41 protein-coding genes, 2 tRNA genes and 1 riboswitch (1 of these 44 cut by a window edge) are annotated in these 57,671 nt (G+C 34.9%); of the genes, 27 read left to right on the forward strand and 16 right to left on the reverse strand.

Annotation, left to right across the window (positions count from 1 at the left end; translation table 11 throughout):
* Positions 1-333: 333 nt before the first annotated feature.
* The 4 genes from NH26_RS08670 to NH26_RS08685 all read right to left on the reverse strand — a co-directional run bounded on the left by NH26_RS08670 (position 334) and on the right by NH26_RS08685 (position 16,558).
* Positions 334-585 (reverse strand): SMI1/KNR4 family protein, encoded by a 252-nt coding sequence (locus NH26_RS08670; RefSeq protein ID WP_044228070.1) that lies wholly within the window; start codon positions 583-585, stop codon positions 334-336.
* Positions 586-924: 339 nt separating this feature from the next.
* Positions 925-2,556 carry a PfaD family polyunsaturated fatty acid/polyketide biosynthesis protein gene (locus NH26_RS08675; protein ID WP_044228066.1) on the reverse strand — a complete coding sequence of 544 codons (1,632 nt, stop codon included), beginning with the start codon at positions 2,554-2,556 and terminating at the stop codon, positions 925-927.
* Positions 2,557-2,678: 122 nt separating this feature from the next.
* Positions 2,679-9,599, reverse strand: a complete 6,921-nt coding sequence (locus NH26_RS08680) for a type I polyketide synthase (RefSeq protein ID WP_044228063.1) — start codon at positions 9,597-9,599, stop codon at positions 2,679-2,681.
* A gap of 212 nt (positions 9,600-9,811) precedes the next feature.
* Positions 9,812-16,558, reverse strand: coding sequence for a type I polyketide synthase (locus NH26_RS08685; protein WP_071397125.1), 6,747 nt, complete (start codon positions 16,556-16,558; stop codon positions 9,812-9,814).
* A gap of 633 nt (positions 16,559-17,191) precedes the next feature.
* On the opposite strand from NH26_RS08685, the gene NH26_RS08690 reads away from it, so the two are divergent.
* From NH26_RS08690 to NH26_RS08705, 5 genes are all read left to right on the forward strand, one after another.
* The gene (locus NH26_RS08690; RefSeq protein ID WP_044221747.1) at positions 17,192-18,301 is read left to right on the forward strand and encodes an FAD-binding domain-containing protein; all 1,110 of its coding nucleotides are present in this window, start codon (positions 17,192-17,194) and stop codon (positions 18,299-18,301) included.
* A gap of 10 nt (positions 18,302-18,311) precedes the next feature.
* Positions 18,312-18,980: a flavin reductase family protein gene (locus NH26_RS08695; RefSeq protein ID WP_044221744.1), complete on the forward strand. Its 669-nt coding sequence runs from the start codon at positions 18,312-18,314 to the stop codon at positions 18,978-18,980.
* 7 nt (positions 18,981-18,987) lie between these two features.
* Positions 18,988-19,104: a DUF2256 domain-containing protein gene (locus tag NH26_RS25035; protein WP_242427349.1), complete on the forward strand. Its 117-nt coding sequence runs from the start codon at positions 18,988-18,990 to the stop codon at positions 19,102-19,104.
* Positions 19,105-19,231: 127 nt separating this feature from the next.
* On the forward strand, positions 19,232-19,525 hold the full coding sequence (locus tag NH26_RS08700) for a hypothetical protein (RefSeq protein ID WP_044221741.1): 294 nt from the start codon (positions 19,232-19,234) through the stop codon (positions 19,523-19,525).
* 272 nt (positions 19,526-19,797) lie between these two features.
* Positions 19,798-20,847 (forward strand): hypothetical protein, encoded by a 1,050-nt coding sequence (locus NH26_RS08705; protein ID WP_044221738.1) that lies wholly within the window; start codon positions 19,798-19,800, stop codon positions 20,845-20,847.
* A 56-nt stretch (positions 20,848-20,903) separates the two neighbouring features.
* On the opposite strand, the gene NH26_RS08710 is transcribed toward NH26_RS08705, so the two are convergent.
* The gene (locus NH26_RS08710; RefSeq protein WP_044221733.1) at positions 20,904-21,362 is read right to left on the reverse strand and encodes an Lrp/AsnC family transcriptional regulator; all 459 of its coding nucleotides are present in this window, start codon (positions 21,360-21,362) and stop codon (positions 20,904-20,906) included.
* Between the two features lie 166 nt (positions 21,363-21,528).
* On the opposite strand from NH26_RS08710, the gene metE reads away from it, so the two are divergent.
* From metE to nrdD, 4 genes are all read left to right on the forward strand, one after another.
* Positions 21,529-23,847, forward strand: coding sequence for a 5-methyltetrahydropteroyltriglutamate--homocysteine S-methyltransferase (gene metE, locus NH26_RS08715; protein WP_044221730.1), 2,319 nt, complete (start codon positions 21,529-21,531; stop codon positions 23,845-23,847).
* Positions 23,848-24,278: 431 nt separating this feature from the next.
* Positions 24,279-25,316: a hypothetical protein gene (locus tag NH26_RS08720; protein ID WP_139262948.1), complete on the forward strand. Its 1,038-nt coding sequence runs from the start codon at positions 24,279-24,281 to the stop codon at positions 25,314-25,316.
* 46 nt (positions 25,317-25,362) lie between these two features.
* The gene (locus NH26_RS08725) at positions 25,363-25,854 is read left to right on the forward strand and encodes a hypothetical protein (protein WP_044221724.1); all 492 of its coding nucleotides are present in this window, start codon (positions 25,363-25,365) and stop codon (positions 25,852-25,854) included.
* A gap of 241 nt (positions 25,855-26,095) precedes the next feature.
* Positions 26,096-26,354, forward strand: a riboswitch (cobalamin riboswitch).
* Positions 26,355-26,462: 108 nt separating this feature from the next.
* Positions 26,463-28,304, forward strand: a complete 1,842-nt coding sequence (gene nrdD, locus NH26_RS08730; RefSeq protein WP_044221721.1) for an anaerobic ribonucleoside-triphosphate reductase — start codon at positions 26,463-26,465, stop codon at positions 28,302-28,304.
* Positions 28,305-28,426: 122 nt separating this feature from the next.
* On the opposite strand, the gene NH26_RS08735 is transcribed toward nrdD, so the two are convergent.
* From NH26_RS08735 to NH26_RS08745, 3 genes are all read right to left on the reverse strand, one after another.
* Positions 28,427-29,041 (reverse strand): GDSL-type esterase/lipase family protein, encoded by a 615-nt coding sequence (locus tag NH26_RS08735; protein WP_052431934.1) that lies wholly within the window; start codon positions 29,039-29,041, stop codon positions 28,427-28,429.
* Positions 29,042-29,045: 4 nt separating this feature from the next.
* Entirely contained in the window at positions 29,046-31,013 is a 1,968-nt protein-coding gene (locus tag NH26_RS08740; protein ID WP_044221719.1) for a 1-acyl-sn-glycerol-3-phosphate acyltransferase, read from the reverse strand.
* Between the two features lie 298 nt (positions 31,014-31,311).
* Entirely contained in the window at positions 31,312-34,845 is a 3,534-nt protein-coding gene (locus tag NH26_RS08745; protein WP_044221717.1) for a caspase family protein, read from the reverse strand.
* Between the two features lie 310 nt (positions 34,846-35,155).
* On the opposite strand from NH26_RS08745, the gene NH26_RS08750 reads away from it, so the two are divergent.
* The 12 genes from NH26_RS08750 (at position 35,156) to NH26_RS08805 (ending at position 45,397) form a co-directional block, all read left to right on the forward strand.
* Positions 35,156-35,566 carry a phage holin family protein gene (locus NH26_RS08750; RefSeq protein WP_044221714.1) on the forward strand — a complete coding sequence of 137 codons (411 nt, stop codon included), beginning with the start codon at positions 35,156-35,158 and terminating at the stop codon, positions 35,564-35,566.
* Positions 35,567-35,568: 2 nt separating this feature from the next.
* Positions 35,569-36,015, forward strand: coding sequence for a hypothetical protein (locus NH26_RS08755; protein WP_044221712.1), 447 nt, complete (start codon positions 35,569-35,571; stop codon positions 36,013-36,015).
* Positions 36,016-36,145: 130 nt separating this feature from the next.
* Complete coding sequence (locus NH26_RS08760) at positions 36,146-36,382, forward strand: acyl carrier protein (RefSeq protein WP_044221709.1); 237 nt, start codon at positions 36,146-36,148, stop codon at positions 36,380-36,382.
* 128 nt (positions 36,383-36,510) lie between these two features.
* Positions 36,511-37,764: a beta-ketoacyl-ACP synthase II gene (fabF, locus tag NH26_RS08765; RefSeq protein WP_044221706.1), complete on the forward strand. Its 1,254-nt coding sequence runs from the start codon at positions 36,511-36,513 to the stop codon at positions 37,762-37,764.
* 203 nt (positions 37,765-37,967) lie between these two features.
* Positions 37,968-38,711 (forward strand): ribonuclease III, encoded by a 744-nt coding sequence (rnc, locus tag NH26_RS08770; protein WP_044221703.1) that lies wholly within the window; start codon positions 37,968-37,970, stop codon positions 38,709-38,711.
* A gap of 148 nt (positions 38,712-38,859) precedes the next feature.
* Positions 38,860-39,480 (forward strand): C40 family peptidase, encoded by a 621-nt coding sequence (locus NH26_RS08775; RefSeq protein WP_158021908.1) that lies wholly within the window; start codon positions 38,860-38,862, stop codon positions 39,478-39,480.
* A 9-nt stretch (positions 39,481-39,489) separates the two neighbouring features.
* A complete protein-coding gene (locus NH26_RS08780; RefSeq protein ID WP_052431932.1) occupies positions 39,490-40,065 on the forward strand; it encodes a C40 family peptidase in 576 nt (191 codons plus the stop codon).
* Positions 40,066-40,253: 188 nt separating this feature from the next.
* Entirely contained in the window at positions 40,254-42,119 is a 1,866-nt protein-coding gene (locus NH26_RS08785; RefSeq protein WP_044221701.1) for a DNA topoisomerase IV subunit B, read from the forward strand.
* A 177-nt stretch (positions 42,120-42,296) separates the two neighbouring features.
* The gene (locus tag NH26_RS08790; RefSeq protein ID WP_044221696.1) at positions 42,297-43,130 is read left to right on the forward strand and encodes an alpha/beta hydrolase family protein; all 834 of its coding nucleotides are present in this window, start codon (positions 42,297-42,299) and stop codon (positions 43,128-43,130) included.
* A gap of 6 nt (positions 43,131-43,136) precedes the next feature.
* Positions 43,137-43,742 carry an IMPACT family protein gene (locus NH26_RS08795; protein ID WP_044221694.1) on the forward strand — a complete coding sequence of 202 codons (606 nt, stop codon included), beginning with the start codon at positions 43,137-43,139 and terminating at the stop codon, positions 43,740-43,742.
* Position 43,743: 1 nt separating this feature from the next.
* Positions 43,744-44,550 (forward strand): EI24 domain-containing protein, encoded by an 807-nt coding sequence (locus NH26_RS08800; RefSeq protein WP_044221692.1) that lies wholly within the window; start codon positions 43,744-43,746, stop codon positions 44,548-44,550.
* Positions 44,528-45,397, forward strand: coding sequence for a hypothetical protein (locus NH26_RS08805; protein WP_139262950.1), 870 nt, complete (start codon positions 44,528-44,530; stop codon positions 45,395-45,397). The genes NH26_RS08800 and NH26_RS08805 overlap by 23 nt, the downstream gene beginning before the upstream one ends.
* On the opposite strand, the gene NH26_RS08810 is transcribed toward NH26_RS08805, so the two are convergent.
* The 3 genes from NH26_RS08810 to lepA form a co-directional block, all read right to left on the reverse strand.
* On the reverse strand, positions 45,394-45,975 hold the full coding sequence (locus NH26_RS08810; RefSeq protein WP_044221687.1) for a phosphatase PAP2 family protein: 582 nt from the start codon (positions 45,973-45,975) through the stop codon (positions 45,394-45,396). The genes NH26_RS08805 and NH26_RS08810 overlap by 4 nt on opposite strands.
* A gap of 5 nt (positions 45,976-45,980) precedes the next feature.
* Positions 45,981-47,603, reverse strand: coding sequence for an ArnT family glycosyltransferase (locus tag NH26_RS08815; RefSeq protein WP_071397126.1), 1,623 nt, complete (start codon positions 47,601-47,603; stop codon positions 45,981-45,983).
* Between the two features lie 390 nt (positions 47,604-47,993).
* Positions 47,994-49,787 (reverse strand): translation elongation factor 4, encoded by a 1,794-nt coding sequence (lepA, locus tag NH26_RS08820; protein WP_044221683.1) that lies wholly within the window; start codon positions 49,785-49,787, stop codon positions 47,994-47,996.
* Between the two features lie 319 nt (positions 49,788-50,106).
* On the opposite strand from lepA, the gene NH26_RS08825 reads away from it, so the two are divergent.
* On the forward strand, positions 50,107-50,409 hold the full coding sequence (locus NH26_RS08825) for a DUF6787 family protein (RefSeq protein ID WP_044221681.1): 303 nt from the start codon (positions 50,107-50,109) through the stop codon (positions 50,407-50,409).
* A 115-nt stretch (positions 50,410-50,524) separates the two neighbouring features.
* Here NH26_RS08825 and NH26_RS25230 read toward each other — a convergent pair whose 3' ends face one another.
* The 3 genes from NH26_RS25230 to NH26_RS08835 all read right to left on the reverse strand — a co-directional run bounded on the left by NH26_RS25230 (position 50,525) and on the right by NH26_RS08835 (position 51,719).
* The gene (locus NH26_RS25230) at positions 50,525-50,758 is read right to left on the reverse strand and encodes a hypothetical protein (protein WP_139262952.1); all 234 of its coding nucleotides are present in this window, start codon (positions 50,756-50,758) and stop codon (positions 50,525-50,527) included.
* A complete protein-coding gene (locus tag NH26_RS08830) occupies positions 50,713-51,225 on the reverse strand; it encodes a DinB family protein (RefSeq protein WP_044221678.1) in 513 nt (170 codons plus the stop codon). The genes NH26_RS25230 and NH26_RS08830 overlap by 46 nt, the downstream gene beginning before the upstream one ends.
* A gap of 128 nt (positions 51,226-51,353) precedes the next feature.
* Entirely contained in the window at positions 51,354-51,719 is a 366-nt protein-coding gene (locus tag NH26_RS08835; protein ID WP_044221674.1) for a hypothetical protein, read from the reverse strand.
* 577 nt (positions 51,720-52,296) lie between these two features.
* Between NH26_RS08835 and NH26_RS08840 the strand changes: the two genes are divergently transcribed.
* The gene (locus NH26_RS08840) at positions 52,297-53,619 is read left to right on the forward strand and encodes a Y-family DNA polymerase (protein WP_052431931.1); all 1,323 of its coding nucleotides are present in this window, start codon (positions 52,297-52,299) and stop codon (positions 53,617-53,619) included.
* A 433-nt stretch (positions 53,620-54,052) separates the two neighbouring features.
* Here the strand turns inward: NH26_RS08840 and NH26_RS08845 are convergent, their stop codons facing one another.
* The gene (locus tag NH26_RS08845) at positions 54,053-54,538 is read right to left on the reverse strand and encodes a hypothetical protein (protein ID WP_139262954.1); all 486 of its coding nucleotides are present in this window, start codon (positions 54,536-54,538) and stop codon (positions 54,053-54,055) included.
* Positions 54,539-54,714: 176 nt separating this feature from the next.
* Here NH26_RS08845 and prmC point away from each other — a divergent pair, with 176 nt between their 5' ends.
* Positions 54,715-55,548, forward strand: a complete 834-nt coding sequence (gene prmC / locus NH26_RS08850) for a peptide chain release factor N(5)-glutamine methyltransferase (protein WP_044221668.1) — start codon at positions 54,715-54,717, stop codon at positions 55,546-55,548.
* Positions 55,549-55,601: 53 nt separating this feature from the next.
* Here prmC and NH26_RS08855 read toward each other — a convergent pair whose 3' ends face one another.
* On the reverse strand, positions 55,602-56,576 hold the full coding sequence (locus tag NH26_RS08855) for a vWA domain-containing protein (protein WP_044221665.1): 975 nt from the start codon (positions 56,574-56,576) through the stop codon (positions 55,602-55,604).
* A 246-nt stretch (positions 56,577-56,822) separates the two neighbouring features.
* Between NH26_RS08855 and NH26_RS08860 the strand changes: the two genes are divergently transcribed.
* From NH26_RS08860 to NH26_RS08870, 3 genes are all read left to right on the forward strand, one after another.
* Positions 56,823-56,907: transfer RNA gene (locus tag NH26_RS08860), tRNA-Ser, on the forward strand.
* 7 nt (positions 56,908-56,914) lie between these two features.
* Positions 56,915-56,989: transfer RNA gene (locus tag NH26_RS08865), tRNA-Pro, on the forward strand.
* 154 nt (positions 56,990-57,143) lie between these two features.
* Positions 57,144-57,671: the 5' portion of a diacylglycerol/lipid kinase family protein gene (locus tag NH26_RS08870; protein ID WP_052431930.1), read on the forward strand. 363 nt of this gene lie beyond the right edge of the window; 528 of the gene's 891 nt are visible here — the first part of the coding sequence; its start codon is at positions 57,144-57,146; its stop codon lies beyond the right edge, outside the window.

The raw sequence follows: 57,671 nt of genomic DNA on the forward strand, positions 1-57,671 counted from the left end.
TCTTGATCGTAGAAAGAATGTGATCTAGACATGATGAATCGTTTAATTAGTTTTTTAAAGTTAATGATAATTTGTGGGAGTAGAAAGGGGGTATAAGTCACAGACTTATACAATAATAAAGTTCTAAGTAACGCCTGACGGCTTGATACTTAGAACAGTGAAAGAATCAAATTTCATAAAACCAGGTATCCACGCACCATACATATAATAATAATATTTACCTTTCTCCTTCGATAAAAGAAGTAATGTTTCTTCATTGGATAAACCTCCAATAACAATACTTTTTTTTAACCATTTAAACTCACTTTCTGAGCCATATAACTCTAAAAGTAACTACTCTCTTTCAGGTAATGGTCTAATATCACTAGTTGACAAAAATGAGCCAAAATTATACCCTTCACAATAAGACTCTAAACCGTTCACGTTTTTTAAAAACATCACGTAGTCAGAAGGTAATTGTAAACCAATTTTCTTTTCCAATTCATGTATCTGGCTATCAACTATAGATAGCTCATTTTCAACATCCATTTCCTCCTTTAAGAACATTTTATGGAGTTCTTTAATCGATTTAATTAATTCAATCATAATAAGGTTTAATAAATTTCCACTGTTCTTTGCTTTAAATCAACAGGTGTCACTTAGAAATTTTTATATTGATATAAGTCTTTGACCTAAGGCAAAAAAAATCAATTCAATTGATACTTCTATTTTATAAATGTATACAAATATAAAAACTATCGGGAGTGATTAAATGATAAAAAGAATCCTATCAAAGCAGGAATTGTTCAAGATGCTAATATCATTGAACATCAATTAAACTGTAAAATAGAATTAAAAACTTTTTAGCTTAAAAAAAAGACCCCGTCACCAAAAGCAACAGGGTCTATTAATAAATAAGATATGAATGAGTCTGTTCGCGCTTGATTAATATCTTACGCTAGCAGCCTTGTATTTACCGTCGATTTGTACACCTTGCATTTCTAAGTATTGCAATCTGTACAAGTAAGCTGCACCGTTAAACAATGCATGAGCAACGTCTACAGCTTTACGGTTTTCCCATTGTTCAAGAGGAGTACCTTTTACCCACTCGTTGAATGCACCCATTGCAGGACCACACCAGATTTGGTAATCCAACTCTCTACCTTTCACACCACGGTTAGCCCATGACGAAGAAAGACCTAAGTACCAACGGAAGATCAATGCCATCTTACGCTTTGGATTGTTTTCTGATCTTGTGATTTGCTCTGGATCACGCTCTTGGAAAAACTCAATACACATTTTCCAGATGTTCTCTAAAGTATCTTGGAAAATTGTTTTCTCTAATGTTGTTCTGTCTTTAGCTGGAATGGAATCGATTCCGTCATAAGCATTGTACGTATCGTATAGCTTTTGTGCCCTTAGAGCGAACAACGTTCCTTTCTTCAATACCTGAAGCTTCACTCCCAATTCGAACATATCTGATGCTGGCGCCATCATAATATCTGTCATTCCCGCTTGTGCTAACACCTTACGAGAGTGGTCTGATGCACCCGACTCTAAACATGCTTGGTTAATTGAACCTGTTACTACGAATGCTGCACCCATAGCAAAAGCGGCCAATACCGATTGAGGAGTAGAAATACCACCAGCAGCACCTACACGTACTTGCTCAGGGTAGTTCAATTCGTCTTGAATTCTATTTCTCAACAACAATACAGAAGGTAATAATGATACCAACGGTCTGTTATCTGTATGCCCACCAGAATCTGCTTCTACAGTAATATCATCTGCCATAGGAACTGATAACGCCAATGTTGCTTGCTCAGCAGTAATCTGACCTTCTGCTACCAACTTGTCCAAAATAGTTTTTGGTGCTGGACGCATGAATTTCTCTGCTACTTCTAAACGAGATACTTTGGCAATGATCTTGTTTTCCATATGGATAGATCCATCTGCATTTTTCTTTAACCCTGCCGCTCTGAATTTCACAACGAATGGCGTTAAATCCATAAATGCTGATGCTTCGATCACTTTCACACCACGCTTTAAGAACAGCTCACAAGCTTCACGCTCTAAAGCTACCTCATTTGGCGAGTGGATTAAATTGAAGGCATATGGTCCGTTGGGTAAAGCTGCTTGGATCTTATCGATCGCCTGCTCAATTCTAGATGGAATTAATCCACCTGCACCAAACGAACATAACATCCCTGCTTTACCTAAAGCAATTACCAAGTCTTCCGAAGAAATACCGTTGGCCATTGCACCACCCATATAGTTATATTTCAAACCATAGGCTGCTCTAAATGATGGATCACCCAATGCTTCTGGAGCATAAGCAGGAATATTTCCGATAAGTTCAGCAGATTGTAAGTCAGACGATGAGGCTGTACCCATTCCGTCTGCTACTCCTACTGTACCTTCTTGGTTTCTGATCACAAACAACTGCTTGTCCAATTTCTCGAACTGTTGCTTGATCTCCTCTTTTGTATATTTTGCAAAGCTTGATGCACCAAACCACTTAGAAGTAGATTTAGTAGCTGTCTTTAAGCCGTTATTTTTTGTCAATGTAGTATTCATCTTTTTGAATGAATAATTAAGTGTGTTATCAATAGTTTCAAGTGTTAAGCGCTAGCGTCACTTGTGATAGAGGGGCATCATCAGCCCATAATTTAAATCATGGGTTGATGATGCTGTTGGAATTAACCGATTACTAAAGAAAGATCCGTTAATTCGTAGATTCTTAAATCACCTTTCCAAAGGTTAGCATCCACAAGAATCACGACTTTACCATTCTCCTTCGTTACTTCTTTGATATGGCAATCTAAGTTCATTGTTGGATCACCTTGAAGGATTTGACCTCTGTATTTCCAAACTGTTTTGTTTGGAGCATGGTGGTTAAATCCTACGTTAGCAAGACCATCACCTAAACCATTTTGTAACGCCCAAACTTGTACCGCTTGATGGATCGCTTCAACACCTAATGAACCTGGCATTACAGGATCTTGGTAGAAGTGACATGTGAAGAACCAATCGTAATTATTGATCGCACGAGTAGCGTGGATATATCCTTTACCGTACTTACCACCTTCTTTAATGATTGTTGCACTGTCTAACAAGTTCAACTGATCTTCTGCCAAGTGTAATCTTGGTGAAGCTGGGTTGGTAGACTTGTACAACTTCATTTTACCAAACAATGAATCTAAGTTGAATGTGATAGCATTCTTTTGATCATAGTCCGTAACGTCTTTCCATGCAGCTACTTTTTCGCCTGAGTCTAAACCTGCTTGGCTAGAAAGATCGGCTACTGTAAAGAAACCAAATGATGATGAACCAACATAGAAGACTGTTCCGTCTACTGAAAGTTCGAATGTATAACGTTGTAATACCGTACCTGCAAGGTTAGTATGAGACGTCATCACTACTTTGTTCGTGATTGTTTTTCCTTGAAGATCAACATCTACTAACATCTCACCATCACCATCTAGGTTACGGAAGAATAAATCTTTGTCTGGCACAGATAACGTAGATCCTAAGTAAGCACCTAAGAAACCACATGGCTGTAATGCAACTTCCATCAATACCGAATAAGGCATAACTGGAGAAGCATTTTGCTTAAAGTACCAAGCATCTACAGGTACATCGTACTCAGAGATAATCGTAGGATTATTTCTAAAGTCGTGTCTCTCATTACTGATCGATAATACTCTCGAGATAACTTGTAAGTCTGTGTTTGGCTGACGTGATAATGAACGTCCTTCGAATACTTTGTACTCGTCGCCGAAACATTTATATACTGGACCTAGTGCAAATTGAGTGATGTCACCCTCATCCAATAAAACCTCTTTGTTTACAGGTTTTACATACACACCATGGTTAGTGTTTGCAAGGTCTTTTTTGTATTGTGGATTATCTTTCTCTTGTAATCTTAAACCTAAGTTTTCGAAGTATACAGAAGATAAATCGTCATAGATAATTTCTAAGTCAGCTACTACGTATGGTTCTGGCACTAGACCAATTTCTTTAACATCCATACGGTAGATAAGCTTACCGTCTTTTGCGTTTACTTCTTTACGACATCTTACTTTTTGAGGGATGTCTAATACAGGTTGGAAACGAGCGTCTTTAGTTAGACGTTGCATACCCATGTATAACATCAAGAAACGCAATAATTGTCCGCCACCTTCAGCTTGAAGTGATCCTGCCAATACTTCATCATCTCTAAAGTGACATGGGAAGTACCAATCGTCTGCTTTCAAATCTTTCTCTGCTTCGATAAAACCAATTCCTGAAGAACCACCTTTAAGGTTTAATTCAGTAATTCTATCCAACATCAAAATATCTTTTGGAGGAAGACGTAACGATTTGTTTCTATTTAATGTATTGTAATCCGCTCCAAATACACCTTCTAAATCACCGTTAGTTAAAGCTAAAAGCTCTTCTTGGTTGAAAGAAGTTTTGTTACAGTGTAATAATGGCTCGAAGAATTGTTGCTTACGGTTGTTTCTTTCTTCAATTTCTGAAGGTTTGAAAACTACTCCTTGTCCTTCTGCTAAATCTGCTTCGTTAAAGAATCCGGCACAACCGCCTCTCATCTTCAATACCATACGGTCTTCTACGTAGCAATCGTAACGGAAGAAGAACAATAAGTTATTACCGTTTCTAACATAGCTATCAATGCTAATGTCGTAACGTAATGTTTGTCCTTCGAAAGGAAGATCGTCTAAGAAAGTTAAAGTACAATCCAATAGACGGTATTTGTATTCTCCTTTGTTTTGGAAGTCAATACCTAAGTATGAAATCAATAATAAGTCACACTGACCTGATTCTACAGCTACAGCCCAAGGAATTTGTCCATCTGTAGCAAACCATGAGTTGTAAGGAATATCATATTCCGTAGTCAAGCTAGAAGGCTTGTACTCATTTGTTTTTGCATTTAATTGAGTTACACGGCTTACCAATAAGTAAGGAGCCATTGGTAACATTACTCTACATGGGTAAGTATCAATAATAGCGTATTCTGGTCCGAATACATCTGCAATTTTACCAGTAGCAAAAGTTTCAAGATCTTTCTCATTCCAGATCGCATCTTTCTTACTTGCCTTGTATTCTGCCGAATCAAAATCGTGAAGTGCTAAACCATTTTCAGCAATCTTCTGTTTCACCTTTTCTTCAATAACATCTAAGGTATTCATATCTTCTTGAGTGGTTTGTTCATTATTTGGAACAGCAAACATATCGTAATCATCCCCTTCCAATACAGGAATCTGATCGTTGACTTTGTTTACTGATTGATGGAAGGCTGCCTTGTTTTCTGCTGTGAAAGCAAACTCTTGGAAACGGTTTCCACCAGTATTTAAAGTTTTATATATTTTCTTCTTTTTGATGCCTCTTTCCGACGTCTTACTTACGACTGCATTCAAGTCTACATCAATTCCTTGACCTAGCATTTGAGCAATCATTCCTAAGAAACTCTTCAGAGAATCCGATCCTTTACGATCGGTGGCAATTGTTGTATGTTGTTCTCCTTTTAAGATCTCACCAATCCATCTAGAAAGCGTAGCATTAGCTCCTACTTCCACAAATATCTGATGACCATCTTTGTGAAGGCTTCTTACCAACTTCGGTAAATTCACCTCCTGACAACATACTTCTTTTGCATTGTTGGCAATCACATCTTCATTGATCTCCATTGGCTGATACGTCACCCCAGAATACACTGTAGGTTGCACCTCTTTTTGCAATGGTAAATGGTGCATACGTACAAACTCCTCCGTTACACGGCGAATAAATGGATGGTGCACACAGTTGTTGATCGTTAATGTTACCGATGATAATTGATGCTTTTGCATGATTTGCTCTAACACCTCATTATCCCCAGATAAGATGATTTCAGAGTCGGTATTAATGAAAGTCAAGTACACTCTTTCGTACTTCCCTTCTACCTCTGCTCTAAACCAATCTTCTAAAGTGGCATGTCCTAGTTTTTGTGCGTTGAGCGTAATTAAACGACTACGCCATTTTTCTTTAGCTACTTCTGGAGTCATCCCCCATTCTTCACCAAGAATTGTCATAGCACCACCAACAACTTCAGAGAACACATTAGATTCTAAGAATTTCTCATCTACTAAATGTCCATCCCAAAGACCTTGACCGTACCATAAACTAGACGTTTCGCCCATGCTATACCCTGCCAAAGCATCCGGCTTCACTTTCAAAATATCTTGAAGTAAAACAGAATAAGCCGTTGCAAAAGCTACACCAATAGCCATCACTGGTAAAGCATTAGTTCCAAGGTTTTCTTCTTGAAGTTTGATTTCCTCAGCGCTCGGTTTCTTCAGCGTTCTAGGATATAAGTATTCGGTAAAGAATGCTCTGTTTGGATAATTCACAGAGTCTTTAATGTGATCGTAAAGACTTGGGAACATCTGTAATAAAGATGCTCCAAATCCTTGATAAGCTGCACCAGAACCTGGGTAAACCATCGCTACTTTTGTCTTGTCTCCTAACGGAGCAGGATTATAGTAACTTCCCGATGGCATTTGTAATGCCCTGTTCTCTTTAAAAGCGATCTTCATATGCTTTTGGAAAAACTCTACATCACGTAAAAGTTCTTCTACACTTTTTGCAACGAAAATCGGTTTTATAGGTGCTTTTGGATTAAAAGTCTCACAAAGTTGATCCGAAGTTTCTAGGAAACCATTTGTTTCCACATCCGTAATCATGGCCAATAATTGATGATTGATCGCACCAGGCGTTTCAATCGACAATGGGAACAAACGCTCTCCACCTTTAGCCAAGTAAGGACTTCTTTCATCTAACTTTGGATGACTACCTTCTGATAAAAGTACGTGAGCTGAAGATCCGTCGGTAGCTAAACCAGAGATCGCAGCCCTTAAAGTATTTTTGCCTTCTTCTACTACCCAAGGTGATGATACCTGAGGTACATAGAAAGGAGTATTTTTAAAATCTTGCTCAAATTTAGGTCCTGTCCATTGAGGTGTAGCAGGAATAAATCTGTGATAAAGTGCTAAAGCAGATCTAATAATTGAGGCAATACCAGAAGCAGAGTAGGTATGCCCTACAGTGGCTTTGGCAGAACCTAATGCACATGTTAACTTATCATCTGATGATTTGTATACGGAAGTAAGACCTGCAATTTCTGCTCTATCTTCCGTAGGAATACCTGATGCTGAAACTTCCAATAATCCGATATCAGAAGCATCCAAATTATTTCCTTGAAGTAATTGTTCTGCTCCTTTAGCTACAGATTGTGCATCAATTTCTCCATTGAGAGACGCTAAATCTGATTGTACAATCGAAATATCATCTATCTGTGCATATACTCTATCGTTTTTAGCATCCGCAGAACGCTTAATCACAATTGCACCGGCTCCTTCACCTACATTCCAACCGTTCGATTCAGTGTTCCATCCCATAGAGAGATCCCCTGTATTCACTTGGTTTAAAACGTGACGGCTTAAGACACCTTCCATGCTACCCGCTAAATCAATCGCACCTAAAACAACAGCGTCAACTTCGCCTAAGGCAAGCATATTTCTTGCTACATCTAGGGCTTTGTAAACTGCATTTTCGTTAGATGAAATTGTAAAAGATGGTCCGGTAAAATCCCATAAAGCAGACAATCTACTAGAGATAATATTACCGATAAAACCTGTATGTTCAGATGGAGAATGATCTTCGAAAGCTTGGAATACAGAGTTCTTTAAAACATCAGAAAGAGAATCCTTCTTTTTCACTTCCATGTCTAAACCAGACATTTCTAATGCTTTTTCAACCTGCCAAATTAGATCCCAACGTCCCATACGGTGGTGGATCTCTAATTCAGATTCCATCGCAGTTAACACCGCAATGTTCGCTCCTTTACCTTGTGCATCTTGTAAACCGGCATCAAATAATGCTCTATCGGCTACTGTCAACATCAATGTTTGTTGAAGGGTTAATCTTTCTGCTTCTTTTGGTTGAATTTTGAAACGGAGAATATCCAAATCAAATTCTTCCAACCAAGCACCTTTCAACTTGTTGATATCATCAAGACCTAACCCTTTCTTTAAAGTATCCAATTCTTCCATACCTTTCCAACGGTTGGCTGGCAGGCTTTTAAAGAATTGATCGCCTTTGTATAAAGAAAGATAGAACTCTTCCAAGTTGGTACATCCTCCAAAATGAAGGTCCATACCAACTATAGATAGAGATTGTTTGGGTGAGGTGATTTTTTCTTGAGTAACTTCTAATTGTTCATCATAAGCCGATAAAATCATGTGGGCGTTTGTACCTCCAAATCCGAAAGCATTAATACCTGCATGTGGTTGATCGCCTTTTAATGGCCACTCTTTATTTTCTAACATCAATTGGTCTCTAGAAACTTTTTGATCGTTAGAATGTACTGCTCCATCAATTTTGATAGTCGCAGGAATAAATTTCTTTTGCATGGCCAAGATTACTTTCAGCATACCTGTCATACCGGCTGCTGTTAGTAAGTGACCCATGTTAGATTTTACAGAACCTAAGAAAGGAGGTTTTACGTCTCCCTCTGCAAAGAAATCGCTAATAGAGTTAATTTCTGTGGTATCTCCCAAAGGAGTACCCGTAGCGTGACACTCTAAATAATCAATTTCTTCTGGAGTAAGGTTCGTTCCTTCATAGGCTCTTTCGAAAGCCAACTTTTGTCCTTTAGGATTAGGGCTTAGTAAGAACTTTCCTTTACCATCGTTAGATAAACCAACACCATCGATTACGGCTAATATTTTATCTCCGTCTCTTTTGGCATCACTTAATCTTTTTAGCACGACCATACCTGCACCTTCAGAAGAAGTCAAACCACCTGATGTATTATCAAGAGGAGCTGACTTTTCGTTCATACGAGCATACGCATGGAAATAAGAGAAGCCCATATGGATAAACAATGGATCGGCACCACTTACAGCACCGGCCAACATCATATCTGCTTTTCCTAATTGTAATTCATCAATTGCCAATTTAATAGCATAAAGTGATGAAGCACATGCAGCATCCAAAGAGTAATGTGTTGAATTTAATCCTACCGCTTGAGCGATCAAGGAAGAAGGAGAATTCGTTAATAAAGTTTCGTGAATGTTTGCATCGTAATCGGTGTTAGCAAAAGGAACTTTGATTTGCTCACCTGTCAATTCTGTAAAGATCTGACCTGCCATATCTGCATAAATAGGTGCAAATATTTGACGAGAACGACGTGTCGGGAATGACAAGTTACCCACAATAACACCACAGTTTTTATCTTTAGTGTTTTGCCAGTAACCACTGTCTTGTAATGCTTGTTGAGCGACATACAACGACCACTTAAATTGATCGTCTTGTTTTGCTAGTAAGTCTTTTTGGATATTATAGCCTGATGGATCAAAATCGAAATTTCGAACATATCCACCACGAATCGCATAGCATTTATCCAATTTACCTTTTTCTGTATGATATAAACGCTCGGGATCTTGTCCAAACGTTACCTCATCAGATAAGGTTACTAAGTCTTTGTTATCAAGTAGGTTATTCCAGAATCCATCCAATGTAGATGAACCGGGGAATAAACCTCCCATACCAATGACTGCTATTTTGTCTTTTTTACTCATTCTATATCTTATTTTATCTCTTTTAAAAAGAGAAGTAAAATTGAAATGTAACCTCTTTCTAATTCTCCCTTCAAGGCCAACCAAGAAGAGTTTTACTTTCAATTTTGTTGTCTAAGATTCTCACTTAAACGAATGACAAAGTCTAAAACTTCATCACTTAGATGGCCCAGGTCTAACGAAAGACCTGAACCATTATTGATGTGTGTGTGGTCTTAAGACCAAGTTAATTCACGACTGATAGTCATCGCCGCTCCGTAACTTTTCATATAAACTTTTCCAGTTTCAGCATCATAGGCTGTGATATCTGAAACCATCGAGAAGTCATCTGCTTTTTTCACTTCGATCTTCACATAGAATGGTTTTCCAAATGGAAGTGCATCGAAGATCTCAACGTAATCAGTACTTAGTGGTAAACTTGCAGCACCGTGGAAGCGACGTACCCAAACGACTGCTCCTTGATACATGATATCCATTAAGTAAGGATTCACTTTTTTCACTGGAACCTGACCTTGTCTTTCCTCTGTTACACCTTCGTGCTCACATAAGAATAACATGCTTTTTTCGTCCATTTCAAGAATTGACTTGATACCGTTGAAATCAGCTCCGTGGAAAAGTGTACCGTCTGTGTAAACTGAAGTAGCATCTGCTACTGCCGGTGTAATCGAACCATTTGGTAATGCCAACACTGGTGCTTCAACTGTTTCAGAAGTTAAAGTAATTTGTGTTTGGTAATGGTTAAGCGGAAGTTTACCTCCATTATCGCTAGAGACGTTCACTGTCAACGTTACAGTATTTTCTGATTTTGACGTCTCTGTCACTTTAATCGTGTAGTCTTCCGCTTGAGTACCATCAAATACAATTCCTTTGAAAAGTTTTGCGTTATCTACTCTTTGGATATTGAAACCAGGATATAAATCCGTAGCCGTTTGTACCATCCAAGTAGAAGCATTTACGATCGGTAATACTGCATTACCTTGAATCATGTGATGTTGTAAGAAAGGATTCTTACCTTCAGTCATGTTTCTTTTGATCGTATACGTTTTCAAATCACCTGTTATATCTGCTTTTGCAAGAGGTAAAGTTCCTCCTAAAATCACTTGAGGTTGATCTTTGAAAGCATCACTTAATTGATCCACCATGGCCACTGGACCTTCATCAGAAGGAACAAGAGACACACCGTGTGCTTCGAATAATTTCTTTAATTCTCCGCTTACCATACCTGCATCCCAAGCTCCCCAGTTAATTGAAGCAAGGTGTACATCTGGATGGTTTTTCTTGAATAAGTGAGCTACTCTATTCAATACCTCATTAGCAATTGCATAATCTGTCTGACCAACGTTACCGTAGAAACCGGCTACAGAAGAGAACAATACAACGTGTTTGATATCATGGATACTACCTGCTGCTACTGCGGCTAATAGTCCTGAAATCTTCACATCATAAACGTTATCGAAGTCTGTTGCTGTTTTGTTTTCTATCAGTTTGTCTGCTAAACGACCTGCACCATGAATGATTCCTGTAATTGCTCCTGTGTTAGCCACGATTGGTGCTACAGCTGCTTTTAATTTTTCAGCATCCGTTACATCTGCTGCAGTATAGTGAGCTTCTGCTCCAACACTTTGAATATACGCTAAGTTCTCTTGGATTTCTCTTTGAGAAAGTACCGCACCTACCATTCTGTTTACTGTCTTAGGAAGTGGTTTTTCACCGCTATCCTTCAAGAACATCATAGCATTTCTTTTTAATGCTGGCTCATCTGCCACACCTTGTGCCCACGTTGGCTCTTCTGTAGTCAATGCCGAACGACCTACTAAGATAAACTTAGATTTGTACGTTTTAGCCATTGCTCTAACACAATCTGCCGTTACACCTTTGGCTCCGCCAGTTACTAAGAATACGCTTTTAGAAGTAATACTTGATGTACGAACTGTACCTGCTGTATGTGCTTCTTCTACTGCTGCCAGAGTGAAACGTTTTCCTTCATCGTTGTAAGAAGTTTCTGTAGTATTGATATCAGCGTCATTTAATTCAGCAACAATTTTCTTAGCTGCTTCTTCCGCTTTTAACTGTGGAGAAATATCCACACCTCTACAGAATACGTTCGTCCATTCTAAGTTTAATGATTTAGTTAATCCGAAGTATCCACCACCGATTACTGAAACATTACCAGGATTTTTAGTACCAAACGCACCTTCTAAACGAGTAACTGTCATGAATGATGCTCTAGTTGATTTAGAAGCATATTCATTTAACCCAGGCTTAAGATGTTTTGCCAATAAGTAAGCTGCTTTCAACAATTCTTTTTCTTTGTCGAAGTGCATTCCCCATTGACCTAACGGGAATCTAAAGTGAGGGTGTACATTAATAAATTGATCTACTCCACCGATTTGTGCTAATGCTGCTTTGATCGCATCATCAGAAATTTCAGCTAGAGCAATCTCCTTTACCTCGTTTGGTAAAGTCACTGCTGATTGACGAACCAATGAAGCTGGCATTGTCAATACAGCTACTTTTCTTCCTTCAGCCAATAATTCTTGTGCTAAAGAAACTGTTAATCCCGAGCCATCATTTGTAATGACTGTCCATGCGTCTGCATTTTTCTCGATCACCAATTGATCTGGCTCGGGAATATATTTCAACTTCACAGAGTAGCGAGCTACACGATCATAGTTTCCAGAGACGAAAGACGTATGACCTTCTGCTACAGTTGCTGTTTCTACTTCGTTAGTAGACTTTTTTTTTTCCGCGATTGACGAATTAGTATTCGCCGTTACACTGGGGGTGGACGCTCCTGCCTTTGAAGAGATATACTCAGCAATCTGAGCTAACGTTCTCAACTCGGCTAATTCTTGTGGATCTACTCCTTGAACTGATGGATTTGCTTCTGTCATTGCACCGAAGATTTCAACACGCTTGATAGAATCAATTCCTAAATCAGCTTCCATGTCCATACCCATTTCCAACATCTCTGCTGGGTAACCTGTCTTCTCGGCAATTACTTCTAAAAGTGATGCTTCGATTTCTGCATTTGTTACTCCACCTTGTGCTGGTGCTACTGGAGCTGCTGCTTGTACAGGTGCTGCTGCAGGAGCCGCTGCTGGTGCTGAAGTTGCACCTGCTTTTCCTGAAATATATTCAGCAATTTGAGCTAATGTTCTTAACTCTGCTAATTCTTGTGGATCTACTCCTTGAACTGATGGATTTACTTCTGTCATCGCACCGAAGATCTCTACACGTTTGATAGAGTCGATACCTAAATCAGCTTCCATATCCATTCCCATTTCTAACATCTCAGATGGGTAACCTGTCTTCTCAGCGATTACTTCTAATAAAGATGCTTCGATTTCAGCATTAGAAACACCACCTTGTGCTGGTGCTACTGGAGCTGCTGCTTGTACAGGTGCTGCTGCCGGAGCTGGTGTTGCTACTGGAGCCGCTGCTGGTGCTGAAGTTGCACCTGCTTTTCCTGAAATATATTCAGCAATTTGAGCCAATGTTCTTAACTCTGCTAATTCTTGTGGATCTACTCCTTGTACTGAAGGATTTGCTTCTGTCATTGCACCGAAGATCTCTACACGTTTGATAGAGTCGATACCTAGATCAGCTTCCATATCCATTCCCATTTCTAACATCTCAGATGGGTAACCTGTCTTCTCAGCGATTACTTCTAATAAAGATGCTTCGATTGCTGCATTAGAAACACCACCTTGTGCTGGAGCTGCTGGAGCCGCTGCTTGTACAGGTGCTGCCACTGGAGCTGGTGTTGCTACTGGATTAACTACCTCTTGAGAAGGAGCTGCGATTTGTTGAGCAGCTACTGCTTGACCTGCACCTAATTGGTTATCTGCTTGCATATTGAACAATGACGATAACATTTGCTCAATTCTATTTTGCTGTTCAGTCAAACGCTGAATATCTGCTTGGATTTGATCCAATACTGCCTTCTCTGCCATGGAAGCTGAATTTTGTTTCTGACGAATTTTTTCTTCAATAATTTGAGACATGTCTGTTGTCTCAGCAATCACCGTCTCGATTTCTTCAACGATTGGTGCTTTTTGAGAAAGTACTTTTCCACCTTTCTCTAAAATATCTTGGTATCTTTTCTTGAAACCGTCTGTCAAATAGTTTGTACCTGAAATTTGTACATTCATTTTTGACTTCGCTCCAGCTGCTACAACTGGTCTTGCATACGGATCAAAGTTTTGGATTTGAATACCCATTACAGCTAATTGGATAGCTGCTTCTCTCAACTGAACATCAGAGTTTTTCTTTGCGTTAGGGTTTAAAGAAATCACTTGGTGATCTTGACCCGCTAAGATTTCAGAAGTTAAGTTTGAAAGAATATTCTTAGGTCCAAATTCAACAAACACTCTTGCACCTTCTTGGTACATCTTCTCGATTTGTTCCTTGAATTTAACTGGACTTAAAATATGTCTCTTTAAAGTTTCTTTGATAAACTGAGGCTGTGCAGGGTAAGCTGTACCTAATGTATTAGAGTAAAGCTTTCCTTGAGGTGCCGTAATGTTTGTTTGATCAAGTACTGCTGCAAATGGTTTAGAAGCATGTCCAACAAATGGTGTGTGGAATGCTGCAGAAACAGGAAGGATAGTCGCTAATAAGCCCGCTGCCTTTAGTTCTGATTTTAACGCTTCCAACTCGTTCTTAGCACCACCTAAAATAGTTTGTGTACCAGAGTTGATATTTGCTACCTGAACATTTTGGTATTTACCTATATAAGGTTGAACTGCTACAACATCACCTTTAACAGCCATCATAGTACCAGCGTCAATACCTGATTGCGCTGACATTGCTTGACCTCTTTCTTTCGAAAGTTTGATAAATGTTGCTAGATCAATTGCACCTGAAGCGTACAATGCTGAAAGTTCACCATAAGAGTGACCTGCAAAATAGCTTGCTTTGAAACCTGCGTTTTGTAAAATGTGATACATACCCACACTTAATGCACCAATTGCTGGCTGCGCATTTTCTGTTTGTGTAAGTACCGCTTGTTGTTTTTTACGCTCCTCATCACTGAATACAGGAATTGGATAAACAGTTTCAGTTAAAGGTTTTTGATTGCTTGCTTCAAATGCACCATTCACTTTCGCGAATACCTCACGAACTTGTGGGAATGACCAAGCGATCTCGTTACCCATGTTAGTATATTGAGAACCTTGTCCTGCAAATAATGCAGCTACATTGTCCTTACCATTGTAAGCAGTGCTTCTATACCAAACATTTAAAATTGGGTTTTTCCACTCTGCTGTATTGGCATCTTTCGATAACGCTGCAACAAAAGCTTCTAATTTTTTTGTCGCTTCTTCAATTGATGAAGCTACAAAACCAACTCTTGGTTGATTAACAGGTACGTTTTCTGCAAATGCTGTTGTTGATACTTCTTTGTAGTATGCTTTAGCTTCTGCTCCTTTAAGACCTGTAATATGTTTCTGAGCCAACGCTACCAAGGCAGATGATGATACTTCAGAAAGTAACCATTGTCTGTGGATATTGTGAACTCTATTTTTCTCGATTGTTTGTCCTTTGTACTCCTCCATTGAGAAGTGAAGGTTAACACCACCAAAACCAAATGCTGATACACCTGCTCTTAAAGGAGTTTGTGCATCTTTTTGGAACCAAGGACGTGTTTCTGAATTGATATAGAATGCTTTCTTATCAATATCTAATTTCGGGTTAGGGTTAGTTACATTGATAGTACCCGGAAGGATTTTATGATGTAACGCTAGTGCTGCTTTAATCATACCTGCTGCACCTGCTGCTGCTTTTGTATGACCAATTTGAGATTTCACTGAACCTAACGCAATATGATTTGTATTTGAACCGTCGTTTCCGAATACCATACCCATTGACTCACCTTCCGATGCGTCACCTGCATTTGTACCAGTACCGTGTGCTTCAATTAAACCAACTGTTGACGGATCATATCCTGCTTCTTCATATGCTCTACGCATTGCTAAAGCTTGACCTGAAGGACGTGGAGCATAAACTGATTTGTAACGACCATCTGAAGAACCACCTACACCGTTAACTACAGCATAAATTTTATCTCCATCACGTTCCGCATCTTCTAAACGTTTCATGACCATCATACCAACACCTTCACCAATCAACATACCGTCTGACTCACCGTCAAATGGACGAATGCTACCTTTACGTGAGAACGCTGGAGTTTTAGAGAATGACATGTACATGAATGGTGAGTTATCTGTATCTACACCACCTGTAATCATCATATCTGCTCTACCTTCTACCAATTCAGCTACTGCCATTTTAATAGCAGATAAAGAAGCTGCACAAGCTGCATCTACTACTGAGTTGATACCACCGAAATCAAAACGATTGGCAATACGACCAGAAATTACGTTACCCAATAAACCTGGGAATGAATTTTCTGTCCAAGGCACAAACGCTGCTTTCATTTTTTCGATAGCTACTGCGATTTGCTCTTCTGGCATTCCCATTGACTCTAAGGCTCTTCTCCAAACTGGATATTGTAAACGAGCTGTCAAAGGAATGATAAGCTTTTGACCACCGCCAACGCCAAGAATCACACCTGTTCTTTCTCTCAATTCTGATTTTAAAGAATCAGAACCTGGAGCATAGCCAGAATCGATCAAAGCATCTTTTGCAACTGCAAGACCTAATAACTGAGAAGCATCTGTTACTTCAAGAATATTGGGTGGTAAACCGAACTCCATTGGATTGAAATCAATCTTAGGAACAAAGCCACCTACTTTACAATAAGTTTTATCTTCCGCTAATGGATTTGGATCATAGTAATCATCGATTTTCCATCTATCGTCTGGAACTTCTTTGATACAGTCTACCCCTTGGATGATATTCTCCCAATACTTCTCAAGGTTCTCAGAATCTGCAAATACAGAGGCCATACCTACAATGGCAATCGGCGTCTCTTTCAGCAGTTGGTTCGTGTCTGTCATATCTCTTTATTCTTAGAATTGTACAATTTTAAAATTGCACAACCCATTTAATTTGTTCGTTCTTAAAAAATTTTGTCTACGGTTGGTTTGAAACAAGTTCAATTCAAACTCGCAAAACATTTAATTTTCGCAAGTATAACAACCTATTTGCTTTGTTTGTGACAGACTTTTTGAAAAAAAATTCCATTAAATTTCATTTAAAAATGAATAACTTTTCACTCATCTATAAAAAAAGTACAATAACTCAATAAGTGGTATTTATTACAGAAGTAAGTATTCATTCATTCGGTTTTTTGATAAAAATGGGTAAAAATTAAAAAATGTGAAAATTTATTTAATTGTCACAAACAACCTTATCGATAATAAAAACACCTGTTTTGAAAGAATCCATTCTAAAGGATAATTAATTTTGAAATACTATTTACTTGATATTGATTTTTGGGGTGTATCATATAGTTCTATTGGTAGAGAAAGGTTGAGTTAAATTTTAAAATTGATATAGTAACATTTAAATCAATGTTTAAATGATACTATTTTATCTATATAAACTCCATTAAAAAAAACTTTATTCGCCATTCTTCAAACAATATCAAGGGATCTGCATTTAATATCTGAAACTAAAAATTATCCTTTATGCAATTCCCTACCAAATATTCTGAAATACTCAGTTATTTAAATAACTACTCACCTGAACGGTATGCAGCCTCACGTAATTACATTGACGGTAGAGTATCCTATCTATCACCATATATATCAAGAGGGGTTATTTCTACTAAAATGGTTTATCAATTACTTATAAGTAAAGGATATGAGTTTAGTAAAATTGAGAAGTTCATACAAGAATTGGCTTGGAGAGATTATTGGCAACAAATATGGATACATAAAGAAGATCAAATTGATCAAGATTTGAAGAAAACACAACCTAATGTTTCTCATTATCAACTTCCTGTTGCTATCCTAGATAAATCGACGGGTATTGATGTTATTAATCAAAGTATTGAAAATCTAGAACAAACTGGTTACATGCATAATCATATGAGAATGTATATCAGTATGTTGATTTGTAACATTGGTCAATCTCATTGGAAATCGCCTGCACAATGGATGTATTATCACTTACTTGATGGGGATTGGGCATCGAATGCATTGTCTTGGCAATGGGTATGTGGAGCTAATTCCAACAAAAAGTATTTTGCCAATCAAGAAAACATCAATAAATACACACATACAATGCAAAAGGATACTTATTTAGATGTATCCTATGAGGATTTTGAACACCAAAGTATACCTCAAGAATTATCACTCACCACAGAGTATCAATTCACTACTGATTTACCAGTTGTTGATCCATTAGTTATTAATCAATCGCTTCCTACATTCATTTATAATTCTTATCAGTTGGACCCTTCTTGGCACAGTGATAAAGAAGGAAATCGAATTTTACTTCTAGAACCTTCTCATTTTAAAAAATATCCCGTTTCAAAAAATGTCCTTGATTTCATTCTTGATTTATCAAAAAATATTGAAGGAATACAATGTTTTGTTGGTGAATTCGATGAGCTAAAAACTATCCTTGGAAATAATGATGTTTACTATAAAGAACATCCTGCATTTTCTCATTATGAAGGTATCAAAGAAGCTAGAGACTGGATTTCGTCTATAACTGGAGATTACCACTCGTTTTTCAAATTCTGGAAATTAGTAAAGAAAGACCTTAAGAAAAACCTAGAAATTACACTATAAATTAAAACATATGCACTTAACAAAAGATCATATTATTGAGATGAACAGAATTAAACGTCTGAATTTGATCAATAGTATCACAGGCATTAAACCTGCTAATCTCATCGGGACTTCGTCTGTAAAGTATGGTGAGAACCTTGCAATTTTTAGCTCAGTAGTGCATTTAGGAAGTGATCCTGCACTACTGGGTTTTATTAGTCGACCTTCCCAAGATGTTCCGAGACATACTTTACGAAATATATTCGAAAACAAAGTATACACCATTAACCATGTCAATACAAATCAAATTATGAGGGCGCACTATACTTCAGCTAAACTGGATGAAGGTGAGTCTGAGTTTGAAAAATGTCATTTTACCCCAGAATATATTCATGGTTTCGATGCTCCATTTGTAAAAGAAGCAAAAGTGAAAATTGGACTCGAATTAAGAGAAGAGATCCCAATTAAAAGTAACAATACTGTGATGATAGTTGGGGAAATACAACATATTGTTATCCCAGAAAATGCAATAAGTGAAATGGGCTACATTAGATTAGATAAAATTGATACTGCAGGTATATCAGGTCTGAATTCCTATTATTCCTTCAATTACCTTGATAGTTTCCCTTATGCAAGAAAGAAAGACATAGAAAATTTAAATCTAAATTTAGTTGATGAAAAAACAGCATCTACCCCATAAAACATGTATGGTTTGCGGAAGAGATTTTTCTTGGAGAAAAAAATGGAAAACAGTTTGGGATGAGGTAAAATATTGTTCCGAGAAATGTAGAAGAAATAAAAGCAGAATTATCTCATCAAAATGATAAATGATATTGTACATATGCATCTATTTATTGAACGTTTCTAAAGAGTTTGAGAAAGTTCTTTATCTACGACGTTTTATACTATATATTTGCATTCACTCATCATATAAAAAATCATTTCATATATATGTCAACAAGAACTTGTCCTAGATGTAAAGGTAGAATACCTGATGCTGAATTTGTTTCTCACTTAGTTCGATGTGGAGGAAGTGGATCTGTAGTCACTTCAGAAGTAGAAGCATCAGTAGCTAGAGAGAAAAAAAACAAAGAGAACAAGAAAAAAGCTACTGCTGGTAGAAGAAAAGCAGCTCCTAAAAAAATAGTAACAGCTGATATGGAAAAGCTGATGGAAAAATTTAAAATGTCGACAGAAGACGCAGAGGTTTTTTTACAGCAAAATCCTAATTACTTTAACAAGTAATACAATTATTCCTATCAACTAACTTATAAGTTGATCTTCTCACTAAGCCTGAATTATAATATAAATATTATAATTCAGGCTTTTTTTTGATACTTCACAAAACATAATTAGTTGAATTTTAAAAAATAAATTTTATCTTACCAACTGATGATCAAACATTTGAAACTAACATTACCCTTTTCTCTTTTCAATTTTTGGCAGACTAATCATCAAAACATATATCTATTTCTCCCCTTTATGGGCAAAAAACAACTATTTAACTTTTTAATGAAATGAAATTAACAACACAAAGTATCATTGTACTCTCTTTACTATTATTTTGTTCTATCGTTGGTTATTCTCAGGATATACAAAAAGAAAATGTAAAAATTAATTACATCCATTTACCTGAAAATCCTCTACCTTCTACGATCAAATCGTATTCGAAGAAAATTACGCTTCCAAAATCCTTTTATGATGGAAGTAAAAAAGAATATGTAGAAAAAAGATTAAATGAGGTGACCTCTATCGCAGGGTTTAAAGAAGATCCTACAGCACTTCATTTTCATATTGAAGTTGAAGTACATAATTTTAAACATCATGAGTTTAAAGAAAAAATAAGCGAAAAAATAAAAGTCATAGAAGGCAAACAAATGAAGTTCAACTATTATAATTATGAGCTTTCTTATAAAATGCCCGTATTTTTCCAGGTAATCATTCAAGGAAAAAAAATACGATCGGGGTACTTAAAAAACTCAAATCACTATGTTTCGGTGTCTACCCCTCTTCTTAGATCGGCAGCAGAAAGAGAAATTTGGAAAAAAGAATACAGTGAAGACTTTATTAATACATTAAGAAAAAAAGAATTTGAAAGACATTGTAATGAAATTCAAGACTTTCTTGAGACTAATTATGCTTATAGAACAATTACAACGTATGCACCTATTTTACATTTAGAATCCACTAAAAAAAGAAATTATACAGACTACAATACTATTTGTAAGGAGATGAAAGCTGCTTTAGAACTAATAGAAGCAAAAAAAGGACATTCAGGAGCTGATTTTGATTTTAAAGCCAAACAAGTGATCGCTCAATTCAAAACCTTACTAAAAAATGTAGATTTTAATGATAAGAAAGCACTATACAACAGAGAAGTAAGTGCCTATATTGTAACAAACATAGGAATGCTATCCTATTGGCTTAATGATTTTAATACCTCTTATGAATGTTTAAAATACGCTCAGGTGCATCAAGTCAAGGATGTTAATATTGAAGAATATAAAAGTAAAATAAAAAGTAGGAACGAGAAACTAGAAAAGTTTAGAGCTTCTATTATTCAATAACTTAAACATTAAACCCATGATACATTCGTGGGTTTTGTTTTTATAGATATGATCAATTATCTATCAATGGGTATTTGATAACTCTGCTTAATTTCTCCCATGACAAAAGTACTGTGAGCACTTCCAATATTTTCTACCTCTCCCAACCTGTTCAAAACAAAATCTTGATAAGCTTTCATATCTTTTACCATCACTTTTAGTAGAAAATCATAATCTCCAGAAATGTTATAGCATTCTACCACCTCCTCTAAAGCTGTAATGTCATTCACAAATTGATGACCAACAATCTTTGAGTGCTCCTTTAAGGTGACATTACAAAACACAATTAAATCTCTATCTAATTTTTCTCTATCAAGAATAGCCACATATTTCTTAATTATCCTTTCCCTTTCCATCTTTTTGATCCGTTCATATACAGGAGTATTTGAAAGGTGAATGCGTTTTGCAATTTCTTTTGTTGTCATGTTGCCATCCTCTTGAAGTAACCTCAAGATTTTTTTATCGATCTGATCCATTTTTCTAAAGAAATATTTTCTGATAATCTATTTAAACCAACCAGTAAATAGAATAATTAACTAACAACATTACTTATTGAAGTTTTATAATCCAAATAAATAAAATCATACCTAGTAAATTTTCTACTCAACATATCTTTGCAGAGAACTTTTAACTATTTACTCTATGAAAACTAGAAACTTCGGGTTCCCAAGAATTGGAGCTAAAAGAGAACTAAAAAAAGCACTTGAACAGTTTTGGTCAAAAGAAATTGAAGCTGAAAAGCTACTACAAATAAGCAGAGATATCAGAAAGAAAAACTGGCAAGCTCAATCGATTTTAGATGATATTCCCTCTAACGACTTTTCTTTTTATGATCAGATTCTTGATTTGATTTATACATTCAATTGTTTACCAAAGAGGTTCAAAAACCTTCAAAAACAAGAAAACTTATCAGATCTAGAATTGTATTTTGCTCTAGCTAGAGGCTTTCAAAATGAAATCTCAGATGTAAAAGCCATGGAAATGACAAAATGGTTTGACACTAATTATCATTTTATTGTACCAGAACTTTACACTAATACATCGTTTAGCTTGGGTAAAACGATTAAAATTGTGGAAGAATATAAAGAAGCAAAAGAAAATGGCTTTAATACTCTGCCTAATATTGTGGGACCTGTAACCTTTCTTTGGATAGGAAAAGAAATTGATAAGGGTTTCCATCGTTTAGACCTTATCGATTCACTTCTTCCTATTTATACACAAATCATTCAAAAACTAATTGATGAGGGAGCTACAAAAATACAATTTGATGAACCTTGTCTTGCGTTAGATGAAAACCCTTTGATACAAACTTGTATTCAAAAAGTCTATCAGAAGTTAACTACCGATTTTCCTCAATTACAAATTACTTTAGGAAATTATTTCGATTGTTATGGAGCAAATTTGGACACAGTGCTTCAACTCCCCATTCATACCTTACACTTAGATTTAGTTCGATGTGGTGAACAAATCAATGATATTTTAAATCATCCAAAACTGAACAACGACATACATTTATCCTTAGGTATTATTGATGGAAGAAATGTTTGGAAAAATGACTACAAAAAATCATTGGAGATCATCAATAAAGTAGTGCATACATTAGGGAAAGACCGCCTTATCCTCTCGCCTTCTTGTTCCCTACTCCATAGTCCTATTGATATAAATTTAGAAGATGAACATTCAAAAATACATCCTGAGGTTAAACCTTGGCTAAGTTTTGCTCATCAAAAAATTGAAGAGCTTAATGAATTAAAACTATTAGCTTCAGAAAAAGAGGCCTCCCAACATCCCTTATATATTCGTAATCAAATTGACATTCAATCAAGAGTTTCATCAGAATTAGTGAATAACTCTAGCGTAAAAAATAGAGTTCAAAATCTTACTAATGATGATACACAAAGAACAAATGATTTCAAGGTTAGAAAAATTAAGCAATCTATTGCTTTGCAATTGCCTTTACTTCCTACTACAAGTATCGGTTCTCTACCTCAAACGAAAGAAGTTAGAAAAAATAGAAGCTTATATAAAAGAAAAAAACTCACAGAAGAACAGTATTCTAATTATATCCAAAATGAAATAAAAGAATCTATCCGTTTTCAAGAAGCTATTGATATGGATGTTTTAGTTCATGGTGAATTTGAAAGAAATGATATGGTAGAATTCTTTGGTGAACAATTAGATGGATTTACATTTACAAGTCATGGATGGGTACAAAGTTTTGGTTCTAGATACGTAAAACCTCCAATTATTTATGGTGACGTTCATAGGGGAAAAGCGATGACTGTGAAAGAGAGTGCTTACGCTCAAAGCCTAACAAAAAAACCTGTAAAAGGGATGTTAACTGGACCTGTAACTATACTCCAATGGTCTTTTGTACGAGATGATCAACCCCGAGAACACACTTGCCAACAAATAAGTTTAGCTATTCGTGATGAGGTTACTGATTTAGAAGAAGCTGGATTAAAGGTGATACAAATTGATGAACCTGCCTTTAGAGAAGGGCTTCCACTTAGAAAATCGGATTGGAAAGGTTATTTACAATGGGCAGTAAACGCTTTTAAAATTGCAAGTTGTGGAGTAAAAGATGAAACACAGGTTCATACTCATATGTGCTATTCAAAATTCAATGATATCATCAAGTCTATCGCGGCTATGGATGCTGATGTGATCACTATTGAGTGTTCTCGTTCTCAACTACACTTACTAAATGCCTTTTCAGACTTTAAATATCCTAATGAAATTGGGCCAGGTATTTATGACATTCATTCCCCTAATGTTCCTTCAATTTATGATATGTTGGACTTTATCAACAAAGCTAAAATTAAAATACCTTTAGAACAATTATGGGTTAATCCAGATTGTGGACTAAAAACTAGAGGTTGGGCAGAAACAAAAACTGCTCTTGAAGCAATGGTTAGCGCCACAAAAAAAGCTAGGGAATTATTTATTGAAAAAGTATAATTTATTAATAAGGGTTGTCTCATTCATGCATGAGATGACCTTTATTTATTCAAAATAAGTATTAGTTAGGCTTTAAATGTCTTTGTATTACTGTCTAATTAGTTGGATTTATTTAACATTTCGTTTATTAAAAAGAAAATGACTCATTCCTACCAAAAACTGAACTATAAAAACTGTCTTAAACTAAGATATATGAGCCATAACATTACAAATTAACATTTCCAATATAAATATATTTATTTTTTATAGAAATATTGTATTAAATGTTTGCAACAAAAAAATACATTTTTTTAATTTGTGACGCTCTTAAAAAAAGCAAACATAAAACAGACATATACAAATTATTGTAAATTTTTTTTAAACATAAACTACTGTGCTAACTTTTTTGACTTTCTTGTTAGCACTGATTTTTCACTAATAATATATTCATAATGAAAACTAGATTACTCAGCTTGGTCGCTTTGTTATTCATAACTTCTATGTCCTTTGCTCAAAATCTTCAAAAGGAAAAAGTGAAGGTGAAGTATATTGCATTGCCTTCTAACCCTGTTCCATCTAACATCACTACTTACTCAAGAAGAGTTCAATTACCTTCTTCTATTGCGGATGGTAGTAGTAGAAGTACTGTAGAAAGTAGACTTAAAAGTGTTGCTTCTATTCCTGGTTTTGAATTATCAGAAGATGCGAATGACTTAAAAGTGTATGTACGTTCTTCAAACTTCTATAATAGAAATTTTGAATCAAGAACAGTTGAAGTAGAAGAAAAAAGAGGTGAGGAAAAAGTAAAGGTTAAATATTACGTTTACGATGTTGAATTCAAAATGCCTATCTACTATGAAATTACTCTAAAAGGAGAAACAGTTTCATCTGGATATGCAAACAACTCAAATGATTACAAAAAGAAAACTACTCAAAGATTTAAAACAACATCAGAAAGATACGAGTGGTACAAAGCAAAGAAATCAGAATACCTAAAAGGTATTAGAGAAAGTGAATTTAGTGCAAACACTGGTGTAATTCAGTCTTTTTTAACAAAGAACTACGCTTTTCTTAATAAAGAATTTAATGTTCCTGTTGCCTTCGTAAAAACTACGAAAAAGAAAAATTACGATGAGTTAAATGCTATATCTACCAAAATGGTAAATGCACTGAATCTTGTTGTTGCTGAAAGAGGTACTTGTGGAAAAGCATACAATGACGCTGCTGCTAAAGTAATTGAAGAATTTTCTGCTTTATTAGAAAAAGTTGACTTCAAGAACAAAAAAGCACTTTACAACAAAAAAGTAGGTGCTTACATTGCTGCTAACATTGGTATTCTTGCATTTTTCCAAAATGATTTCGAAAAAGCAACTGAAATGTTACAATTAGCTGACTCTTATTCTAAGAAAAGCTTTATTGATGAGTACAAAAAGCAAATTGGTGGTAGAGCTGCTAGAGTTGAGAAATACCAAGCTTCTATTGTACAATAATAAAGAATTAACAAACTATTTTTTTTAATTTATATTTTTTTTCAAAATGAAAAACTTCAAACTATTTATTTTTTTATTGGCTTTGCCTCTAGTATTTACTTCTTGTTTCGATAGCGACGAAGAAGATTTAGAAGGTGTAGCAACTTTCTCTGACGTTGACGGTGTGAAAATTTATGCTGAATGGAAAACTGGAGACTTATCTTACTCAGAATCTATCGATGAAGAGCACCTTAGAGTTGTTATTTATCATGAAGATGACGAAATTTCTAGCAATGAATTTTCTGAAGAAGTAATTTCAGATTGGGCTGAATATCCATTAACACTTTCTAAAAACTTAAAAGATGGTGAATACACTATCAAAATTAAAAGTGGTTATGATACTTCAGATAGAACAGACTATACTGTATTCGTTAAAGGAAACTCTATTTCAAAAGCAGCTTACACTAAAGACGGATATTTCCTAGCAGGTGATTCATACTTAGAAGTAAAATCTTTTAAAATAGTGAAAAACGGTTCTAAGTACACTGTTTTTGATTAATTGAAACATGTAATAAACTTGTATTTTTTATTCGTCTTCATTTGATGAGAATAAATAGATACAACTTATATACTATTCTTATAGTATTGATATTAGAATAAACCAAAAAGTAGAATTAAATCTTAGGATTTGATTCTACTTTTTTTATTAAAAAAAACACATAAAAAACTCATTTCAAGCACCTTGTATTATCCAAATGAAAAGAAGATGATTGTCATCAATGCTTTTCAATTTCACATCATGCAAATTAGAAGTGCATGGTGCCAAAATGGAATAACAGGGAATCTAGTGAGAATCTAGAACTATACTCGTAGCTGTATCACACTCATTATTTCACTTAAAAAATGGGCTATATGTTTACATTAATGCTCCACTATTTTAAGTGATAAAAATTGAGACTCCATTGCTTTCTTTCTTGATAATTTATCTATCAAGTGATAAGTGAGAAGGACAATTTTTAAGAGTCAAGTCAGAAGACCTACCAAGCAAATGAAACCACCGACTTCGAGTTAAAGTCTAAGTTTTCAGCGATAATCGAAGTTATGATCATCGTTGCTGCACTTCCTACAAATGCGCCTTGTGTTTTGTATAAATAAAAATCAAAAGACATGGTCACTACCCAACAAGACAGTAGATTGTTGAAATTTGCTAACGAGGCAATTAATCTAACAAATGTTGAAAATGAAAACGCCAATATGCCCGAAGGTGTTTTTACAGCTAAACTCACCCGTATGTCGGGAGAAATTTCTAAAGAATATACAAAAGCATACCTTCTTCCTGAAAAACATTTAAAGATGCATGAAGAAGGTTGGATTTACATTCACGATTTCAGCTCTTATGCTGTAGGGATGCAGAACTGTATGTTTATTGATATTGGAGATATTCTTAGTAAATCGATTCATACAACCAACGGGACAATGCGCCCACCTAGAAGTATTCGTTCCGCACTTCAGGTAGCCGCAGTAGTTTTACAATGTCAGAGTAATGCTCAATTTGGTGGTATTGCAATTAACGCCTTCGATTTCCATATGGCTAAATTCATTAAAATGAGTTTTTATAAGCACATGGAAACGGCCATTAAATTCAATGTCCCTGATCCTGATACCTTTGCTTGGAACCAAACAAAAGATGAGACAAAACAAGCTTGTGAGGCCTTTCTTCATAACCTTAATCATTTAGAATCTAGAGCAGGAAATCAACTTCCTTTTGTATCTATTAATTACGGATGCGATACTTCTAAAGAAGGACGTTTATTTATTGAGAGCTTGATAGAAGCTACTCTCGATGGTATTGGTGAACAAAAAACGACTCCTATTTTCCCTATTCAAATCTGGCAATACAGAAAAGAAGAAGGAAAAATTGTCAACGAAGATCTTTTTAAACTAGCCAACGAATGCTCTATTAAAAGAGTGTATCCAAATTATGTCAATACCCACGAGGAAGTATATGATATTTTAGACGAAAACGGTAAAATTGTTCCCGATTTAATCCCTGCCACTATGGGCTGCCGTACTCGTTTAGGTAAAAATCTTCATGGATATAATGGGAAATCTGGTAGAGGAAACCTTTCTCCTGTAACCATGAATCTTCCTAAGTATGCAATGGAATCCAATTCATGGGAAGAATTTACTGTTCTAGTGAAAGAGATGGCATTTACTGGCATCGATATGATGGAAGCCCGTTTACGTTGGCAAAGAAAACAATTGATGGGTGCCGCTCCATTTATGTACAAAAATAAAATATGGAAACACGACCAACCTTACAATGAAAAAGCTAAAATTGGTGATATTCTTTACAGCGGCACACTTGCTTTAGGCTTTATTGGTATTGCTGAAGCTTTAATGATATTGGAAGGAAAGCATCATGGAGAATGTGAAAAATCTCAGCAAAAGGCTTTAGATCTTATCAAAGACCTTCATCATTTCTGTTCTAAAGAAAGTGATAGAAGACGACTCAATATTTCACTTTATGCAACTCCTGCAGAAAGTTTGTGTCATACATTTGCCAAGAAAAATCAAGATCAATACGGCAGAGTTCCTGGAGTATTTGATAAAGAATTCATTACTAATTCTTTCCATGTTCCTGTATGGCACGATATCAATTATGTGGATAAAATAGCCTTAGAAGCTCCTTATCATAAGTATTGTTCGGGTGGCTCTATCACTTATGTTGAATTAAGGTCGGAAATATCAAAAACACCTCATTTATACAAGAACCTCATCGAAGGTGCAATGGAACAAGGGGTATATTATTTTGCTACGAATATCCAAAGAGATCGTTGTTTAAACTGTGATCACGAAGGTTTATTCGATGACCTCAAGTGTAATAAATGTGAGTCGAAAGATATTATTACTCTTAGAAGAGTCACTGGATATATTACGGGGGCTTATCACAAAGTCTTCAATAATGGTAAAAAAGACGAAGTAAGAAACCGAGTAAAACATTATTAATCTGAGTTTCACAAAAAAATTGCCTCAACACAAAAAGTTTAGTGTTGAGGCAATTTTTTTACATCAATAAAAAAATCTTTTCAAAGTCCACCTTAAATGAAATAGACTATTGATCATAATTATTATGGATGTACTTCTTCTTCTAAGGCCTCTCTCCAAATAGAATACCCTTCAGGTCTCATATGTAACATATCCTCTTCAAACAGATCTGGTCTACTCTTTCCATTTTTATCTAACATAAGTTGATAAATGTCGATGTAAGTCACAGATTCGTTCTTTTTTATTTCATCAAAAACCAATTGATTCGATTTCTCAATTTCTTGTTGGATACCATCCTTACTTGGACTAGGTTTTATAGACACATAAACTATTGGGAGAGTCAAACCATATTTTGCTCTAATTTGTTGATATAAGCTTTTATAATAATAAAGGATATCTTCCGCCTTTTTACCTCCACCTAAATCATTATCTCCGGCATAAATAAATATCTTTTTAGGTGAAGCTATTTCATTAAAAAGGTCCTTAAAATAATAAGCACAAGCTTCTAATGTCGATCCACCAAAACCCATATTTAAGATATTTGGCTGTTTAAGATCTTCCCTTACTGAAGTCCACAACCTGAAAGAAGAACTCCCATAAAATACATAAGGCTGTTCTATTGAAGGTTGATTTTTTATGTTGTTGGTTAGTTCTGGTAACCCTTCTTCTTTGTAAAATTGAATTTCTTCTAACGTCATTCTATTAATTTTCTGCTAAGGCAATAGCCTCTTGTACATAAGATCTATATTGTTTTGAGTAGCGTGTTAAAAATGCTCTCAATTCGTCTTTAAATGGTTTATTTTTATCCAATACCTCTGATAAACGAAACGGTTTTTTCACTACTACTCCTAACTGAGTTTTACTTATTCGTTTATCAAAAAACGCAATAGCAACAGGTACTATCAAAGGATCTATATTGGAATGATTGGCGATCAAAAAAGCACCTGGTTTAAAATCTACAGGAGATTGCTGGGTTTCTCTACTTGTACCTTCCGGGCTTAATATGAGGTTAGTCCCTTCTTTTAATTTATTCCCTGCTTCTTCAAAAAATGCATTTCTCAACATTCTCTTTTCTTCAGGTGATTGATTTTTAGTATCCGAATCCTGTGTAAAAACACCCAAATGCCCCAATTTGTTATAATAATCCTGATGTCCATACTCCGGACCTTTACCTATTCTTACCACTCTCAATCCCGAATCTTTGTAATATTTATACAATAACATCGAGATAAAATGAGAATCTAAAGTGATCTGAAAATTATTAGGTAAGGTATAATAAGGATGATTTAATAAGTGATTATAAATAAAAATATTCCCTGCATCTTTAGGGATATTTTCCAAGCCATTTATTTTGATATCCACATAAGAAACGGCTCTTTCAAAAAGTTGTGCACACTCATTTCTTAGTTCTCTTGAAGATTTGTTCTCACCCGCTTTTATCACGTGATGTGTCATTTGTTTTAACCCTTCCATAAATAAATACTCACGTCGTAACGGCATGGTTATTTTTCTAAATAGATGGGCTAAATTCTTTTCTGTCGCATCACCTTTTTCAGATAACAAATCTATTAAATCAAAAGCTTCCCCTTGGGTTACTTTTTCTGATAAAAAAACAGGGATTTTATATAAATCAGAACAAACACTTATCTGCGCACCAGCTTGTTCTATCATGGTTTGTATGGTAAGAAATTCTCTATCAAAAGTCTGAGTAATTACTTGTGCTCTTATTGCTTTCAAAGCACTACCCAGTAACCACAAAAGACGGTACATAAACATCATTCCTAAATGAGGAAACTCTTCATACAATACCAATAAATCTATTCTATTAAGTTCTACTACCTCAATGGGTTCTAAAACTACTAGTTCCATGGCATTAGGTACAGCATCAAAACTTGCAGCACTCCAAAGTATTACCTGTCCTGTTTCTTGTAAAATATCAGAAGTAAAGATTTTCTTATCATTTGTGATAAAATTCAAAGCCACTTTTCCAGACTTTAATATCATAAACTTGTCTGCCTTCTGATCTTTAGACAACAGAATTGTTCCTGCTTCATATTTATTCGTCACACTTATTTTTGACAACTTCGCTAAATGCCAATCAGCAAAAGGGTTAAAAAAAGAACTTTGACGTAAAAACTCTAAATAAGATTGCTGAGGTCCCTTATCCTGAAAAGAAGTGTAACTATTTTTATGTTGGAAATCGTTGGCACTTACCGCTACTGCTCCTCGCATCCATGCTTCACGTGCATTGCTTAGTAAATTAGTACTCAATAATAAACTCGAAGACAAAACATGTAGTCCTATTTTAGGAAATTCATTAAAAAGCTGTCTTAGCTCTTTATTTTTCCATGCGATCACTTTTGTTTTACCTACAGCTATTCCTGTAGTAGCATACCGATAAGGTTCTCTAAAGCCGGACCATCCAATTGGCGTCCATTTATCCTTACTTTTCCCAACTTCTAAAGCTCCTCTTTGGTCGCCTACATTTAACTGATAAGCAACAGTACCTTCGAGCAATAAAAAATATTTATCAGAAGTGGAAAACTGTTCCGTAATCACATCTCCGTCATGAAAGTTGATTACTTCTGCAAGTGCAGATAATTTTTCAAGTTCATCGATTTGAAGTCGATCAGCAAATGGCAAGCCTTGTAACACAGATGTCAATATCATGAGAATAGTCTTTAGTTATGTTAGTTTTTTTGATGTTTCCTTCAATAAAGAGTTATTAAATCCACCTTTATTCTATATCTATTGTAGAAGGTGAGTGAATTAATAGCTTAAGATATTGACTTGAAATCATATAAACAAAAGGACTATTTACACTTAAGCAGTGGTCAGATCAAAATTGGAAGTGTTGGGGTTTCTATTTTAGTTTACTTTGTATGACAATATCATCGCATAAATATGCTTTTAAACCTTAGTTTAACTAAAAAATACCCTCCAATTTATTTCTCATCTGGATCACTCCTTATTCATCAAATTCTAGTATTAATTGATCTATAATTTGTCGAACAATATCCTCCTTCTTTTGCGCTTTAATCTCCCAATCCCCTATTACTTCATCTCCACTAATTAAACGATAGTTTAATTTAATTCCATTTTTGGTGGATTTATACCTCCCTTTAATCTTATATACAGTATCTCCTTCAGAGTTCTTTTGATAAGAAAATGGATACTTCTCTTCATTCAAAAAGATATCATTTCTTATCGCATCTTCTAATTCAAGTTCATCTACCCACGTTTTCTCTTCTTCGAAGTTAATCTGTGATATCCTATTCTGCTGAAGAGACAGGCTTATTTTTTCTCTATCTTCATTTTTCAATTCTCCTATATAAAAGCTACCTGCACCTCTTGGCATTCGGTACTCTGGCTGTTGCTCTCCATGCATATCATCTGCAAGCTCCGGAACTCTATCTATTGCATAAGAAAATAGGTCTTGCACATCTACAAACTTCCCTTCATTAAGTGCTCCAAATTTAAGGTAATCTAATAACGAATAAGTCAGAAGGCCGTGTTTTAAAATAGAAGATTCATAGCTTACTTTATCAGCTGATGCACCTGAGAGCATGAACATTCCGGTTCTGGATCTCACTTTTTCTAAAGCTCTCTTCTTCAAACCTTCTTCATTATCATCTCTTGAAACTATTGCATTTGTAGAAAACGATCCTGCATGACAGGCATCAATCACAAATACTTGTTTACTAATGGGTATTTCTTTTATCCATCGCATTAACTCTGATCCATTGACAGAGTAATTATTTCTAATATGATGATCTTTGATGTCTGAATTGACCATATCCTTAGTCAGAAAATAAAAATCCTCCTGGTTATTTTCATGTATTCCCACAGTGCCATGCCCTGCTAAGAAGACAAATAAAACATCTGAAGCATTGGCTTTTTGTGCCACATTTTTAAATGCCTGACGGATGTTTTCTTTGGTTGGTTGATTATTTTCTTCATCAGATGAAATTAACTGAACATCTGTATTCGATATTCCAAATAAATTTTCAGAGCCATCTTCCATCACTTCTGCCACTGCCTTAGCATCTTTTGATGCATACTTTAAATCTAATAAACGCCCTCTATAATCTGATACTCCAACAACAATAGCATATAAAGTAGGCTCTGTCACTAAATCCACTTCTTTGCCTTTGTAAGTTAATTTCAAACCTCTTCCTGATAACGTATTTTCACTATTGGTCGTAATCAATGTTATCTCATTATTTTCCCCATTCATGAATTTATTATCAAAAGAAGACAATGGAATTTTATAATAAACTTTTCCATTTTTCTCCACTTGTTCGGAGGCCTTTCTGATATCATGAATTGCTTCTTTATTATTGACAAATAGGCTTACAGTACCAATCCCTCCTCCTCTATCATTTAAGTGAATCCATAAGTAATCCTTTTTTTGTTCTATCTCTGCATGAGGAAATAATTTTAAACTACTTAATGATGGTACTATTCTTAAAGGTTGTCTTTCTAATAATACTTCTGCTAAACCCGGCTCCCAATACATATCCTTCAGTTGATCAAAATCTATGGTTTCATTACCGTAGACATAATATATATTGTTCATATTTAAATCACTTACATCAAATAAGCCCGATTGATGCTTCAACACCCAGTCTCCTTTATCTGTAATAATGAGATTACCCATCGCTTCTGTTTCATCGGTTGACATCAAGTCAATACTCATGTCTTTTCTTACCACAAAAAAGACATTTTGCTTATCGAAGGTCAGTACACTTTGCATTGGCACCGAAGAGTTATCGTAGCTTTTGATAACATCCTCTAAATAATCATTCATTACATCAATTTCTCCTGACATTTTTGCTATCAGCCAATGATCTGACTTGTCCATATATACAACAGTCTTAACAGGAGCATCAGTTGCTACTTTTTTAATTAGTTGAAACGATTTGGTATCATAAAGAAATAAATGATGCTTGCCTCCAACAAGTAACAGTTCATCTGTTTCTGAAAAGGATAAATCACTGATTTGTATATCAGAAATAATATCAGAGAAAATGACTTTTTGACTTTTAAAATCATATACTTTAATAGATCTATCACTACTTATTGATGCGATATATCGGCCACTACTAGACACTTCGACTTTTAAAACTCCTCTTTGGTGGTCATATAACTTTTTAAGAGAATGTGATACATTATTATATAAGACCACTTCCCCATTATTTCCACCTAAACAATTTTGATTGGTCAGAGGAATGTTATGCATATGAGTAACTACATAATCTAATTTGGTTTTAGCGAGTTCCTTCCCTTTTTTATCCCACACTTTTAAAAGACTATCTCCCCCGGCTGTAGTATGAGTTTGTTGAATAGGATTGTAGGACATCGCATTGATACTTCCTGAATGTGCCTGCCAAACAATAGAAGTAGTATTGACTTTTGGCCGCCATATTTGAATTTTACCATTCGAGAGACCTATAGAAACTTCCGAAGAATTCTGATTAAGTAATGAACTTGTAGGATAGCCGTCTTGAGGTTTCCATTTGACCTCACTATAAGATTTTCTGTTTTTCTTTAATGTCCATACTGAAAAGCTCCCGTCTTTATGGGTAAAGGCTGCATATTTTCTATTTTGAGTAAATTTCATCAAAAGAAAATCATCTCTTACTCCTAAGGACTCTTCATCTATTACACCTTTATTTACTTCATAAAAATAAATGGAATCACTTTGAGTTTTAACCATTAAAATATCATGATCATGCGCATAAACTAAATCTAGAATCGGTTGGTTATTAGGTGATTTTAAAGTAGAAATTATCTTATCATTATTTACATCCCATACTTTTATGGTTTTATCCCAAGAACCCGATATGATAAGAGAATCTTTGGGAATAAAATCAATCACAGAAATCCAGTCATCATGTAATTTCTTTTCTACTAATGGGCGGTCATATCCTCTCCAAACACCGACTTTACCCTCCATGTACCCTGCTCCTAACCATTTTATAGTATGGTTATAATTAATACTTGAGAAGTTTCCGAAATTTACTTTTACCTCTAAACCATCAGGTGTTGTTTTTATATTTTGCCAATCAAACCTGTAAATCATACCTCCGTTATTGATAAACAACAGATATCCTTGCACAAAACTCATCTTTACGATATCATAATCTAAAGAATCATAAGCATAGAGTAACTCCCTATTTTCGAGGTTCCATATTTTTACAGATCTGTCTTTTCCTGCAGTCGCTAAATATTTATTGTCTTCTGAAAAGCATAATGTTGACACGCCATACTCGTGTGGAAATATAGTATCCAACAACCTTTTTTCTTTTGTGTTCCAAAGTTTTAAAGCACCATCTTCTCCAACGGTAGCCAAGAGTATAGCATTATTGGATAAAGCCATATCCACTACATCTCCCACATGACCTTGCGATAACGTTAAGTGTATCTGTTGAGCACTAGCACTTTGAATAAAAAAATAAAGGCTTAGTGTAATATATATATGAATGAATTTTTTAAACATTGATTGATCAATTCGCTTCACATCAAATTTGATGTTCTAATAGAAAGATGAAAAATTATTGAGTAGATTAAAGTTACATCATTATTTAATTTATTCTTTCATTTATACAAATGAAAAAAGTATCAAATTGGAGATAAAAAAAGAAATACAATAATAGTTGATTGAATAAGGGTTGAAATCAGTCATAAATTTTATATTTGTACTAACTTATCAAGTTAATAAAAGAATCCATTTTTGTGATTACCCCTAATAAATAACCCACGTTATCTATTCTAACACGGTAATTCGTTCAGCAAAGGAAATTGAAAATATGTCTAAGAGGAAATCTATAAGAAATAGAATTTTTACAGAAGAAGAACAAGCATTACAAAAAGAACGGTTTGATAAAATCATTCAGTCTTTTGTGAAACTGATTGAGACGTATGCTAAATTATTTAGTATTGAGTTAAAAACGGGTTTATCAGGGATGCTTGCTATTTTGGCCATCTTCGTGGTATTACTTACTTTTTTAACCTTAGCATTTTGTTTCTTTTCTCTAGCCTTTGCTCTTTTTGTCAATTATCTCTTCTCCTGGCCCCCTTTTGCTGGATTTACGATAGTCGGTGTATTCTGTTTAGTGATTTTCGGTGTCATTGTAATAAATACTAGTAAAATCCGTCGACAGTTTTTGATCTTGATTGATCAAGCCATTGACCGTATCAACGAAGAAAATCAAGTGTAATTATGAGTGAAACTAAAGATAAAAAAACAAAAGTTTCTGCTAATGAAGTGAGAGAACGCTTAAAAGCAGAAAAAATTCAATTAAAAGAGGAAACAAAAAAATATAAAGAAGACCTAATCAACGTCGCTGCAGACACCGTCAATGATGCTCGTGGTGATGTGAAAAAGGTCATGATTTATGGTGCCGCTTTGGTGGCTGCTTACAGTTTAACCCAATGGGGTTTTAAGGTTCACAATAAAAGGAGCCAAAAAAAGTTTTTGAAAAAACTCTCCAAAGAAAATAAAAACACGGGCGGTCTTCCATTAAATGAAAGCAAAAATTCTGTGATTCCTTCTTTTGGTAAAATGCTAAGAGATGAGGCCGCAACCTTCCTAATTGGAGTGGCAAAGGAAGAACTTATGAATTATTTAGAAACTAGAAAGGATTCTAGAGCGAAAAAAAGACGTTGATTTACAGCTAATTAAGTTATCTTAAGTATGCATGCATAATATAATAGCCGTGTTTATGCCTATATAATTTGCACAAATAAATTCTGTTTTATTTCTTTGCAATTCAATTGGTCAACTAAAAGTTATTAAGATGTCCGAAATTGCAGAAAAAGTAAAACAAATTATCGTTGATAAGTTAGGCGTTGAGGAGGCAGATGTTACTCCTGAAGCAAGCTTTACAAACGACTTAGGTGCCGACTCACTTGACACTGTTGAGTTAATCATGGAATTCGAAAAAGAATTCAACACTTCAATTCCTGATGATAAAGCAGAAAGCATCACAACTGTAGGTCACGCGATCGCATACCTTGAGGATAACGTAAACTAATTTAGTTTACACTCCCTTTAAATAAGCGAATCACACGCTAGCGAACCTGATAGAGCAAGCGCCTCAACAAAAGGATGCTAAATCTGTCAGGTTTGTTTTATTTTTGGATATTCCAAAAGACTAAATTCATGAAAGCTAGAAGAGTAGTTATTACCGGTATTGGTGCAATTACACCACTTGGTAATAGTGTCGAAGAATACTGGAATAATCTAGAGAAAGGTGTCAGCGGAGCTGCACCGATCACTAAATTCGACGCTTCAAAATTCAAAACACAATTTGCTTGCGAAGTGAAAGGCTTCGAAGCAGCAGATTATATCAATAGAAAAGAGTTACGTAAAATGGACTTGGTATCACAATATGGTGTTGCCGTGGCCAAACAAGCTCTTGACGATTCTAATCTTGATCTTGAATCTGTTGATAGAGAAAGATTTGGTGTAATTTGGGGATCTGGTATTGGTGGCCTTAAGTCTTTACAAGACGAGGTATCATCATTCGCTCAAGGCGACGGTACTCCAAGATTCAACCCTTTCTTCATTCCTAAGATGATACCAGATTTAATCCCTGGCCACATCTCTATGACATGGGGACTTAAAGGACCAAACTTTACAACAGTATCAGCATGTGCATCTGCAACCAACGCTATGGTTGATGCATTTAATTACATTCGTTTCGGTATTTCTGACCTATTCGTAACAGGTGGTTCAGAAGCTGCAGTTTGTGAAGCTGGTATCGGTGGATTCAATGCTCTTAGAGCACTATCAACACGTAACGATTCACCTTCATCTGCTTCTAGACCTTTTGATGCGACTAGAGATGGTTTTGTACTTGGCGAAGGTGCCGGTGCATTTATCTTCGAAGAGTATGAGCATGCAAAAGCTAGAGGTGCTAAAATCTATGCCGAAGTAATTGGTGGTGGTATGACTGCAGATGCTTATCATATGACGGCTCCTCATCCGGAAGGAGAAGGATCTAGCCGTGTTATGGCAGAAGCAATGAAAGATGCAGGCATTAAGCCAGAAGATGTAGATTACATCAACGTTCATGGTACTTCTACACCACTTGGTGATATTGGAGAAGTGAACGCAATTAAGAAAGTATTTGGTGAGTACGCTTACGAAGTAAGTATATCATCAACAAAATCAATGACAGGTCACTTATTAGGTGCTGCCGGAGCTGTTGAAGCTTTAGCTTGTTTGATGTCAATTGAAAGAGGCGTAATTCCTCCAACAATTAACTTCGAAACTCCTGATGAGAATTTAGACTCTAAATTGGATTGTACATTCAACGAAGCTAAAAAACGTGAGGTAAACATTGCCTTATCGAATACTTTTGGTTTCGGTGGTCACAACTTCTCTGTAATCTTTAAAAAAGTTACAGACTAGTTTACCAACCTAAATTAACCCGTTAGCAAATCTAACGGGTTTTTTTTATACCTAATTTACGATCATATTCAATTATTTATACTTCCTAGATTACCTCAAACAATATTTTTATAGTATTTTTAGCAGTACTATTAAAAATTTTTCACATTTTTGAAGAATCAATTTCATCCTCGATTTAATTCGAGATTTTATTACACCTTTTTATGTTTTTAGGAAAACTCTTAAAACGATGGGTGTCTTCTTATAATGAAGAGGAAAAGGAATTGGTAAGAGTGGTTAGACAAATCACTGGTAGAAAACCTTTTAATATCAAATTATATCATTTAGCAATGCAACATACTTCTGTTGCTTTCGAAAATGGTACTATCAAAGGTTTTAAGGAATCTAATGAACGATTAGAATATTTGGGAGATGCTGTTTTAGGATCTATTGTTGCCGAATATTTGTTTAAAAGATATCCTTATAAAGACGAAGGTTTTTTAACAGAAATAAGATCACGTATTGTAAATAGAGAATCCTTAAACCGATTAGCTGTTAAAATAGGTTTAAGTCAAATGGTGGCTTTCGAAGGACGTAAAAATTCTGCTTTAAGCCATAAATCTATCTACGGAGATGCAATGGAAGCCTTTATTGGCGCCATTTACTTAGATAGAGGTTTTCATTTTACAAAGCGTTTCATCATTCATAAACTTTTGATGAGACACTATGATATTGAAGAAATCATAGCCACAACGACCAATTTTAAAAGTCTCATTATTGAGTGGGCACAAAAAAACAGTAAAGCTGTTGAGTTTACTGTATCAAAGCAAGGTGGTAAAGACGGCAAGCAATTCAAGGTAAATTTACTTATTGATGGTGACATCCAGGCTGAAGGCGCTGGATACAGTAAGAAGAAAGCCGAACAAGATGCTGCCCGAAAAACTTGCGAGATCTTGACTCTAACTTAGAGTTCATCACCCAAAAAGGCCCTTTTAGAATTAAATATCTAAGAGGGCTTTTTATTTTGGTACAATTTTCACTAGCTTGATATATCAAAAAAACTGTAATTATAATATTTGATATTTTTTTAAGACCATTGATTAGCCTATAACTATGATGAGCAACAATCGCTTATTTATTTTCTTTTTACTTTTAAGTCTAACAACATTTACCTCATGTCAATGGGGAAAACAATATACTTATGTCACAAGACAAGACCGTTTAAAAGAAGTTGAGCAAAGAGAAGCTGCTTCTTTAGGGATTTCATCTAATTCTTCGACACAACAACAAGAAGCTTCTGATGAATTACCTACAATGACAACAACTCAAGCTACAGGTCAATCCTATAATGCTGCTGGGAAAGCAAAAACTGCCCTAAAAACAGCATGGACTTTTAAAGGTGTCAAATATAAAATTGGAGGAACAACTAAAAAAGGCATGGATTGTAGTGGACTAATGTTAGTATCATGGCAATCGGCAAATATTCAACTCCCAAGAACATCACAACAACAAGCAAAAACAGGGAAATACGTCCCTTTTGGTAGCTTAAAACCTGGTGATCTTGTTTTCTTTTCGGGACCTGGCTCTAATTATATCAAGCACGTTGGCATGATATCTAAAGTTGAAAACGGAAGAAAATACTTTATACATGCAAGTACAAGTAAAGGAGTTCGAGAAGATGAAATATCTGAATTATACTGGAAAAAATATTACAAACTTGGTCGTCGAGTACATTAACAAAACAACATGAAAACAACAACAACTCTTTTATTGGCTACAGCAATGTTTGCTTTTATTTCTTGTGATAGTCAACAAAAAGAAAATACAAAAACTGCTGAAGAAATACAGGCTAACTCTACTCCCACTTCTACATCTACTGTAGAAAAAGAAGAAATAAAAAAAGGATCAACTACTACCTCTTCAGCTGACAACTCACAACATAGTAAAGCCAAAGAAGCTGTAAAAATGGCTCGTTCCCTTATTGGCACACCCTATAAGAGTGCTGGCAATTCTAAAAAAGGATTGGATGCCTCTGCTTTAACTATGCTTTCTTGGGAAGCTGCAGGCGTTAAACTCCCTAGAATTTCTCAAGAACAAGCTAGACAAGGTACTCCTACAGCTGCAAAAGATGCACAACCTGGCGACTTAGTCTTCTTCTCTTCTACAAAAGGAGGAACACAAGTAAGTAATTGTGGTATCATTACTAAGAAAACTGCACAAGGGTTCAATTTCATCTATACCTCTTCTAAAGATGGTGTAAAAGAAACTGCGCTATCTCCTTATTGGAAAGATAGATTAGTAGTGATTAAAAGAGTTGGATAATTATTGAATTAAGAATTAGAAGTTAGGAGTTTTAGCGTGCTCTTTATAAATCAAACATCTCTACCTCTTACCTTTTATTTCTTAGTGCTTTCTTATTTTGTTTTTGTTAAAAAATAAGACAAATTAACCGATCAAAATTCATTTTGTTCAATTTTAGAACTATTATTGTGTAGAAAGGAAGACAAACTATGGCAGAAAACAATAATAATTACGACGAGAGCAGTATTAAATCACTGGATCCTCGTGAACATATTCGACTTCGCCCTGGTATGTATATCGGTAAATTAGGAGACGGTTCGGCTCCTGATGATGGTATATATGTCTTGGTAAAAGAAGTTGTTGACAACAGTATTGACGAACACATGATGGGCTATGGAAAACAAATTGATGTTTCCGTAGAAGATGGCTCTGTTTTGGTCAAAGATTACGGTCGTGGTATTCCTTTAGGGAAAGTCATTGATTGTGTATCTAAAATCAATACAGGTGCAAAATACGACTCTAATGCCTTCCAAAAGTCTGTAGGCTTAAATGGTGTGGGTACAAAAGCAGTAAACGCACTATCTAATTTCTTTAGAGTTTCCTCTGTTCGTGAAGGAGAGAAAAAAGTAGCCGAATTTGAAGCAGGAAAATTAACGAATGATTTCCCTATTCAAAGTTCTTCTGAAAAGAACGGCACAACTATATATTTCAAACCAGATAATAGCATCTTCAAAAATTACAGGTTCTTACCTGATTACCTAGATGATTTATTCTGGAATTATGCTTACTTAAACTCTGGCTTAACCCTTAAGTTAAATCAGAAAAGCTACCTTTCTAAAAATGGTTTAAGAGATCTTTTAGAAAGAAAAACAAATGCGGAGCAAATCAGGTATCCAATTATTCACTTCCAAGGTGAAGATATTGAATTTGCCTTTACTCACGCTAATCAATATGGCGAAAACTACCATTCGTTTGTAAACGGTCAAAACACAACTCAAGGAGGTACACATTTATCTGCTTTCCGTGAGGCTATTGTTAAAACTGTTCGTGACTTTTTTGGTAAAAACTTTGATGCGGCAGATATTCGTGCATCAATTATTGCTGCAATTGCTGTAAGAGTGCAAGAACCTGTTTTTGAATCTCAAACAAAAACAAAACTCGGCTCAACTCATATTGCTCCAGACGGTCCTACTCTTCGTACTTTTGTCAACGATTATGTAAGTAAAGTACTCGATAACTTCTTACACAAGAATACAGAAGTGGCTCAAGCCCTTCTTAAACGTATTCAACAATCAGAAAGAGAAAGAAAAGAGATTGCTGGCGTAAAGAAAATTGCCAACGAAAGAGCTAAAAAAGCCAACCTTCATAATAAAAAACTTAGAGATTGTCGTCTTCACTTTAACGATAAAAAAGGGGAAGAAGAATCGAAAAGAAATACTACTCTCTTCATTACCGAGGGTGATTCTGCTTCTGGTAGTATCACTAAATCTCGTAATGTTCAGAGTCAGGCCGTATTTAGTTTAAGAGGTAAGCCTCTAAACTCTTTTGGGCTAACGAAAAAAGTAGTGTATGAAAACGAAGAGTTCAACCTACTTCAGCACGCTTTAAATATTGAGGACGGAATTGATGGCTTAAGATACAACAGAATTGTCATCGCTACCGATGCCGATGTTGATGGTATGCACATTCGTCTGTTGATACTTACTTTCTTCTTACAATTCTTCCCAGATTTGGTAGAAAAAAGACATATTTATATCCTTGAAACACCTTTGTTTAGAGTCAGAAATAAGAAGAAAACTATTTATTGTTATTCTGAGGAAGAAAAACAAAAGGCAATTAATGAATTAGGAAATAAACCTGAAATCACTCGATTTAAAGGTTTAGGTGAGATATCTCCTGATGAATTTGGTGGCTTTATTGGTGAAGATATTCGTTTGGACCCAGTAATTCTAAGTGAAGACAGTAACATTAAAAATTTACTGACTTACTATATGGGTAAAAATACAATGGACCGTCAAAAGTTTATTATTAATAATTTAAGAGTTGAAAAAGATGAAGTAGCCGAAGAGGCATAAACTTTATTTTTCTCCATTCATAAAAGGTAGCAATCACATCGATTGCTACCTTTTTTTATCTCTCCACCCAAGATAAATTTATTATCGACATTTTGTGATCGCTGGTATAACACCACTTTCTATAAAATTTAACCTCTATTTAAGAAGAGTTCAAAAGGAATTTGATAATTTTAGGTTATGAAAAAGATTGAATTTGTTCTAAAAGCTAAAGAAGAAGGAAAAAGATTTCTTGCTGATGCTAGATGGTCTAAAGAAGGTAAATTACCTGTGGTTTTATTTATTCATGGCTTTAAAGGTTTTAAAGACTGGGGAGCTTTTGATATGATGGCTAATCAATTTGCTGATGCTGGCTATTGTTGTATCAAAATGAATTTCCATAGCAATGGCACTACTTTAGATATGCCCTTCGAAGTGGTAGACAAAGAAGCTTTTGCTCAGAATAACTTTTCAAAAGAATTAGATGATATCGGCGTAATGATCGATTGGTTACATTCTGATGAATGCCCTTTTGAAAACTTGGATCTTCAGCATATCAATATTATTGGACATAGTCGTGGCGGTGGTGTTGTTTTACTAAAAGCAGCAGAAGATGATCGTATCAAGAAAGTAGCTACTTTGGCTTCAATTCCAAGGGTAGATAGTTTTAACGAAGAAACGATGAAAGAATGGAAGACCAATGGAGTTACCTACGTTTTAAACGGAAGAACTCAAGAACAACTTCCTTTATATTATCAAGTTGCTGAAGATTATTACGCTAATGAAAGTCGCTTAGACGTAGCATTAAATATCAAAAAGTTAGCAATACCGGTGATGTGTATTCATGGTGACGAGGGCGAAACAGTACCTCTCCAATCATTACATTACCTAAAACAACTTCAACCTAAAATAAAAGATATCACTATTAAAGGAGGGTCACATACATTCAATACAAAACATCCATGGACGGAGCCACAATTATCTCCTGAAATGCAAGAAGCGATGACACATGTATTGAATCATTTTGGTGAATAGAATATTATGGAAGATGCATACCTTACCTTAAAAGGTACAAGTGAAGGATTATACAAAGACAAGGGTAGTAAGTTTATTGCTTTGGCTCATCATGTGACTACAGAAGAGAAAGCGAAAGAAATAGCAAAAGCCTACCGAAAAGAATATTATGATGCAAGACATTGGTGTTATGCATATATTTTAGGCGCTGACAAAGCAAAATATAGAGCCAACGACGATGGAGAACCATCAGGTTCTGCAGGATTGCCTATATTAGGACAAATTCGTTCTATGAATCTTACAGATACTTTAGTTGTTGTAGTACGTTATTTTGGGGGAACTAAACTTGGTGTACCAGGTCTTATCAACGCTTATAAAAGCTCTACAGCAGAAGCCTTACAATTGGCCGATATCGAAGAGAAGTTTGTTCAAAGAGCTATCAAAATCACGTTTGCTTATCCTCAAATGAATGATGTCATGAAGGTTGCCAAACAGTTTGAACTTGATTTTGGACAACAGTTTTTTGATGAACTTTGTCATATTGAATTTTTAGTAAGAGAAAGTTTATATCCAAGAGTCAAAGAATTATTAGAAGATATAGACGATCTTGTTTTTCAAGAGAAAGAAGCATAATATGAACAGTATCAAACTTTCCTATTTCAAGGCGGCGACACTTAGCATAAAACATTATTCTAATGCATTTGTGTACATCAATAAACATGGTTTAAAGAAATATTATGTATACACTTCAATATTTGCGTTGGTTCTTTTTTCGCTCATTTTTTATGCGTGTCTATTCTTAGGAAATACAACTATTGATACTGTTTCTTCTTTAGGGTTTATCTCAGAATTTAAAGCATCATTAAGCGACTATTCTCCTGAAACCATAGATAGGATTATCTATTGGACGTTATTTGTTTTTATTGGAATCCCTATTTTCCTTACGGGTATTTTTGTTTTCCCTGTATTATTAGGCAGCTTAACAGTACCTATTCAAGACACTCTTACTCAAAAAGTTTTACAAATTTCATATCAACAGGAAGTAGACGATCGTTTTAATTTTAAAAGATTAGTTCATCTTTTTATAAAAGTGAGCATACCTAACGCCCTTAAAAGTCTATTGTATTCATTAATCTTACTTCCTCTTACCTTTATTCCTATTATTGGAATTATATTTATGGTAATTTCTCTAGGAATCAATAGCTATTATCTTGGTTTTGGGATAATGGACAACTATTTTGAATATTGGAATGTAGATGTAGATAAAAGTAAAAAGTTTATACAAAGGCATAAATCTATGTCTACATCTATTGGAATGGGTGGGGGATTATTGGCTATGATCCCAATTTTAGGAGGCATCATAGCTCCTATAACAAGTGTTGTTGCCGGAGGACTTATGATGAAAGATTTAAATGTATATGATCAATTCAACCAAGAGTAGCTTATCTTTTCTATTATTACTTTTTACCTTCAGTTCTTGTGGATTATTTGTTGATGACGATGATGACGAACAAATAGGCATTGAAGTTTATGAAAAAGTGTACAGCATTGATGCTGAATATATCATCAATCCTGCAGATCCTACCGATTTAAAAGGGATAGAGGTAGTCTATGATCAGGAAAGTGAATTAATATCAAATATCGTTCAGGTAGATCATCAAGATAATAATAAGATCTTGACGATTGAATATGAAGAGAATACAAGCAACTATAAGGTTATTCGTGTTGTTGACGAAGACCTTAATATTTTACATCAATATACTTTTAATAATTCTATTGATAGTATCATCATAAACAAAGATGATCAGAAGTACATGTCTATTAAGAATGCTACTGAAGGCTCCAAATTACCTTACAGAATTCAACTTTTTAAGGAGAATAAAACTATCTTCTATTATTACAATGAATATAGATATATAAATAACATTCATATCTACCCTCAAATTATTGATGAAGAATTAGCAACCCCTCCTTCTATAGTAAACTTTAACTACCTAGAATATGGCAATTCTGTAATCTATGGAAATATGAATTTTTCTCACCTAATCATTTTAGATCACCTTGAAGACTTTCATCTCACAAAATACTTAATCACTGATATCAGTCGACCTACATTATCTTCCAATTTCTATACTAATAAAGATTCAACTCAAATTCAATACAGAAATATTTTAAACGAAAATAGGTATCCGATCAATATTTCAATGATCAATTATGATAAGGATAACGCTCCAAGGAAACAGATTATCCATATCATATCTTATACCCCAGTAAGGACTCCTTATTAATTTCCTTCTTTTTTAAGCCAGTCTATCTTTGTGGCTGCAAAAGTCATGAGTTTTATTGAGATCCAAAAGGCTAACCAACCAATAAACCATCCGCCTAAAATATCTCCTACAAAATGTACCCCAACGGCAATTCTACTGTAAGAGTAAACAATTGCCCAAACAAAGAGTAACACAGCCCATGGAAAACGTTGTTTCCAAGCATTGTAGAAAAACAATGCTATTGCCATAGATGTAGAAGCATGGGAAGAAACAAAGCCTAAAGGTCCTCCTTTATAGCCGTTAAGTGTATGTACTAGATCTTGTATAGCAGGATCATGTGATGGTCTAGGGCGGTGTATTAATGGTTTTAATATCTGAGAAGCCATAACATCTGCCAACCCAATTGCTATTCCTAATCCTATCAAAGTGATTAGGGTGTCCTTCCATCCAAATTTCACATAAGAAAATATCAACAAGAAAGCATATAAAGGCCAAGAATTAATTGGTGTTGTTAACCACCAGAAAAAACTATCTGATGCCGGTGTATGCATTCCGTTTAAGAACAAGAATAAAGATCTTTCCCACTCAAAAGGTTCCATAATTATTAATTATTCAGGTGATGATGTTTTTCAAATGGATCAGGAAAAGGATAATTACCTTTATATCCTTTTAATCTATAGAGATAAGCATAACGCATGAGAACTCCGGCACGAGTTACTTCTACTCGATCTACTTCTTCGATTGCATCAAAGTATTGATCAAATACTTGATGTACATCTCTACCCCAATTGGTCACGTTCACAAAATAAACGTCTTCTCCAACTTCAAGACCTCCTCTATCATTATTGATCCATGCATATTTATGAATCTGATCCCAATTACCCATCATAATTAAAGGGTGACCATTGGGATGGGCGATATAAAAATCAATATGCGTTCCTGGAAACCACTCGTATGCTACAAATTTGGCATTTTTCTTCATATTGCCTTTTGCCACATCTTGTTCAATGATAGGTTTTAATTTCTTATTGATTTGCCTCCATCCATACATATCTTGAGTAAAATCATACTCACCAAACACCTCTGGCTTAGATGCATCTGTTTTTCCTAATTGTAATGGACTAAAGTTGATCAGCCAAAATGCTATACACAAAACTACCGTTAAAAAGATCGTTGATCCTACAATTCTGTTGGGCTTCCATAATCTTGATACATTTTTAGCTTTAGCGTCAATAAGTTTATCTCTCCAATAAACAGCAGCAATAATAATAAGTGGTAAATATGCAGGACCTGTCCAGTGAGGTAATGTTCTTCTAAATAGGGCAAATGATGTAAATACCAATAAAAGAGGTAAGCCGTTATACAACAAGACTTGCAACTCTTTCTTTTGCATTACTTTTCTACCTTTAAATATTCCGATTAAAGCTGCTATTATTAGATACCAGTTCCATGGATTATTATAAGCTATTTGTCCGCCTACTTCCGTAAAAAAGTAATCTAAACGTAATTCTAAAGCTGGTGTTACTCTTTCTGTATGGAAAGTAAAACTGATAAAATCGTTACTATAATTCCAATAGATTACAGGGAACATACAAGCTACCGCAATGGCTCCTGCTGCCCAAATACTCCAATCTTTTAACCAACGTCTATCGGCTAGTATTACATATAGTGCTACTCCGATCCCGATAAACCCACCATGGTATTTCGATAATCCCGCAAGACCTATCATTAGACCACCTATCAAGAGGTTCTTTCTACTTTTGGCGTTTATTTCTTTCGGTAAAGAATCCATCAAGAAATAAATACTCAACATCCAAAATAAAGTTTGAGGCGTATCAGGAATAATAAATATCCCTGCCAAAATAGAAGCATAGATAGAAGACGTATATAAAAATGCAGCATATAAACCTGCAATATGATCTTTGATTTTCGAGGCTATTCTATAAATTAAGTAAGTATTAATTCCAGCAAAAACCACCCCACCCAAACGCATAAAAAACTCGTATGGTAAGGTTAAATTGAGGGTAAAAAGTTGAATCACCCAACCGACCATTGGAGGATGATCAAAATGGCTTAATGCAGGATACAAAGCATAGGTCCAATAATACACCTCGTCATTACTGAACTCCATCCACCCACCGATAAATGCTCTTATAATCGAACTGATCACGATCAGTCGCAGCACTATCTTCGTTGCTCTATTTTCTGTAATACTATTCGTTTCCATGCTGCAAATCTACCTTATTCTATCAATAAGTAATTCAAATTTTTAAAAAATTAATAATGATGATTATCAAGTATTGTTAAATCTCTAAAACACATAATAGAATTATTTCAATATCCTATAGTAAGTAAGATATAATATCCATAACACTGTAGAGATAATTCGATGTATAATTGCGATCAAAATAATTTATCTCGATATTATTTTATAATCCTTTAGAAATAAACAGTTTACCTATTAATAATTCTCTTAAAGGTTATATCAAAAAACGATAATGAAATGAGAAAGCATCATCTTTCTCTAAACATAAAAGATAAATCATCAGTAGAAAAAAAGCGATAGGAGTAGTTAAATACTCTTATCGCTTTAGTTTTTTATATCACTTAATGGAGATTAGTCCACTTTTAATACTGACATGAAGGCTTCTTGTGTTACTTCAACATTACCTAGTTGACGCATACGTTTCTTACCTTTCTTTTGCTTCTCTAATAGCTTACGCTTACGAGAGATATCACCACCATAACATTTGGCAATTACGTTTTTACGAAGTGCCTTGATGGTTTCTCTTGCAATAATCTTTGTACCGATAGCTGCTTGAATAGGAATTTCGAATTGCTGACGAGTAATTACTTCTCTTAATTTCTCACAGACTTTTTTACCTCTTTCATAAGCACCATCACGGTGAACAATTGCTGAGAATGCATCGACAGGATCAGCATTTAATAGAATATCCAACTTCACTAATTTAGAAGAGCGGAACCCTATCAACTCATAATCCAATGAAGCATAACCTCTTGAGATTGTTTTTAATTTATCGAAGAAATCAAATACAATTTCAGAAAGCGGCATTTCGAAAATCAACTCTACTCTATCTGTTGTTAAGTACACTTGATTTTTCAACTCACCACGCTTCTCCATACATAATCCCATAATTGGACCTACATACTCTGCTTTAGAGATGATGTTGGCTTTGATGTATGGCTCTTCAATTCTATCTAATTTCGATGGATCAGGCATATCTGAAGGAGCGTTAACTACTACTTCATCATTATCTGCATTATTCAAATAAGCGTGATACTGTACGGACGGTGCCGTCGTAATCACAGTCATATTGAATTCTCTTTCCAATCTTTCTTGAACAATTTCCAAGTGAAGCATTCCTAAGAAACCACAACGGAAACCAAAACCTAAGGCTACCGATGTTTCAGGTTCCCACACTAAAGAAGCATCGTTCAACTGAAGCTTTTCTAATGATGCTCGAAGGTCTTCATATTCTGTAGTATCTACAGGGTAGATACCTGCAAATACCATTGGCTTCACATCTTCGAACCCTTGAATTGCCTCAGAACAAGGACGCTCCGTAAGCGTAATAGTATCACCTACTTTAACTTCTTTCGCTTCCTTGATACCAGAAATAATATAACCTACGTTACCTGCAGAAATAGATTTTCTTGATTCTTGATCTAATTTCAATACACCAATTTCATCTGCTTTGTATTCTTTGCCTGTATTGACAAATTTTACAAGGTCACCTTTCTTAATGGTACCATTCAAAATTCTGTAATATACCTCTACACCTCTGAATGAGTTGTACACTGAATCAAAAATCAATGCTTGAAGAGGTTCTTTAGGATCTCCTTTTGGAGCTGGAATCTTTGCAATAATAGCTTCCAAGATTTTATCCACACCAAAACCAGTTTTACCCGAAGCTTCGATGATATCTTCTCTCTCACAACCTAAAAGATCCATGATCTGATCGGCTACCACTTCTGGATTGGCATGAGGAAGATCGACTTTGTTCATTACAGGAACGATCTCCAAATCGTGCTCCATAGCCAAGTAAAGGTTTGATATTGTTTGTGCCTCAATACCTTGAGAGGCATCAACAATTAACAACGCTCCTTCACAGGCTGCAATCGATCTTGATACTTCATAAGAGAAGTCTACGTGACCCGGAGTGTCAATCAAGTTCAATACATACTCTTCACCGTCTTGTAAGTAGTTCATTTGGACCGCGTGAGACTTAATTGTAATGCCTCTTTCACGTTCCAAATCCATATTATCTAGCAACTGACTTTGCATATCACGTTGTGACACCGTTTGTGTTGACTCCAAAAGGCGGTCGGCCAAGGTAGATTTACCGTGGTCGATGTGTGCAATAATCGAAAAGTTGCGAATATTTTCCATCTTGTCCATATGACAAAGTTACTTGTTATTCCTTAACTCTCTAAACGTCTGTTTGTTTCTCATAAAAGTATTAACGAAAAAAGACAGACGCCTTCAAAAAATCACACAAAAATAGAAGAAAAGAATCAATCTATCTCATTCTTTGTGATATTCTTAACAGTTTCTTCCTGTTTTTTTGAATGACATCCCCTCTAATTATTACAATCCGCCATAGAATGATAAAAAACACTAACAAATCTATAGTAGTTAGACCACATTCTATAATCTTCTTATTTTTGTTACTAAATTGATAACGTATGTCTAATAAAGAATAAAATACATGGGCTTTCTAGATAAATTAAAAACACGTTGGAATGTTAAAAGTAATTGGAGTGTAGCTGTTATTCTCTTAGTCTTTGCTTTGACTGGAACTACATTTATGTACACTGTAAAGCCTTACGTATATCCTATATTCGGGATAGATAGTTCTTCTTCTACTTGGGTTAGAGTTCTCGCTTTCTTTTTTATTGGATTGCCGTGTTATCAAATTCTATTATTAATCTGGGGAACATTACTTGGACAGTTCCGTTTCTTTTGGGAGTTTGAAAAGAGAATGTTTAGAAGAATGATTGGAAAAAAATAATCATCGTTTTAAAAACTTTCTTTCATTTTCACACAACACTGTTTATACCTGATAAAAAAAGGAAGCTTCTATTGCAGAAACTTCCTTCTAAATAGAAAACATTGTCATCGATAGCTTACGCTTCTAATACCTCATCAATATTATCTAACCTTATTTTTTCGCCATTTTCAAGAATCGCATATTCTACTCCATTGGTTACTGTAAGAGTAACAATCCTTGTTATGACGGTTGTAGCATTATAGGTGATAGAAAGTAGTGTTTTTCTCATTGCCCAGATCTCATAATGATCATATGTAGTACAACTTATTGGGCGATAGCCATCTGTCTTGTTTGTGTCTTTGTTTCCCATTCTTGTCTTTGATATTCTATTATACGCTTCATACCTAAGGCGTACCCTATGTGTACACCTTCATGTACATTATTAAACACAATGGCTTCTGAAATGTTGGTAACAGTTACTCCTAATGCTGTTACATACTTATTATACTTCTTAAAAATACCTTCGACTTTATCAGAGTCGAGTTGTTCTAGTAGTTTTAAGGCCATCACTTTTAGTTCGTTGACTTCTTCTTGAGTAAAGTCTCTTTGGGGTACTGTTCCTTTTTTGAAGAGATCTATCCACTTTTGATCTATGCGTGGCTTAAGGCCCGAAAGTGAATAACAAAGTTGTTGATGTGTTACTATGCAATGACCAAAATTCCAGATGATATTATTATTGTAGCCTTTTGGGATGAAGTTCAACTCTTCTAGATTTAGGTTATCTAAAAGTACTATAAACTTTTTGCGTAACTTACGAGAGGTGTTAAAAGTTGACATATAGCAAGGTTGGTAATTATAAGTGTCTAATCTACAAAAAAAATAGCTTTAAAAACACATTTTATAAAAGAAAAAAGCCTTGATATATTAATTAATACATCAAGGCTTTTTATATGAATATCAACACATTAGTTATTATTAATGTTACATGTTTCTAAAAGAATAATTCTATCCATGTAAAGATTAATTTCGTTTTCTACATTATAGTTTAAATCTTTATCAAACTGTATTGCCACCAAACGATCTAACTCTTTTTGTAACTCGGCTAGTTTACTTTTTAATGCTACTCTTTTTTCTATTGCCTCAACAATTGCAGCACTATGCGGTAAATTATTATTTACAATATAATCTTTAAGTTCCTTCTGATCATCATATGACAAACCATCATGAGCCACTTGTGCTAGACGCAAGCCCTCAATAAGATCAGCTTTGTTACTAAACTCTTGAAACTTTTCTTTTAAAACTTCTACAAGGAATGATGATGAGATATTCATAGTTCGTATTTTTTAAGCAACAACGATTGCGTGAATTTTTCAGAATATGTACAATATGATAAACTACTTCTCATCCGTTTGTGTTCGCTTTATTTGTTTGTGTTAACAATGCAGTATTGTTTTTACTTGTTTAAGTCATATTAATGATCAAAAAACTTCTATCTTAATAACTACTGAATTGTATCATTAGTATATCTTCTTCTAAAATTTCTGCTATCTCCTTAAAATTGAGGCACAAAAAAAAGAGCTTCGAAGATCAAAGCTCTTTTCCAACCCAAAAACTAACTATTTCTCATTGCTATAGTCTTTAGATAAGACCTCTAAGAGGTTATCAATATTTTTACACCTTCATAAATAAGGTGGTTTATTCTCTCATTACATATCTAATACACCCAACTATTCTCCCCCCCTACTTTTTATATGTTAATAGATTGTTAATGCTCTATCTTTTTATAAAAAGTAGTAAAAATGATAAAACAAACTTAATTTCTTTCATTTTTGTTAATTAAATAAACAAAGTTTGATTATATAATAAACATTTCTTTATTTTTGATCAAAATGGAATAATTTATTTTATATGCTTCTTATAAAGGATACTGCTATGAAAGAAGATACTTTTGGTAGACAACAAAAAAAATATGCTCTAGTAGATTGTAATAGTTTTTATGCTTCTTGTGAAAAGGTGTTTCGCCCAGACTTAGAGCACCGGCCTGTTGTAGTACTTTCCAATAACGATGGATGCGTGGTAGCAGGTAGTAAAGAAGCAAAAAAACTTGGCCTTAAGATGGGTACTCCTTTTTTTAAAGTTAAAAATGTGATTCATAAACATCAAGTGGCTGTCTTCTCATCCAACTATGCTCTTTATGCTAGTCTCTCTAAAAGAGTAATGAGTATTCTTAAACAATATGCTCACTCTATTGAAGTTTATTCGATAGATGAAGCCTTCTTAGACCTTACTCAAACTGAAGGAACAGAAGAAATTGGGCAAATTATTAAAGACCGAGTAATGAAAGAAACAGGTATTCCTGTAGCTATTGGTATTGCTCCTACAAAAACATTAGCCAAATTGGCCAATCATGTTGCTAAAAAAGACGATCGCTTTGATGGCGTTTGTGAATTTACTTCTTATGAAGAAAATAAACAGTTTATAGCACATTGGCCTGTCGATGAACTATGGGGCGTTGGCAGACAACACACCAAATCACTTCATACATTCAATATTCGTACAATAGGCAGTTTTATGGATTTACCTGAAGGCAAAATCAAAAGCCAATGGCATACACCTGTTTGGCGTATATTTAAAGAACTACAAGGTATACGTATACACTCTTTTGTTGCTCAAGTTCCTAAAAAGAAAGGGATTGGTACTGCTCGATCGTTTTCCAAGCCCCTATCGGATTGGAATAGGTTAAAAGAAATTGTTGCTGGGTTTGCTGCAATGGTAGCAGAAAAACTCCGTAAACAAAACTGCTGCACTAAACGTATCTCCGTTTTTGTTAGTACAGACAAGTATAGAGAACAAAATCCTTACTATGGTTCTAAAAGTATTCGGCTTGATATACCTACCGATGATACCGCTACATTAATTAAAACATTAATGCCTCTTTTAAAAGATATTTATAGAAAAGGACACAACTATAGAAAAGCTGGAATCTATGTAATGGATCTTTGTCCGAACTATTCAAGGCAATTATCTCTAGAAACATCGTGTACCTCCAAATACCTTACACGCAGAAGTTCCCTATTATCTACAATCGATCAACTCAACAATAAAATGGGTAAAAACACTATCGTTTTCGCTACGCAACGGATTGCACACCGTAATGCTTTTGACATGAAACAAGAGCACAAATCAGCCAATTTTACTACCTATATAGATGATTTTCTAAGTGTTAGATAATCTTAAATACATTAAACAATTGTAAATAAATACAACTCTTGCTTTTTGCGTTAAAATTAATTTGTAAATAAATTAAATCTGCTAACACAATGAAAAATAATATTAGATAATCTTAAAAAACTAGATAAATATCACATGAATACATTTTTTTCAAAGAATCTTATTGTTTTTCATAGGATTTTTCTCACTTTTGTGATGTACTAATCGAAGAAAGGGTTAATACCTATTAATGTTTTCAAAAAAGTGGAACAAAAAAGGTCTTAATCTAGTTAGAAAGGTTAGTTATTGAAAAGACATAAAAAGTACTTTCGCTACGGTGAAAGGATATTTATAAAAATCTCATTTTTAATTGGTTTTAGTTTTTAGCTAAGTTGTTAAAGGTCCTGCTCTATGAGCACGACCTTTTTCTTTTATATTAAAACTTAGTTTAAACTCATGACAAACCTTTCTCTAAAAACTGTACAGTGGCATCATGGTCTAACGGAATACCCTTAGAAAGTAAAGCTTGCACTCCTACCATTACAGTACCAGTAAAAACTACTTTATTAAAATCACCATCAAATAAAGCTAGGTAAGGCTCTCTTAAATGTTCGGTAAAAGGGTTTGCTCCCTTCCCTCTTGAAGAAAGAAAATTGAGTATTGTTTTATTCTCTTGAAAAAAGTTTAATTCAAATTCATAAAAAGCGCGTATGGATTGTTCAAGACTACCGTACTGTTTCGCTTTATTTTTTCCCATTAAATTGATAATCGCTTCGATCAACCCTTCTTCGCCTTCAAACCTTGTGTAAAAAACTTTAGTTGTTGTTCCGCAATAACTAGCCAATTTTCTTAAAGACCACTCGTTATCTTCTTCAATGTACTTAATAGAGAGCTCTATCATTGCTTCTTTAGAAGGCGCTGCATTTTTTCTTATTTTCATTATATAATAGGGATTTGCTAATTCTATTTTTTGATTCAATCTGATGGGCGTCACCAAAAGAAACATTGTTGCAAAAATCATTCATTTATATGAAAAGAACAGCATATTAAGAGAAATTTTGAAGATGATTCTTATTATCATCCTAAGAAGTTGTAGAATTGTAAAAATGAAATAATATGACAGCAAGAGAAATTCAACAATACATCGCAAAACAACTTCAAGAGGTCTACGATAGCAATGAAGCCAATAGCATTGCCTATTTATGGCTAGAAGGGCGTTTAAGCTTCAATCGTACCGATGTAATGCTTCATAGAGAGTCTATCGACATTTCTAAAACAACATTAGAAAGTGATATGGAGCAATTAATGAATCATTACCCAATACAATACCTGTTGGGAGAAGGTGACTTCTATGGAAGACGTTTTGCATTAAACCCAGATACATTAATACCACGATCAGAAACAGAAGAATTAGTACATAAAATACTGCAGAAGCACCAATCAGGAAAATTATTAGATATTGGTACGGGTTCGGGTTGTATTCCCATCACACTTGATCTGGAAAGCGATTTACAATGTTTTGCCGTTGATGTAAACCCTAAAGCTTTGGAAAAAGCACAATTAAACGCCAAAAATTTAAATAGTAAGGTAATATTTCATGAACTAAATATTTTAGAAAATGATTTAGAAAACTTAGCAACATTAGATGTAATTGTAAGTAACCCACCATATGTCACCTACGCTGAAAAAGATATTATGGATAAAAATGTGGTTGATTTCGAACCTGATTTAGCCTTATATGTAGAAGATGATAACCCTTTAATATTCTATAAGCGTATTACTGATCTTGCGAGTAAAAAACTAAATAAAGGCGGCTATCTATATTTCGAAATCAATGAACAATTTGGTAAAGAAACTGCACAACTATTAATTGATGCTGGTTTTAATAAAGTGCTTATCTCTAAAGACTTCCAGGGAAAAGACCGTATGGTAGAAGGACAGTGGGCATAAAAAAAAGTGTTATAGATAGATTCTACAACACTTTCCAAGCCTATGTAATCAAATTATATTTTGATTACACGAACGGCTAACATAATATCTAAAGCCACTAAAATTAAAGCAGCCATCAAGAAATACGTGAATTTATTAGCTCCAACATCAGCTGTTCTACTACTTTTTAATTCTCCTTGAATATCACCTATAGAAGAAATCAAACGGTTAATATCATTTCTCTGATCACTGATTTCAAAATAATTTCCACCTGTCTCATTGGCTAATGAAATTAAAGATTCAGAGTTCAACTTTGTCACAACATCATTACCCATCTTATCTCTCTTAAAACGGTAACCTGCAGGTATTTTACTTCCATCACTAGTACCAATACCCATGGTAAATAATTTTACTCCATGGTCTTTAATTTGACTGATGGCAGCGTCTGTTTCTTTACCATAATCTTCTCCATCGCTAATAAGAATAATTACCTTTGAAGCTTGCTTTGCAATAGGCATTCCTTCATCAGCATCCATCAGCTTTTTGATAGCCATTTCTAAAGGAGGGCCGAAATCCGTTCCTGTATTAGAAATTAAAGAGGTGCTCATAGTCTCAATAAACATGTTGAGGGCATTCCCATCATAAGTTAAAGGACACTGTAAAAACGCATCAGAGGTAAAAACAATTAATCCTAAACGATCGGAGTTAAATGATTTTACAATTTGTTTTAGTTCAAATTTCAGTTTTGCTAATCTAGAAGGCTTCACATCAACAGCGTCCATCGATTTCGATAAATCAACACAGATATAAATATCTTTTGATACCGCTTTGATCTCCTTTTTCATTTCCCCAAAGGTAGGACCTAATAAAGAAAAGATGAAAAGGGTAAAATAAACTGTTCTCAAAACTAATTTATATAGGGTAGCCCCCCCTTTCGCTCTAAAAGACTTCCTTGCGTTGATTACTCTAAGTAGGTAAAAGCCATACGTTAGAATAAATAAACCAATCAGAGTCAATTCTACTGTTCCAAGACTACTTGTTAACGACATGTTTGTTTATTAACGATAAATCCAAATTTCATTAAAACTAGGAACAAATTTAAAATAATTATTGATGCAAAATAAAAGTGTGATTTTTTTTAATGTTTTTAGCATTGATTTTGAGCAGAATGCATTAATCATAAATTTAATTAACACTTTTTTATCGGTAGCTATTTGGAATAATAATTTTCATACGGCATATTTGCATCGCATTAAACGGAAAGGGGGTTCAGAAATGAGCACCAAAAAGTTTAAGGAGAGTTGCCAGAGTGGTTAATGGAGCGGTTTGCTAAACCGTCATCGGGAAACCGATGCATGAGTTCGAATCTCATACTCTCCGCTTCGTTCGGGATGTAGCACAGTCCGGTTAGTGTACCTGGTTTGGGACCAGGGGGTCGCAGGTTCGAATCCTGCCATCCCGACAAGAGCGATCTTCTTTTGAAGATCGCTTTTTTTATACCCAATTTTTCCTAGATCTTAATTATTGAGTATCCACAATCCTATTTTTTTTGCAACTTTATACTTCAATAATATTCTGACAAAACATTTAGACATTAGGCATATAGTCATCAATTCATGAAAAAAGTTGTATTTATAGCCAATCCTGTATCAGGAAATGGAAAAGCCAAGAAAGCTGCAGAATTAAGTGCATCTATATTAAAAGACAATGCATTTGAGGTCTCTATAAAATTTACTGAATATGCTGGTCATGCCACCACTTTAGTACAACAACTCTCTTCTAAAGCCGATATTATTGTAGCAGTTGGTGGAGACGGCACCGTCAATGAGGTGGCCACAGGTTTAGTAGGAAGTAAAACTGTTTTAGGAATTATCCCTAATGGCTCAGGTAATGGGCTTGCTAGACATCTTAAAATTCCAATGTCGACAAAAAAAGCTGCTGAATGTCTTATTCATGGAAAATTACAACCACTAGATGCACCAACCATTAACGATAAATTTTTCTTCTGTACTGCTGGAGTCGGGTTTGACGCCCATATCTCTCATGTATTTGCAAAGATGGAAGGACGAGGCCTAAAGAACTATATTAAAGCCATTTTAAAAGAATATGGTAGTTATGCTTCTCAAGATTACACAATCTCTTTA

The organism is Flammeovirga pacifica (genome assembly GCF_000807855.2).
In the GTDB taxonomy this organism is placed as follows: Bacteria; Bacteroidota; Bacteroidia; order Cytophagales; family Flammeovirgaceae; genus Flammeovirga; species Flammeovirga pacifica.

Excerpts from the sequence above, each read along its gene's own strand:
- NH26_RS08670 (WP_044228070.1), bottom strand. The coding sequence starts at position 585 with ATGATTGAATTAATTAAATCGATTAAAGAACTCCATAAAATGTTCTTA.
- NH26_RS08675 (WP_044228066.1), bottom strand. The coding sequence starts at position 2,556 with ATGAATACTACATTGACAAAAAATAACGGCTTAAAGACAGCTACTAAA.
- NH26_RS08680 (WP_044228063.1), bottom strand. The coding sequence starts at position 9,599 with ATGAGTAAAAAAGACAAAATAGCAGTCATTGGTATGGGAGGTTTATTC.
- NH26_RS08685 (WP_071397125.1), bottom strand. The coding sequence starts at position 16,558 with ATGACAGACACGAACCAACTGCTGAAAGAGACGCCGATTGCCATTGTA.
- NH26_RS08690 (WP_044221747.1), top strand. The coding sequence starts at position 17,192 with ATGCAATTCCCTACCAAATATTCTGAAATACTCAGTTATTTAAATAAC.
- NH26_RS08695 (WP_044221744.1), top strand. The coding sequence starts at position 18,312 with ATGCACTTAACAAAAGATCATATTATTGAGATGAACAGAATTAAACGT.
- NH26_RS25035 (WP_242427349.1), top strand. The coding sequence starts at position 18,988 with ATGGTTTGCGGAAGAGATTTTTCTTGGAGAAAAAAATGGAAAACAGTT.
- NH26_RS08700 (WP_044221741.1), top strand. The coding sequence starts at position 19,232 with ATGTCAACAAGAACTTGTCCTAGATGTAAAGGTAGAATACCTGATGCT.
- NH26_RS08705 (WP_044221738.1), top strand. The coding sequence starts at position 19,798 with ATGAAATTAACAACACAAAGTATCATTGTACTCTCTTTACTATTATTT.
- NH26_RS08710 (WP_044221733.1), bottom strand. The coding sequence starts at position 21,362 with ATGGATCAGATCGATAAAAAAATCTTGAGGTTACTTCAAGAGGATGGC.
- metE (WP_044221730.1), top strand. The coding sequence starts at position 21,529 with ATGAAAACTAGAAACTTCGGGTTCCCAAGAATTGGAGCTAAAAGAGAA.
- NH26_RS08720 (WP_139262948.1), top strand. The coding sequence starts at position 24,279 with ATGAAAACTAGATTACTCAGCTTGGTCGCTTTGTTATTCATAACTTCT.
- NH26_RS08725 (WP_044221724.1), top strand. The coding sequence starts at position 25,363 with ATGAAAAACTTCAAACTATTTATTTTTTTATTGGCTTTGCCTCTAGTA.
- nrdD (WP_044221721.1), top strand. The coding sequence starts at position 26,463 with ATGGTCACTACCCAACAAGACAGTAGATTGTTGAAATTTGCTAACGAG.
- NH26_RS08735 (WP_052431934.1), bottom strand. The coding sequence starts at position 29,041 with ATGACGTTAGAAGAAATTCAATTTTACAAAGAAGAAGGGTTACCAGAA.
- NH26_RS08740 (WP_044221719.1), bottom strand. The coding sequence starts at position 31,013 with ATGATATTGACATCTGTGTTACAAGGCTTGCCATTTGCTGATCGACTT.
- NH26_RS08745 (WP_044221717.1), bottom strand. The coding sequence starts at position 34,845 with ATGTTTAAAAAATTCATTCATATATATATTACACTAAGCCTTTATTTT.
- NH26_RS08750 (WP_044221714.1), top strand. The coding sequence starts at position 35,156 with ATGTCTAAGAGGAAATCTATAAGAAATAGAATTTTTACAGAAGAAGAA.
- NH26_RS08755 (WP_044221712.1), top strand. The coding sequence starts at position 35,569 with ATGAGTGAAACTAAAGATAAAAAAACAAAAGTTTCTGCTAATGAAGTG.
- NH26_RS08760 (WP_044221709.1), top strand. The coding sequence starts at position 36,146 with ATGTCCGAAATTGCAGAAAAAGTAAAACAAATTATCGTTGATAAGTTA.
- fabF (WP_044221706.1), top strand. The coding sequence starts at position 36,511 with ATGAAAGCTAGAAGAGTAGTTATTACCGGTATTGGTGCAATTACACCA.
- rnc (WP_044221703.1), top strand. The coding sequence starts at position 37,968 with ATGTTTTTAGGAAAACTCTTAAAACGATGGGTGTCTTCTTATAATGAA.
- NH26_RS08775 (WP_158021908.1), top strand. The coding sequence starts at position 38,860 with ATGAGCAACAATCGCTTATTTATTTTCTTTTTACTTTTAAGTCTAACA.
- NH26_RS08780 (WP_052431932.1), top strand. The coding sequence starts at position 39,490 with ATGAAAACAACAACAACTCTTTTATTGGCTACAGCAATGTTTGCTTTT.
- NH26_RS08785 (WP_044221701.1), top strand. The coding sequence starts at position 40,254 with ATGGCAGAAAACAATAATAATTACGACGAGAGCAGTATTAAATCACTG.
- NH26_RS08790 (WP_044221696.1), top strand. The coding sequence starts at position 42,297 with ATGAAAAAGATTGAATTTGTTCTAAAAGCTAAAGAAGAAGGAAAAAGA.
- NH26_RS08795 (WP_044221694.1), top strand. The coding sequence starts at position 43,137 with ATGGAAGATGCATACCTTACCTTAAAAGGTACAAGTGAAGGATTATAC.
- NH26_RS08800 (WP_044221692.1), top strand. The coding sequence starts at position 43,744 with ATGAACAGTATCAAACTTTCCTATTTCAAGGCGGCGACACTTAGCATA.
- NH26_RS08805 (WP_139262950.1), top strand. The coding sequence starts at position 44,528 with ATGATCAATTCAACCAAGAGTAGCTTATCTTTTCTATTATTACTTTTT.
- NH26_RS08810 (WP_044221687.1), bottom strand. The coding sequence starts at position 45,975 with ATGGAACCTTTTGAGTGGGAAAGATCTTTATTCTTGTTCTTAAACGGA.
- NH26_RS08815 (WP_071397126.1), bottom strand. The coding sequence starts at position 47,603 with ATGGAAACGAATAGTATTACAGAAAATAGAGCAACGAAGATAGTGCTG.
- lepA (WP_044221683.1), bottom strand. The coding sequence starts at position 49,787 with ATGGAAAATATTCGCAACTTTTCGATTATTGCACACATCGACCACGGT.
- NH26_RS08825 (WP_044221681.1), top strand. The coding sequence starts at position 50,107 with ATGGGCTTTCTAGATAAATTAAAAACACGTTGGAATGTTAAAAGTAAT.
- NH26_RS25230 (WP_139262952.1), bottom strand. The coding sequence starts at position 50,758 with ATGGGAAACAAAGACACAAACAAGACAGATGGCTATCGCCCAATAAGT.
- NH26_RS08830 (WP_044221678.1), bottom strand. The coding sequence starts at position 51,225 with ATGTCAACTTTTAACACCTCTCGTAAGTTACGCAAAAAGTTTATAGTA.
- NH26_RS08835 (WP_044221674.1), bottom strand. The coding sequence starts at position 51,719 with ATGAATATCTCATCATCATTCCTTGTAGAAGTTTTAAAAGAAAAGTTT.
- NH26_RS08840 (WP_052431931.1), top strand. The coding sequence starts at position 52,297 with ATGCTTCTTATAAAGGATACTGCTATGAAAGAAGATACTTTTGGTAGA.
- NH26_RS08845 (WP_139262954.1), bottom strand. The coding sequence starts at position 54,538 with ATGAAAATAAGAAAAAATGCAGCGCCTTCTAAAGAAGCAATGATAGAG.
- prmC (WP_044221668.1), top strand. The coding sequence starts at position 54,715 with ATGACAGCAAGAGAAATTCAACAATACATCGCAAAACAACTTCAAGAG.
- NH26_RS08855 (WP_044221665.1), bottom strand. The coding sequence starts at position 56,576 with ATGTCGTTAACAAGTAGTCTTGGAACAGTAGAATTGACTCTGATTGGT.